44 protein-coding genes and 1 pseudogene are annotated in these 42,094 nt (G+C 64.9%); 21 read left to right on the top strand and 24 right to left on the bottom strand.

Translation table 11 applies throughout. The features are described 5' to 3' along the window. The first annotated feature begins 262 nt into the window (after positions 1–262). The 5 genes from BH95_RS19450 to BH95_RS19430 all read left to right on the top strand — a co-directional run bounded on the left by BH95_RS19450 (position 263) and on the right by BH95_RS19430 (position 4,929). A complete protein-coding gene (locus tag BH95_RS19450; protein WP_037161441.1) occupies positions 263–841 on the top strand; it encodes a hypothetical protein in 579 nt (192 codons plus the stop codon). A 26-nt stretch (positions 842–867) separates the two neighbouring features. After that, the gene (locus tag BH95_RS19445; protein ID WP_037183580.1) at positions 868–2,052 is read left to right on the top strand and encodes a sensor histidine kinase; all 1,185 of its coding nucleotides are present in this window, start codon (positions 868–870) and stop codon (positions 2,050–2,052) included. Beyond that, positions 2,049–2,702, top strand: coding sequence for a response regulator (locus BH95_RS19440; protein ID WP_037183578.1), 654 nt, complete (start codon positions 2,049–2,051; stop codon positions 2,700–2,702). The genes BH95_RS19445 and BH95_RS19440 overlap by 4 nt, the downstream gene beginning before the upstream one ends. Before the next feature lie 98 nt (positions 2,703–2,800). After that, positions 2,801–3,553 (top strand): ABC transporter ATP-binding protein, encoded by a 753-nt coding sequence (locus tag BH95_RS19435; RefSeq protein ID WP_019664558.1) that lies wholly within the window; start codon positions 2,801–2,803, stop codon positions 3,551–3,553. Continuing rightward, positions 3,550–4,929 carry an ABC transporter permease gene (locus tag BH95_RS19430; RefSeq protein WP_020111378.1) on the top strand — a complete coding sequence of 460 codons (1,380 nt, stop codon included), beginning with the start codon at positions 3,550–3,552 and terminating at the stop codon, positions 4,927–4,929. Before BH95_RS19435 ends, BH95_RS19430 begins: the two co-directional genes overlap by 4 nt. On the opposite strand, the gene egtD is transcribed toward BH95_RS19430, so the two are convergent. From egtD to egtA, 4 genes are read right to left on the bottom strand one after another with little or no spacing between them, the layout of a single operon-like run. Continuing rightward, a complete protein-coding gene (gene egtD, locus BH95_RS19425; protein WP_020111379.1) occupies positions 4,903–5,898 on the bottom strand; it encodes an L-histidine N(alpha)-methyltransferase in 996 nt (331 codons plus the stop codon). The genes BH95_RS19430 and egtD overlap by 27 nt on opposite strands. An 11-nt stretch (positions 5,899–5,909) precedes the next feature. After that, positions 5,910–6,644: an ergothioneine biosynthesis protein EgtC gene (gene egtC / locus BH95_RS19420; protein ID WP_037185234.1), complete on the bottom strand. Its 735-nt coding sequence runs from the start codon at positions 6,642–6,644 to the stop codon at positions 5,910–5,912. Beyond that, positions 6,637–7,935 carry an ergothioneine biosynthesis protein EgtB gene (egtB, locus tag BH95_RS19415; protein WP_208601182.1) on the bottom strand — a complete coding sequence of 433 codons (1,299 nt, stop codon included), beginning with the start codon at positions 7,933–7,935 and terminating at the stop codon, positions 6,637–6,639. The genes egtC and egtB overlap by 8 nt, the downstream gene beginning before the upstream one ends. Continuing rightward, entirely contained in the window at positions 7,932–9,161 is a 1,230-nt protein-coding gene (gene egtA / locus BH95_RS19410; protein ID WP_037161459.1) for an ergothioneine biosynthesis glutamate--cysteine ligase EgtA, read from the bottom strand. Before egtA ends, egtB begins: the two co-directional genes overlap by 4 nt. A 171-nt stretch (positions 9,162–9,332) precedes the next feature. Between egtA and BH95_RS19405 the strand changes: the two genes are divergently transcribed. Then, positions 9,333–10,511: an aminotransferase class V-fold PLP-dependent enzyme gene (locus tag BH95_RS19405; protein ID WP_033190831.1), complete on the top strand. Its 1,179-nt coding sequence runs from the start codon at positions 9,333–9,335 to the stop codon at positions 10,509–10,511. Positions 10,512–10,554: 43 nt separating this feature from the next. Here the strand turns inward: BH95_RS19405 and BH95_RS28335 are convergent. Beyond that, a pseudogene (locus BH95_RS28335) lies at positions 10,555–11,319 on the bottom strand (DMT family transporter); the annotation flags it as partial. A 60-nt stretch (positions 11,320–11,379) separates the two neighbouring features. Here BH95_RS28335 and BH95_RS19400 point away from each other — a divergent pair. The 3 genes from BH95_RS19400 (at position 11,380) to pth (ending at position 13,476) form a co-directional block, all read left to right on the top strand. Continuing rightward, on the top strand, positions 11,380–12,012 hold the full coding sequence (locus BH95_RS19400) for a TetR/AcrR family transcriptional regulator (RefSeq protein WP_037183574.1): 633 nt from the start codon (positions 11,380–11,382) through the stop codon (positions 12,010–12,012). A 154-nt stretch (positions 12,013–12,166) separates the two neighbouring features. After that, on the top strand, positions 12,167–12,808 hold the full coding sequence (locus BH95_RS19395) for a 50S ribosomal protein L25/general stress protein Ctc (protein WP_170945143.1): 642 nt from the start codon (positions 12,167–12,169) through the stop codon (positions 12,806–12,808). A gap of 89 nt (positions 12,809–12,897) precedes the next feature. After that, positions 12,898–13,476 (top strand): aminoacyl-tRNA hydrolase, encoded by a 579-nt coding sequence (gene pth, locus BH95_RS19390; RefSeq protein ID WP_019664548.1) that lies wholly within the window; start codon positions 12,898–12,900, stop codon positions 13,474–13,476. An 87-nt stretch (positions 13,477–13,563) separates the two neighbouring features. Here pth and BH95_RS19385 read toward each other — a convergent pair whose 3' ends face one another. After that, complete coding sequence (locus tag BH95_RS19385) at positions 13,564–15,198, bottom strand: fatty acyl-AMP ligase (RefSeq protein ID WP_037161465.1); 1,635 nt, start codon at positions 15,196–15,198, stop codon at positions 13,564–13,566. Between the two features lie 145 nt (positions 15,199–15,343). Between BH95_RS19385 and BH95_RS19380 the strand changes: the two genes are divergently transcribed. From BH95_RS19380 to BH95_RS19370, 3 genes are all read left to right on the top strand, one after another. Next, complete coding sequence (locus BH95_RS19380; protein ID WP_020111386.1) at positions 15,344–17,005, top strand: peptide chain release factor 3; 1,662 nt, start codon at positions 15,344–15,346, stop codon at positions 17,003–17,005. Next, positions 17,005–17,658, top strand: a complete 654-nt coding sequence (gene pnuC / locus BH95_RS19375; RefSeq protein ID WP_033190772.1) for a nicotinamide riboside transporter PnuC — start codon at positions 17,005–17,007, stop codon at positions 17,656–17,658. The genes BH95_RS19380 and pnuC overlap by 1 nt, the downstream gene beginning before the upstream one ends. A 92-nt stretch (positions 17,659–17,750) precedes the next feature. Further along, on the top strand, positions 17,751–18,362 hold the full coding sequence (locus BH95_RS19370) for a hypothetical protein (protein WP_033190771.1): 612 nt from the start codon (positions 17,751–17,753) through the stop codon (positions 18,360–18,362). Between the two features lie 9 nt (positions 18,363–18,371). On the opposite strand, the gene BH95_RS19365 is transcribed toward BH95_RS19370, so the two are convergent. From BH95_RS19365 to BH95_RS19350, 4 genes are all read right to left on the bottom strand, one after another. After that, positions 18,372–19,049 (bottom strand): DUF4166 domain-containing protein, encoded by a 678-nt coding sequence (locus BH95_RS19365; RefSeq protein ID WP_033190770.1) that lies wholly within the window; start codon positions 19,047–19,049, stop codon positions 18,372–18,374. After that, positions 19,046–19,510, bottom strand: coding sequence for a GNAT family N-acetyltransferase (locus BH95_RS19360; RefSeq protein WP_020111390.1), 465 nt, complete (start codon positions 19,508–19,510; stop codon positions 19,046–19,048). The genes BH95_RS19365 and BH95_RS19360 overlap by 4 nt, the downstream gene beginning before the upstream one ends. A 91-nt stretch (positions 19,511–19,601) precedes the next feature. Then, positions 19,602–21,398, bottom strand: a complete 1,797-nt coding sequence (locus tag BH95_RS19355; protein WP_020111391.1) for an ABC-F family ATP-binding cassette domain-containing protein — start codon at positions 21,396–21,398, stop codon at positions 19,602–19,604. Next, on the bottom strand, positions 21,398–22,333 hold the full coding sequence (locus BH95_RS19350; RefSeq protein WP_027498738.1) for a 4-(cytidine 5'-diphospho)-2-C-methyl-D-erythritol kinase: 936 nt from the start codon (positions 22,331–22,333) through the stop codon (positions 21,398–21,400). Before BH95_RS19350 ends, BH95_RS19355 begins: the two co-directional genes overlap by 1 nt. A gap of 70 nt (positions 22,334–22,403) precedes the next feature. Between BH95_RS19350 and BH95_RS19345 the strand changes: the two genes are divergently transcribed. Beyond that, positions 22,404–23,390, top strand: coding sequence for a helix-turn-helix transcriptional regulator (locus tag BH95_RS19345; RefSeq protein WP_033190830.1), 987 nt, complete (start codon positions 22,404–22,406; stop codon positions 23,388–23,390). An 11-nt stretch (positions 23,391–23,401) separates the two neighbouring features. Here the strand turns inward: BH95_RS19345 and rsmA are convergent, their stop codons facing one another. From rsmA to BH95_RS19330, 3 genes are all read right to left on the bottom strand, one after another. After that, a complete protein-coding gene (gene rsmA, locus BH95_RS19340; protein ID WP_019664538.1) occupies positions 23,402–24,277 on the bottom strand; it encodes a 16S rRNA (adenine(1518)-N(6)/adenine(1519)-N(6))-dimethyltransferase RsmA in 876 nt (291 codons plus the stop codon). A gap of 36 nt (positions 24,278–24,313) precedes the next feature. Further along, a complete protein-coding gene (locus tag BH95_RS19335; RefSeq protein ID WP_037143933.1) occupies positions 24,314–25,441 on the bottom strand; it encodes a resuscitation-promoting factor in 1,128 nt (375 codons plus the stop codon). A gap of 201 nt (positions 25,442–25,642) precedes the next feature. Then, on the bottom strand, positions 25,643–26,473 hold the full coding sequence (locus tag BH95_RS19330) for a TatD family hydrolase (RefSeq protein ID WP_037183572.1): 831 nt from the start codon (positions 26,471–26,473) through the stop codon (positions 25,643–25,645). Positions 26,474–26,493: 20 nt separating this feature from the next. Between BH95_RS19330 and metG the strand changes: the two genes are divergently transcribed. After that, on the top strand, positions 26,494–28,050 hold the full coding sequence (metG, locus tag BH95_RS19325; protein WP_037183571.1) for a methionine--tRNA ligase: 1,557 nt from the start codon (positions 26,494–26,496) through the stop codon (positions 28,048–28,050). Between the two features lie 11 nt (positions 28,051–28,061). Here metG and BH95_RS19320 read toward each other — a convergent pair whose 3' ends face one another. After that, the gene (locus BH95_RS19320; RefSeq protein ID WP_019664534.1) at positions 28,062–29,444 is read right to left on the bottom strand and encodes a WS/DGAT/MGAT family O-acyltransferase; all 1,383 of its coding nucleotides are present in this window, start codon (positions 29,442–29,444) and stop codon (positions 28,062–28,064) included. Between the two features lie 117 nt (positions 29,445–29,561). On the opposite strand from BH95_RS19320, the gene BH95_RS19315 reads away from it, so the two are divergent. Together BH95_RS19315 and BH95_RS19310 are read left to right on the top strand one after the other, a co-directional pair. Next, positions 29,562–30,593: an alpha/beta hydrolase gene (locus BH95_RS19315; protein ID WP_037183568.1), complete on the top strand. Its 1,032-nt coding sequence runs from the start codon at positions 29,562–29,564 to the stop codon at positions 30,591–30,593. Between the two features lie 15 nt (positions 30,594–30,608). Continuing rightward, entirely contained in the window at positions 30,609–31,037 is a 429-nt protein-coding gene (locus BH95_RS19310; RefSeq protein ID WP_020111398.1) for an SRPBCC family protein, read from the top strand. Here the strand turns inward: BH95_RS19310 and rsmI are convergent. Next, the gene (gene rsmI, locus BH95_RS19305) at positions 31,014–31,862 is read right to left on the bottom strand and encodes a 16S rRNA (cytidine(1402)-2'-O)-methyltransferase (RefSeq protein WP_020111399.1); all 849 of its coding nucleotides are present in this window, start codon (positions 31,860–31,862) and stop codon (positions 31,014–31,016) included. The two genes, BH95_RS19310 and rsmI, sit on opposite strands and share 24 nt — an antisense overlap. Before the next feature lie 36 nt (positions 31,863–31,898). On the opposite strand from rsmI, the gene BH95_RS19300 reads away from it, so the two are divergent. Beyond that, positions 31,899–33,440: a dolichyl-phosphate-mannose--protein mannosyltransferase gene (locus BH95_RS19300; protein ID WP_037143919.1), complete on the top strand. Its 1,542-nt coding sequence runs from the start codon at positions 31,899–31,901 to the stop codon at positions 33,438–33,440. On the opposite strand, the gene BH95_RS19295 is transcribed toward BH95_RS19300, so the two are convergent. The 4 genes from BH95_RS19295 to BH95_RS19280 form a co-directional block, all read right to left on the bottom strand. Then, positions 33,391–35,004 (bottom strand): BCCT family transporter, encoded by a 1,614-nt coding sequence (locus tag BH95_RS19295; RefSeq protein ID WP_230594181.1) that lies wholly within the window; start codon positions 35,002–35,004, stop codon positions 33,391–33,393. The two genes, BH95_RS19300 and BH95_RS19295, sit on opposite strands and share 50 nt — an antisense overlap. A gap of 78 nt (positions 35,005–35,082) precedes the next feature. Continuing rightward, positions 35,083–35,514 carry a DoxX family protein gene (locus tag BH95_RS19290; RefSeq protein WP_019664528.1) on the bottom strand — a complete coding sequence of 144 codons (432 nt, stop codon included), beginning with the start codon at positions 35,512–35,514 and terminating at the stop codon, positions 35,083–35,085. Positions 35,515–35,575: 61 nt separating this feature from the next. Then, the gene (locus BH95_RS19285) at positions 35,576–35,929 is read right to left on the bottom strand and encodes a GntR family transcriptional regulator (RefSeq protein ID WP_019664527.1); all 354 of its coding nucleotides are present in this window, start codon (positions 35,927–35,929) and stop codon (positions 35,576–35,578) included. A gap of 29 nt (positions 35,930–35,958) precedes the next feature. Then, positions 35,959–36,624, bottom strand: a complete 666-nt coding sequence (locus BH95_RS19280; protein ID WP_037183566.1) for an NAD(P)-binding oxidoreductase — start codon at positions 36,622–36,624, stop codon at positions 35,959–35,961. A 54-nt stretch (positions 36,625–36,678) separates the two neighbouring features. On the opposite strand from BH95_RS19280, the gene arsC reads away from it, so the two are divergent. Both arsC and soxR read left to right on the top strand, forming a co-directional pair. Beyond that, positions 36,679–37,026 (top strand): arsenate reductase (glutaredoxin), encoded by a 348-nt coding sequence (arsC, locus tag BH95_RS19275; protein ID WP_027498741.1) that lies wholly within the window; start codon positions 36,679–36,681, stop codon positions 37,024–37,026. A gap of 19 nt (positions 37,027–37,045) precedes the next feature. Continuing rightward, complete coding sequence (gene soxR, locus BH95_RS19270) at positions 37,046–37,504, top strand: redox-sensitive transcriptional activator SoxR (protein WP_020111406.1); 459 nt, start codon at positions 37,046–37,048, stop codon at positions 37,502–37,504. Here soxR and BH95_RS19265 read toward each other — a convergent pair. Next, positions 37,499–38,338, bottom strand: a complete 840-nt coding sequence (locus BH95_RS19265; protein WP_033190763.1) for an SDR family oxidoreductase — start codon at positions 38,336–38,338, stop codon at positions 37,499–37,501. The genes soxR and BH95_RS19265 overlap by 6 nt on opposite strands. Before the next feature lie 98 nt (positions 38,339–38,436). Between BH95_RS19265 and BH95_RS19260 the strand changes: the two genes are divergently transcribed. Both BH95_RS19260 and BH95_RS19255 read left to right on the top strand, forming a co-directional pair. Next, positions 38,437–39,036 (top strand): molybdopterin-dependent oxidoreductase, encoded by a 600-nt coding sequence (locus BH95_RS19260; protein ID WP_037185231.1) that lies wholly within the window; start codon positions 38,437–38,439, stop codon positions 39,034–39,036. Continuing rightward, positions 39,033–39,737 carry a ferredoxin reductase gene (locus BH95_RS19255; RefSeq protein WP_052060084.1) on the top strand — a complete coding sequence of 235 codons (705 nt, stop codon included), beginning with the start codon at positions 39,033–39,035 and terminating at the stop codon, positions 39,735–39,737. Before BH95_RS19260 ends, BH95_RS19255 begins: the two co-directional genes overlap by 4 nt. On the opposite strand, the gene BH95_RS29105 is transcribed toward BH95_RS19255, so the two are convergent. From BH95_RS29105 to BH95_RS19240, 4 genes are all read right to left on the bottom strand, one after another. Next, complete coding sequence (locus BH95_RS29105; RefSeq protein ID WP_020111410.1) at positions 39,734–39,907, bottom strand: hypothetical protein; 174 nt, start codon at positions 39,905–39,907, stop codon at positions 39,734–39,736. The two genes, BH95_RS19255 and BH95_RS29105, sit on opposite strands and share 4 nt — an antisense overlap. A 43-nt stretch (positions 39,908–39,950) precedes the next feature. Continuing rightward, positions 39,951–40,628 carry a ScbR family autoregulator-binding transcription factor gene (locus BH95_RS19250; RefSeq protein ID WP_026347686.1) on the bottom strand — a complete coding sequence of 226 codons (678 nt, stop codon included), beginning with the start codon at positions 40,626–40,628 and terminating at the stop codon, positions 39,951–39,953. A 194-nt stretch (positions 40,629–40,822) separates the two neighbouring features. Next, positions 40,823–41,209 (bottom strand): effector binding domain-containing protein, encoded by a 387-nt coding sequence (locus tag BH95_RS19245; protein WP_244165042.1) that lies wholly within the window; start codon positions 41,207–41,209, stop codon positions 40,823–40,825. A 44-nt stretch (positions 41,210–41,253) separates the two neighbouring features. After that, positions 41,254–41,709, bottom strand: coding sequence for a GyrI-like domain-containing protein (locus BH95_RS19240; RefSeq protein ID WP_019664517.1), 456 nt, complete (start codon positions 41,707–41,709; stop codon positions 41,254–41,256). Positions 41,710–42,094 lie beyond the last annotated feature (385 nt).

Genomic DNA, 42,094 nt, shown 5'->3' with positions numbered 1-42,094 from the left:
CCCCACGTTCGCTCCAGATAGACGGTCCACCCAAGTGACCGAACGTCACGTTCGGTTTCTTTACACCCGCTCCGCAGACCCCTGATTCCTGGAAATGAGCTTCGTCACTTCGGTGATGGAAAGCGCAGTTCGGGAGGGAGGGGGTGTGCGGGGCGGGTTGCGTTGTACCCTAAGATGACTCGTCGTGATCGACGCGCAAACCATGGACAGCCCTGCAGCAACTTCTACCGTCCGTATCGCCCGGTGGACTCCGGGCGGGTGCGTGTGGTGCGGAAGCACCGACTCGATCGAAACTTATCGCAATGAACCGCGTTGTGGCCTGTGCCGTGAAAAAGAAGCCGTCATCGACGAGGCGAAGCACTTCATCGGCATGTATGGTTTGCGCCCACTCGGCGGCACTCTTGCGTCCGACGACGAGGAGGAGCGCGAGTACCGCGTCACTGCTCGTGATGCTCGTGCCGTGTTGAACAGCATTCGTCTCGAGAAGCTGCCGGATCCGGCTGCGGTTCGCAAAGCGTTGCGCCCCAGGGCTGCTGCTGCAGTTGCTGCTCCTCGTCAGGCACCGAGCAGTGCAAGCTCGTCGTCTGCTTCCTCTGCTGCTGCGAGCAAGCCGGCCGCTCCCAAGAAGCAGCAGGCGGGTGTCAGTGGCATCGACATGATCGAGCTCGAGTCGCGGGTGCAGAAGTTGCTCGCTCAGCTCACCGAGGTCGACTCGCAGATCAGCGCGATCGAGGGACAGGAAAGCCTGCCGGCACGCGCGCGCCGCAAGGATCTCGAGAAGCAGCGCACCACGGTGCTCACCACCCTCGGTGCGCTCGAGAAGGCGCGTCGCCGCATCTGACACTCGGCGGTACGTACCCTGGACGGGTGTTCAGGACGCTAGCGCGCTATCAGGTCGCCATCGACGTCGGATTCGCCGCCGTCTTCACGGCCGTGCTGTTTCCGTCCGCCGCCGCAGACAACGGTGCGCTCGCCGTTGTCGTCCTGCTCGGCTACGGCGTCGCACTGGCACTGCGTCGTCTCTCGCCTCCTCTGGCGCTGGCGATCTCCTGGGTCTTCGCCATCGGTCAGATGGCCGGTGGTCTCGGCACACAGGGCGCCAACACTGCAATTCTGTTCGTGCTGTTCGCCACTGCTGCATACGGTTCGGACCGCGTTCGCAAGATCGGTCTCGTGTCCACCGTCGTCGGCGGCATAGTCGCCGCTACCTTTCTCACCCTCGTCGGGGACCCGAACGTCTCACCGGACGGCAGCCGCTCCGTCGGCGACTACGCGCAGCAACTGATCATCCTGCTGGTTGCCTCCTGGGCTGTCCTGGGATTGTCGTGGGCGCTGGGTCGCATCGCGCTGGCGAACCGGATGTCCATCGAGGAGAAGCACCAACGTGCGTTGGCCGAGATCGAACAGGAACGGGCACTGCAGGACATTGCCGTCGAACACGAGCGCAACCGAATCGCCCGCGACATGCACGACATAGTCGCGCACTCGCTCGCCGTCGTCATCGCGCAGGCCGACGGTGCCCGGTACGCACGCAAAGCGGATCCCGAGGCTGTCGACGAGGCCCTCGGCACCATCGCAGGCACCGCTCGCGACGCACTACGCGACGTCCGCGGCGTGCTGGCCCAGTTACGCCACAACACCGACGACGTTCCGGCCACGGAATCGCAGGACCTGTCCACGTTGGTCGACCGGATGCGCGCGGCCGGGCTGCGGATCGACTTCGATTCCACCGGCGACTCCGCGAACCTGGGTGCCGGCGGTCATCTGACGCTCTACCGGATAGCGCAGGAAGCACTGACCAACGCTCTGCGGCACGGGGACTCGTCGCGCCCGGTATCGGTAGCCGTCGAGTCCGGACCCAGCGGCACGACGCTCACCGTGCGCAACTCGGTGCGAAAAGCACCCGAATCCACGGGCGGGCACGGCCTCATCGGTATGCGCGAACGCGCGGTCCTGTCCGGCGGCACCCTGAAGACCAGCCACGATCATGGTGTGTGGACACTCGTCGCGCACATTCCCGGAGCACTCACAGGAACGGAGCCTGCGGAATGAGCCGAATCAGGGTAGCGCTGGTCGACGACCAGCAGCTTTTTCGTGCCGGGATCAGGATGCTGATCTCGTCGCAACCCGATCTCGAGTTCGTCGGTGAGGCCGGCGACGGCAAGGCCGGGGTCGAGTTGGCGGCCGAGGTCTCCCCCGACGTCGTGCTGATGGACATTCGGATGCCGGTTCTCGATGGCATTGCGGCGACAGCGGAGATCGTCGCCGCATCGAGCGAGCCGCCGAGGATCCTCGTGTTGACGACCTTCGATCTCGACGAGAGTGCGGCGAAGGCGATCAAGGCCGGCGCGAGTGGATTCGTTCTCAAGGACGCCGATCCTGAATTCTTGCTCGCGGCGATCCGCACCGTTCATGCCGGTAACTCGGTGATCGCGGCGTCGGCCACGACGGCGTTGCTCGGTCACTTCACCGACACTCCGGCAACTCCACAGGTGCCCAAGGAGTTCGAGCTTCTCACCGCACGTGAACGCGAGCTGTTTCACCTGGCGGCGAGGGGTGCGAGCAACTCCGAGATCGCGGCACAGGAGTTCCTGAGCGAAGCAACCGTCAAGACTCACATCAGCAGAATCTTCACGAAGCTCGGTCTGCGGGATCGGGTCCAGTTGGTCGTGTACGCCTTCGTACACGGTCTGGTGCGGTGAACTCCCCGATGCACCGACCCCAGATCATCCTCTGGATGTACGAAGCAGAGACTGCAGCCTGATTCTTTTCACCCCGGTGGTTCGTAGTTTCTACAGACATGACCACAACACCAGCACCGGTAGCCCGGGTTCACCGGGTCCACAAGAGCTACGGCGACGCAGCCAACCACGTGAACGCGCTCGACGACGTGTCGCTCGACATCCGCTCCGGAGAGTTCACGGCCATCATGGGCCCGTCGGGCTCCGGCAAATCGACCCTCATGCACGTGATGGCAGGCCTCGATTCGGTGACGTCCGGGCAAGTCGTGCTCGCGAACACCGACATCACCGATCTCGGCGACGATGCACTCACCGAGCTTCGCCGACGCCAGATCGGCTTCATCTTCCAAGCCTTCAATCTGGTCCCGACGCTGGACGTCAGATCCAACATTCTGCTTCCGTTCGAGCTCGACGGCCACGCACCGACCGAGATGGAAGCCGCATGGGTGGAACAGCTCATCGCCACACTGGGCCTGAGCGAACGCACGTCCCATCGCCCCCATCAGTTGTCCGGTGGGCAGCAGCAGCGGGTCGCCATCGCACGAGCGCTCGGCTCGCGGCCACACCTGATCTTCGCGGACGAACCGACGGGAAACCTCGATTCCCGCACCGGCCGTGAAGTTCTCGCGCTCCTGGCGGCCGCGGTTCGCGAATACGGGCAGTCGATCGTCATGGTCACGCACGACCCGGTCGCGGCCAGCTACGCAGACCGGATCGTGTTCCTGGCGGACGGGCGAATCGTCGACGAGCGCGGACGTTCGACGCCCGAGCAGATCTCCGGTTACATGCTTGCGATGGAGAAGGTCGCATGAGGGCCGCCACCGCGTCGACACCGCGTCGTGAACACGGAGCGAGCATCCTCGTCACAGCGCTCGCATCGTTCTTCGGTGTGGTGCTGATCCAGGCAACGGCGTTCCTGCTCGACATCTTCGGTACCGACGGACAAGGCGCTGTCGCCGTCGCTCTCTACAGCGTCGCGATGGTGTTCGTACTTCTCGCGCTGTACGTCGCGTCGGTCGTCACCGCGAACACGTTCGGTACGATCGTCGCCGGCCGCACGAAAACCATTGCGCTGCTCCGGCTCCTCGGCGCATCCGGCCGAGAACTGCGTCGATCCGTGTCCCGGGAAGGACTGTCCGTCGGACTGTTCGGTGCCGCAGTGGGCTTGGTGGTGGGTGTCGCCGCCAGTCACCTCGCCCGAGCGATCGCCGTCGGTGCAGGCAAGCTACCCGACGTCGCATACACGACGGTGCAGCCACTCGTCGCGCTGCCGGTCGTCATCGTCGTGGGAACCACGTGGGCCGCGTCGTACATCGGGAGCAAACGCGTCCTCGACGTGACGCCGATTCAGGCGACGGGCGTCGTCGTGACCGCTGCGTCCGAGGATTCGCGGCGGCGAGCCGCACGCACGACGTTGTCGATCGTTCTCATCGCCGGTGGCGCAGTGCTGTTGGGACTCGGGGTGCTCGTCGGCACGGTGACCCCTGCCGGTGTGCTCATCGCCTTCTTCGGCGGCGCCGCGTCGTTCACCGGCATCATGGTCGGCGCACACAGAATCGTGCCGTGGGTCCTGCGAGTAGTCGGCAGGCTCTTCGGCAGCACGCCGTCGGCGCGCCTGGCCGCAGCGAACGCAACGCGGTACCCGGAGCGTGCCACGCGCACAGCGCTGGGTCTGCTGATCGGCGTCACGCTGGTGGTGACGTTCGCCGTGGCGATGTACAGCTACCGAACGATGCTGCAACACGAGTTCAGCGAAGAATCGCTCGATCAGGTGCTGACGGTGACCGTCGGGATCATGACCGGACTGATCGGCTTCTCGGGTGTCATCGCGGCCGTCGGGATGGTCAACAACCTCTCGCTCAGCGTCATGCAGCGCACCCGCGAACTCGGCCTGTTGCGCGCTCTCGGCTTCACCCGCAAGCAGGTCCGTGGAATGATCGTGTCCGAGAGCGCGCAGATGGTGATCGCGTCGATGGGTTTCGGCCTTCTCCTCGGCATCGTCTACGGATGGGCGGCCGCGCAATCGCTGCTCGGTTCCATCGCGCAATCGGGCATCGGCCTGCCGACGCTGCCATGGGCGCTCATCGCCGGAACCGTCCTGTCGGCTGCGGTGCTGGCGTTGGTGGCCTCGCTCATGCCGTCGCGCCGAGCGAACTCCATCTCACCGGTCGTCGCGCTGTCCGAGTGATGTCCGACTGGCGAGGATGAGGGCGAACCTGCTCTCCGGATCGGTCCAGAACTCGTCGACGCGGAACCCCGCGTCGACGAGTTCTGCTTCTATCCCCTCTTTCCTGAACTTGGCCGAGATCTCCGTGCGTAACTCCTCGCCCTCGTCGAAGTGGACGTCGAGGTCGAGATCCTCGATTCGGATGTCCTGCGCCGTGCGAGCCCGCAAACGCATCTCGATCCACTCGGCGTCCGAATTCCACAGCGCCACATGTTCGAACTGGCCTGGATCGAAGTTCGCGTTCAAACGCTCGTTCAACACCGACAGAACGTTCGCGTTGAACTGCGCCGTGACACCGGCCGCGTCGTCGTACGCCGGGACGACCACACTCTCCTCGACTACCAATCCCACTCCCAGCAGCAGGAATTCACCGGCGATCAGGGCCTGGGCGATGTCGGCGAGGAAGAGCGCACGCTCCTCGGGAATGAGATTGCCCAGAGTGCCGCCCAGGAACGCGATGGTTCGGCTGCCGTCGGCAGGAAGATTCTGCAGGGTATCGGTGAAATCGCTGACGATCCCCTGGATCTCGAGCCCGGGATGCTCGCGGGCGATCACCTCGATCGCCCCCTCCAGTGCCGTCGGCGACACGTCCTGGGGTACGTACTTGCGCAGCGACCCGTGCTTGATGCCCGCATTCAGCAGCAGTCGTGTCTTCTCCGAGGACCCCGAACCCAACTCCACCAGTATCGCGGCGTCCGTCCGCTCGGCGACGTCGTAGGCGTGTGCCTCGATCAGTGCACGCTCGGTGCGCGTCGGGTAGTACTCCGGCAGTTCGGTGATCTGCTCGAACAACTCGCTCCCACGCGCGTCGTAGAACCATTTGGGGGAAATCCATTTCGGCGCCGCCGTCATACCCAACCGCACATCGGAGCGAAGATCGTCGAGCAGCCTTTCGGGTGAGATGTGCACGTCCAGAGCGATATCAGCCATATGCTTTCCCCTCAATCGAGATCTGTGACGTCGACATGCCCCGGTCGGGCGACGACGAAAGTTCGGTCCGCAAGCGACATCCACCGGGAGTCCCCGTCGGTGGGCTCGGATGCCACGGTGACGGAGTCCCCCGTGTCCAGTACGGAGAGCGAGTGGTACACCGCGCTCGCGTACAACGTGTGACCGTCGCTCAGCAGGAGATTCAGACGCGGAGCGGGCGACGACTGTTCCACGCGGGAGATCAACACCCGCAACGCTTTCTCCGGATCGTGCTGCCGCAGCAGGTTCCGGAGAATCACCCACAGAGCCGCAGAATCCGTCGGTGCCGGCAGTGCCAGCAACTCGGTCGGCGGCACCTCCGACGCCAGTTCGGCCAACGCGTCGGGCCACCCGAACACGACACCGTTGTGGCTGAACGCCCACGTCCCGTCCGTGAACGGGGCGCAGGCACTCCGCTCGACCGGCATCCCGACGGTTGCAGACCGAACGGCTCCGAGCACGGCCGTCGACGACGTCGCACCGAGTACGTCGGCGACCGCCGGGTCCGACCAGATCGGCATCGCATTGCGGTAGCTGCGGGCACCGTCGTCGTCCCACCACGCCGCGCCGAATCCGTCGGCGTTGATCGTGCCGCCGCCCCGCATGTCCTTCGGCGCCCAGGACTGCACGAACAACGAGTTCTCGCCGGCGGTGAGAACGTCGGCGACCGACCGTCTCGGTCCGAGATAGCCCAGGTGCCTACACATCTCGGGCACACCGGAAGCCGGCGAAGATCTGCCTCCGGATCGGGTGGTCCCAGTTGCGGAACGTGCCGCGGCACGCGACCTCGTCCGTCCCGAACGATCCGCCGCGCAGGACCTTGTAATCACCGCGCAGAAACACCTCGGAGTACTCGGCGTACGGGAACGGCTCGAAGCCCGGGTAGGGCTCGAAATCCGACGACGTCCACTCCCACACGTCACCCATCAGCTGCTGCACTCCGAGCGGCGACGCCCCGGCCGGGTAGGCGCCGACGTCGGCGGGTTCGAGGTGCCGCTGACCGAGATTGGCGTGCACCTCGGTCGGTTCGGCATCTCCCCACGGGTACTTGCGTACCGTCGCGGTCGCTGGATCGAAACGGGCAGCCTTCTCCCACTCCGCTTCGGTCGGCAGCCTTTTGCCTGCCCACCGCGCGTACGCCTCGGCTTCGAAGAAACAGACGTGTACGACGGGCTGGTCGGGCTTGATCAGTGCCGTCACCCCGAATGCCCGACGCCACCAGCTGCCGTCGGCGTCGCGTTCCCAGAACTGTGGGGAGACGAGCCCTTCGGCGGTTCGGTGTGCCCAGCCGCGTTCGCTCCACAGTTCCGGACGCGAGTATCCGCCGTCGGCGATGAATTCCTCGTACTGACGATTGGTCACGGGCGCGACGTCGAGGGCGAACGTGGCGACGTACGTCGAATGTGCGGGTCGTTCGTTGTCGAGTGCCCACGGGTCGAGCGTGGTGCCCATGGTGAAGACACCACCGTCGACGATCACTTCTCCGGCCGCCGAGATCTGCGCTGCGGGAGGAGGCGGCGCGTGGAGAACCGCTGGACCGGTACGTAATTGGTGGGTCGCGAGCATCGTCTCGTCGTGCTGCTGCTCGTGCTGGGCCACCATGCCGAAGGCGAAGCCATCGCGTTCGAGCCTGCGCCCGTCCAGCGGACTGGCGGAGAGCACGTCCCACACCTTGTCGCGGACGGACCCGACGTACGCGCGCGCCTCGTCCGGTGTCAGCAGCGGTAGTGACGGACGGCTGGACCGGGAGTGCTTGAAAGCGTCGTACAGTTCGTCGATGTCGGACCGTACCGGTTCGCGCCCGCCGACGTCGCGGACAAGCCAGAGTTCTTCCTGGTTGCCGATGTGCGCGAGGTCCCAGACGAGCGGGCTCATCAGCGGCGAATGCTGCGCGGTGAGGTCCGCGTCGTCTACTGCGTCGGTGAGGGCCGAGCTGCGGGCACGACTGCGGGCGAGTACCCGCTCGACGGTGCTGCGCAGTTCTTCGGTGCTCGTCATGCCGATTCCTTTCCGGTGGAATGCTGTGCGGTAGGTGCCGATGCGAGACGACATCGCTCGGCGGTGTCCAGCAACAGCGTTCGATGGTCCGACGAGTTGTCGGCAGCCAAGTGCAGCAACGCTTCTGCGGCACGACGAAGATCGGAATCGGCGAGACCGTCGCGGGCAGCGTCGACCCACCGGCCGGCAGTCTCCGCCGCGATCTGCGTTGCGCGCTCGATCACGTCGGGCCCGGACAGCAATGCGTCGAACAGGGCTGCGGGAACGACCCACTGGCCGTCGGGCTGTGCGTCGAGGTAGCGGATCTCGAAGTGCCCACACGCGCGAACGTGCGGAAACAACGTCGTGAGGTGGTAATCCAGATCATCGGTGGTCGGTGGTCGCCCGACACGGCCGTGGTCGGCAATCCAGTCGGCGAACGTCGTTCCCGGTGGAGCCGTCCAGTTCTCGCTCTCGCCCCTGATGCACAGCAGCGGGACGTCGAGCGCCCAGGCCGAATAGTCCGCGATCGGATCGCCCGTGTTGGGCACTTCGGTTCTGCTGCCGTCCAATTCGAGCCACGTCCGCATCCGCTGAGACGCCCAGCTCCCCTCCGGTGCACCGCGTAGCGTCGGCGAGCACGCGAAGGCGGCGACGAGTGCGGGCCCGACGGCCTCCAACATGGTCCACCGGCGCGCCACGTCCTCGCGGTCCCGCCCGGCGTCGACGCTCACCTGAACGGCGGCCGTGTTGCACATCATCAGTTTGCCGAAGGGGCCGATGGTCGTGAACCTGTCCTCCATCGCGCAGTATCGAGGGAGAACGAGCAGACGCTGCGGTTCCCGGTCGCGATCTGCGGGAACGGACGTCATACCGATCCGTGCGGTGTTCAGCATCGACTCGAGAAGACGGGAGTCCGCGTCGACCGATCGAGCGAGCTCCCGCACCGACGGGAACGGCGAACTGGACAGTTCCACCTGGCCACCCGGCTCGATGGTCACGACGCTCCCGCCGGGGAGCGGACGGGCAGGCGAGATGGAGGAAATGTTTCGCGGGGCGTACTGCCCGAGGGCAGCCGCCAGAGAGTCCAACGCGGGCCTCGCCCCGTCCGGCGTGTGTGTCAACCACTCCAATTCGGCACCGATGAGTCGAGGTGGACCGAGCTTGAAGCACACACGTTCGACGTAGGCCGCTGCGGCAGGCCGCGAGCTCAGCCCCCGGGACTTGACCGTGGACGTCATCGCCATCTCCTCACGTTCGTCCCGACTAGCTGAGTTGCCACGACTACCCGAGGCTGTTCCGCTCGAAACCGAGCACATGTGAAAGCCTTGCAGGAGTGAAGCCTGCGGATCGACCCGTCGGGCTCCGCTTACGACAGTAACCACGACTCCCCAGCAGTGCACCAGGAAGGCGTCGACATGTTCGATCTCGATCGGATCCGCCGGGACACACCGGCCGCGGTCTCCTCGATTTTCCTCGACAGCGCGGGATCGTCACTGCCGCCCGACCCCGTCGTCGACGCCGCCGTCGCACATCTTCGTCGCGAAGCGGCGGTCGGTGGATACCGCGCAGCGAACGAACGGATGGCCGATCTCGCGGCAGTCAAAACCTCCATTGCCAGGTTGATCGGCGCGACGCCGTCGGGCATTGCTCTGAGCGACAGCGCAACTCGATCGTGGAGCGACTTCTTCTACTCCATCCCGCTGACTCACGGTGATCGGATACTGCTCTGCCAGGTCGAATACGCGTCCAACGCGATCGCTGCCCTGCAGCGCGCCGCCGCGACGGGCGCAACCGTGGAGTTCGTACCGAGCGACCCCTCGGGCCAGATCGACCTCGCCGCACTCGAGGACATGCTCGACGAACGCGTCCGAATTGTCTCACTTGTCCACGCGCCCACCAACGGTGGACTGATCAATCCCGCACGAGAGGTCTCCGAACTCGCCCACCGAGTCGGCGCACTCGTACTGCTCGACGCATGCCAATCAATCGGACAGGTGCGCGTCGACGTCGGCGAACTCGGGGTGGACGCACTCAGCGCGACGGGCCGAAAGTGGTTGCGCGGGCCCCGCGGAACGGGATTCCTCTACGTCCGCCCAGGTCTCGCCGACACGCTCGAGCCACCGGCACTCGACCTGCACAGTGCGCAATGGAGCGGCGAACGTGAGTACCAACTCGCGGCCGACGCCTCGCGGTTCGAATTCTGGGAATGCTCCGTCGCGTCCCGACTCGGGCTCGGCGTGGCCGTCGACTACCTGCTGGACATCGGAATCGATGCCGTCCAGGACGCCGTCAGCGCCCGCGCCGAACACCTACGCGCCGGCCTTCGCACCGTCGCAGGCGTCACCGTCCACGACCTCGGTGACCGGCGCAGCGGCATCGTGTCCTTCACCGTCGACGGCAGGAATCCCACCGACGTGCGCGACGAGTTGGCCGCGAAGGGCATCACCGTGACGGTCAGCCATCGACGTTCGACACTCGTGGACATGAGCTCGAGAGGGTTGGACTCGGTGATTCGCGCATCTCCGCACTACTTCGTGACGTTCGATCAACTCGACGAGCTGGTCGCCTCCATGCACACAGGGCGAGGGCACTGATCGCCGTCCCGGCCACAGCCGTCCAGGTGATGGGGTCGCCGAACATCAGCAGAGCCCACACCATCGTCGTCGCCGGTGTGAGGTAGAGCAGCGCGCTGACACGGGTGGCCCCACTGCGGCGCAGGACGAACATGTAGGTGCCGTATGCGCCGAAGGTCGACAGCACGACCAACCACGCGACCGCGCCCCAGAAGCCGACCGTGACGGGCGGCGTTGCGTCGCCGAGAACCGCGCTCCATCCCATGAAGAGTCCGGCCGCGACGCACGCCTGGATCAGCATCGCGAGCGGAATCGGTTCCGTCGTGCGCAGCTTGCGTTCGACAACGGTGCCGACGGCCAGCGACACCATGCCCGCCAGCGGCAGCAAGTACACGAACCAGGGCGCACCCTCACCGCCGAGGTCACCGGCGACCACGACGACGACTCCACCGAATCCCACGGTCAGAGACACGAACTTGCCGACGCCGAAACCCTCGCCCAACAGACGTGCAGCCAGGCCCGCCACGACCAGGGGCTGCATGGCCGCGATCAGCGCCGCCGTACCCGCCGGAACACCGAGCCCGACGCCCCCGAACACGCACGCAAGGTAGAGGAACTGGCTGAAGAAGCCGAGCACACTCTGCCGGCGAACCCCCGCCCACGTCGTGCGGAGCCCTCGATACCAGCACCAGGCACCGAGGATGGCGACAGCAACGAGGTACCGCCATCCCAGCAGTGTGTGTGCGGGCGCGTGGGCGGTGCCGAGGTCCGCGCCGATGAATCCGGAACTCCACAGAATCACCAGAGCGGTGGCCGCTAGTTTGTCCATACCGACGAGGTAACCATACAGGTCTGTATACTTGCAGTGGACCTGTGATCGGAGACACCCATGACCAAGGCTTTGACACCCGCGGGCGAGCGCATCCTCACCGTCGCCAGCGCGTTGTTCTACGAACGCGGCATCCGGGCCGTCGGCGTCGACCTCATCGCCGACGAAGCCGGGACGACGAAGAAGACGCTCTACGACCGGTTCGGCTCCAAGGACGGACTGGTGATGCGGTACCTCGAGCGACGCTTCGAGAGGTGGCGCGAGTTCGTCCTCGCCTACCTCGAAGCGATCCCCACCGGCCCCGAACGCGTCCTGAGCATCTACGACGCGCTGGCCTCCTGGATGCGCGACAACCACCGCGGCTGCGGGTTCGTCAACGCCTTCGCCGAATACGGCGGGACCGACCACCCGGCCCTGGACGTCATCCGATCCGAGAAGGACTGGACGCGAGCACTGTTCGTCCAGCTCGCCGAGGACGCAGACCTGCCTGCGCCCGACGAGCTCGGCCTGAAACTGTCCCTGATCCACGAAGGCGCCGTCGTGATGAGCACCGCGGGAGCTCGCGCCGACGCCGTCGACGTCGCCCGATCCATCGCCTCCACCCTTGTGAATGGAATCGTGAGTGGAGCCTTGCAGTCCGGTCGCTCCGCACGCTCCGCTCCTTCCCCCAGGTCTACGTTTCCACTCACGTGAGGGGGTCGTGTAGAGTCTCCCGGGTTGTCTCGGCGAGGGTAGCTCCGCACAGGAACTACCGTGATCGACGCGGCTCGGCTCCTCGGCCGTGCTCGTTCGTGTCTGCCCCGACGAAGCACTTGCCCACACCGTGATCTCAAGGAGCTGTTCTCTGATGTCGAACGAAGTAAACAACCTCAAGGCTGCTGTACGCACCGAGTTCGGCAAGGGCGCTGCACGCCGCGCACGCCGCGACGGCCTGGTCCCCGCTGTTCTGTACGGACACGGCACCGACCCGCAGCACCTCGCCCTCGACACCCGCGCATTCGCCGCAGTCCTGCGTAAGGACGGCACCAACGCTGTTCTGACCCTCGACATCGACGGCAAGGAGCAGGTCGCCCTGACCAAGTCCGTCGTCGTTCACCCGATCAAGCGCAGCATCGAGCACGCCGACCTCCTCGTCCTGCGCAAGGGCGAGCGCGTCACCGTCGAGATCAACGTCGTCGTCGAGGGTGACGCAGCCCCCGGCACCTTGGTCACCACCGACTCGACCGTCGTCGAGATCGAGGCCGACGCACTGTCCATCCCCGAGTCCGTCGAGGTCTCGGTCGAGGGCGTCGAGGCAGGCACCCAGATCCTCGCAGGCGGCCTGACCCTTCCGGCCGGCGTCACCCTGATCTCCGACCCCGAGCTCCTGCTCGTCAACGTCGTCGAGGCCCCGACCGAGGAAGACCTCGAAGCCGAGGGCGAAGAAGCTCCGACCGGCGACGTCGTCGACGAAGAAGAGGCATCCGAGGAAAGCTCCGACGAGAGCTGATCTCAGCCCCGCATCACGAAACGCGCCGCTCCCCTCGTCGGGAGCGGCGCGTTCTCGTTTCACCCTTCTCGATGGGAGCATGATCAACCGTGACTGCAGATACGGCCCTGATCGTCGGCCTGGGTAACCCCGGCGCACAGTACGAAACGACCCGCCACAACGTCGGATTCATGGTCGCCGACGCGCTCGCAGCCCGGATCGGTGCGAAGTTCTCCTCGCACAAGAAGTCGAACTCCGACATCGTCCAAGCACGCCTCGCGGACCGCTCGGTGATCGTCGCCAAACCCCGCACCTTCATGAACCTCTCCGGCCAACCCGTCGCAGGCCTGGCACGATTCTTCTCCGTCGAGCCGTCGAACATCGTCGTCGTCCACGACGAACTCGACATCGACTTCGGTGCCATCCGCCTCAAACTCGGCGGCGGCGAAGGCGGCCACAACGGGCTTCGCTCCATCTCTCAGCACCTGAGCACCAAGGACTACCTGCGTGTGCGCGTCGGCGTCGGGCGTCCTCCCGGCCGAATGGACCCGGCCTCGTACGTCCTCAAACCCTTCTCCTCGGCCGAACGCAAGGACCTCGGTGTCATCGTGGAAGAGGCCGCCGACGCCGCCGAACTACTCCTGCGCGTCGGCCTCGAAGCAGCGCAGAACCAGGTTCATCCGAGGTAGCTGGCACCGTTTTTGCCGAGCTGGCACGCGTGCTCTCGCACTGGAAGGCGTGCGAAGTCTGCAAAAAGGGTGCTGACTCGGTCCCACTCAGCCCAGCAAACCCGCCGAGTTGGATCGACGGAGTTTGCCGGAGGACGTCTTGGGAATCGATCCGGGACCGAGGACGGCAACGGTTCTGGGCCGTACTCCTACTTCCGAGTGCACGGCGTGAACGACGTCGTGTTCGATTCGCTTCACCTCGTCGGGATTCTGGAAGTCGTTGGTCTCCACGGCAACGGCGAAGCTCTCCCGCTTGTCGCCCGCGTCGAGCCTGATCGCGACGGCGTTACCCGGTCGCACCCCGGGTACCGAGCCTGCTGCACGTTCGATGTCGGTCGGGTAGATGTTGCGGCCGCCCATGATGATGACGTCCTTGACGCGGCCGCAGACGACGACCAGTCCTTCTTCGGTGAAGTAGCCGACATCGCCGGTGTCGAGCCACCCGTCCTCGTCCTGTGTGGCGACGGGTCCGTCGACGGTGATGTACCCCGGTGTGACGGCTTTGCCGCGCACTTCGATGATGCCGACGCCGCGCGGAGTGAGGACCTGGCCTTCTTTGTCCACGACACGGCCTTCGAGGTTCGGCACCATCTTGCCGAGTGTCGCGAGGCGTCGCAGATTGCCCTTGGTCGACGGGACGGCTCGGCCCATCGCCTCGAGCAGATCGGCGTCGACGACGTCGAGGACTTGTCCTTGGCCCGGGTCGGGGATGGACACGGCGAGTGTGGTTTCGGCCATGCCGTACACGGGCGCGAGTGCGAGGGGATCGAGGTTGTACGGCGCCCCGGCCTCGGCCAGCGCCGCCATCGTGTCCGGGTCCACGGGCTCGGCGCCGTTCCACGCGTAGCGGAGCGAACTCAGGTCGAGATCGAGATCGTCCTCGGCTTGCGACAGTCTCCTCGCGAGCAGCGAGTACGCGAAATTGGGTGCTGCGGTGACGGTTCCGCCGTACTTGTGGATCAGCTTGGCCCACAGGAGCGGTGACCGGAGGAAATCCAGCGGCGTGATGCTGACGACCTCGGCACCCACCTGCATCGGCACCGTCAGGAACCCGACCATGCCCATGTCGTGGAACAGAGGCAGCCAACTGACCATCACGTCGGAGTCGACGTCGAACTTGATGCGGTCGATCATGGCGTACGCGTTGACGTAGAAGTTCTCGTGCGTGATGCGCACGGCCTTCGGTGAACCGGTGGATCCGGACGTCAACTGCTGCAGTGCGATGTCCGACTCGTCGGTGTCGACGGGATCGCAGTCCCGGCCCGCCCGCATGTCGTCGATCTTCAGCACGGTGATGCCGCGTTCTTCGAGAATGGGCGCCGCGATGTCGAACGGGGCGCCCAGGATGACAGCCTTCGCGTCGATCATCTTCACGACCGTCTCGGTGTCGGTGCCCCACACCCCGAGGTCGGTACGCGGTGTCGGCTGGTGCAGCATCGTCACCGATCCGCCTCGCATCCACGTCGCCTGGCACGCAGGCGCGATGTCGACCGGTTGGCCGGCGAGGACACCGATGGCGTCGCCGCGTTCGATGCCTGCGTCGGCGAGTGCGCCCGCCATCGATCGCGCCACCTGGTGAATCTCGCCCCAGGACTGCCTCAGCGCCTGATCCGGCTCACCGGTGACGAGCCCCCGCTCGCTCGTGCGCGCCGTCGAGAACATCTCCTCGGTGAATCTGCTCAAAACTCATCTCCTGTGCCGACGGTCCGACCTGTACCCACGCTATTGAAATTCGCAGGCCCGCGGAGCCGTTACCCGAGAAAACGTACGAACGACCACGAGTACCCTGGTACCGGCAACACCGCCCCCGTGAATAGAAGAGGTTCGCTTGAGTACGCCGGATTCGGTCGAGACCAACACTGCGCCCACCGAGTCGGCCCCCAAGAACGCTCACAAGGAACTTCCCGCCGAGGTGTCCAGGCGCCGGACGTTCGCCGTCATCTCCCATCCCGACGCCGGTAAGTCGACGCTCACCGAGGCTCTGGCGCTGCACGCTCGTGTCATTTCCGAGGCAGGCGCGATCCACGGCAAGGCAGGCAGGCGCTCCACCGTCTCCGACTGGATGGAGATGGAGAAGGCGCGAGGCATCTCGGTCAGTTCGACGGCCTTGCAGTTCAACTACCAGGTCGACGCCGCCGTCGACGACACCAACGTCATCAACCTCGTGGACACCCCTGGTCACGCCGACTTCTCCGAGGACACCTACCGCGTCCTGACGGCCGTCGACGCCGCGGTCATGCTCATCGACGCTGCCAAAGGCCTCGAACCGCAGACCCTCAAGCTCTTCCAGGTGTGCCGACAGTTCGGTATCCCGGTCATCACCGTCATCAACAAGTGGGACCGCCCCGGCCAGTCGCCGTTGGAACTTCTCGACGAGATCGAGCAGCGGATCGGCCTGACGCCGACGCCCCTGTACTGGCCCGTCGGTATCGCGGGCGACTTCCGCGGTCTGCTCGACGTCCGCGCAGGCAACTACATCCGGTTCACCCGAACCGCGGGCGGCGCGACCATCGCCCCCGAGGAATTGCTCGACGCCGACGCCGCGGCCGCCCGCGAGGGTGACGAATGGGAGACGGCTCTCGAGGAGAGCGAGTTGCTGGTCTCGAGCGGGCAAGCGCACGACCAGGAGCTGTTCCTGGCGGGGCAGACGTCGCCGGTCATCTTCGGTTCCGCGATGCTGAACTTCGGTGTCCGCCAGATCCTCGACACACTGGTCGCCCTCGCGCCCGCACCCGGCCCGCGCGACGACGTCAAGGGCGGTGTCCGAGACGTCACCGATCCCTTCAGTGCCGTCGTCTTCAAGGTCCAGGCCGGAATGGACACCGCGCACCGCGACCGGTTGGCGTTCATGCGCGTCGTGTCCGGCGTGTTCGAGCGCGGCATGGTGGTCACCCACGCACAGACCGGCAAACCGTTCACGACGAAGTACGCACTGACGGTGTTCGGCCGCGAACGCACCACCGTGGAGAACGCCTACCCCGGCGACGTCGTCGGCTTGGTCAACGCCACCGCGCTGGCACCGGGTCACACCCTGTTCACCGACAAGAAGGTGGAGTTTCCGCCGATCCCGTCCTTCGCGCCCGAACACTTCGCTGCCCTGCGGGTCGACAGCGCGGACAAGTACAAGAAGTTCCGTCGCGCCGTGGAACAGATGGACTCCGAAGGCGTGGTTCAGGTGTTGCGCAACGATATTCGCGGCGACGCCTCCCCTGTCCTCGCCGCCGTCGGGCCGATGCAGTTCGAGGTGGTCACCGCCCGCATGAAGTCCGAGTTCGGCGTCGACGCCCGGCTCGAACCGCTCGGCTACTCCGTCGCACGCCGCACCGACACCGAATCCGCCGTCGAACTCGGCCGCCAGCGCGGCGTCGAGGTCTTCACTCGCACCGACGGCGCGTTGCTGGCACTCGTCAGCGACAAGTGGCGTCTGCAGTACCTCGAGAAGGAAATGCCCGAACTGACGCTGGAGCCTCTCGTCGCCGCGGGCGAATAGTGCTCCTCGGGCTGCTCGACGCGCAGGTCTCCATCGCGGGACACCCCATCCTGTGGCGCGAGATCGTCGGCAACGGCTTCGGCCTGGCGTCGGCGATCGGGGGAATGCGGCGAGTGGTGTGGGCGTGGCCGGTGGGGATCATCGGCAACGCCTTGCTGTTCACCGTGTTCCTCGGCGGCGCCTTTCACACGCCGCAGGCATTGGATCTGTACGGGCAAGCCGGGCGCCAGTTGCTGTTCATCGCGGTCAGCGTCTACGGCTGGTCGCAGTGGCTGCGCACCTCGCGGGCCCGCAAGACGGCGGTGTTGCCGCGGTGGGCGTCGACGAAGGAACGCATCGCGATGATCGCGGTGATGGTCGTCGGCACCGCTGCCTTCGCCCAGCTGTTCGGGTACCTCGGGTCCTACGGCAAATGGGCCGACGCGTGGATCTTCACCGGATCCTTGCTCGCGACGTTCGGCATGGCACGGGGAATCACCGAATTCTGGCTGATCTGGATCGGCGTCGACGTGGTGGGTGTGCCGCTGCTGTTCCGTGCCGGTTTCTACCCGTCCGCATTTCTGTATCTTGTGTACGCAGCCTTTGTGGCCTGGGGTTTCGTGGTGTGGCTGCGCATTCAGAAGGCGAACGGTACTTCGAAAATCTCCGCTTAAACGGGTGAAGTGTTATTCTTCGGTGGTCCGAACGGACTTCGAGTAGGTTTTCACGCTTCTGATGTGGGGTTGGATATGACGCAGGGCTCGCTATGACGCAGGGATCCAGCTATCCGCTGGCGGGAATCAAGATCGGCCAGGCGCCGGCTCACCGGTTGAGCACGCCTACTCCCAAGCTGGCCAGCGGCGTCTCGGCGTCCAAGTCGAACTCCCCCTCGGACGCGGCGACCGACAGTGCGGCTGCGGACCCAGTAGCGGCGAAGTCGACCGAGAACTCCGCATCGAAGGCCGAGACGAAGCAAGAAGCCGACAGCACAACGCCGAAGCAGCCCTCCAAGGATTCGAACGAGGTTGAAGTGACTACTAGCGATCAGATCTCCGAGCACGGCCTGCCTACCAATGGCCGTTCCACCCACTCGTCGGGCTCGACGTCCACGGCCGCCGGCCGCGGCGGAGCCCCTGACCGCCGCACCGCCATGGGCGTCGCGTCCGTGCGCATCGCGGGCCGCCTCACTCAGAACGAGCTCGGTAGCCGCACCGGCGACATCCGCACCCCGGACACGTCCGTCGGCCCGGACGAGCTGCTGCAGCTCCTCGGCGAGTACCTGGTGTCCGGCGGTCTGCAGAACCCCGAGATTCACGTTCGATCCAACGGCCAGACCATCGTTCTCGACCTGCTGAACCCGGCCAAGGGTTACCGCTGACCCGCTAGGTCACTCCCGTTCCACCAGCTTCGACGGGTGTGCTCCGGCCGGAATGTCGGCCGGAGCGCACTCGTGTTCTTCTGCGGTGAACCAGCCGTGATAGTGGAACAGCGTGCCCAGCAGCGGACTCTTGACGTCGATCTGCACCCGGTGCTTCTGTTCGTCTTCGTCCCACCACTCCCGCGCGGAGGTCAGAGCCGACGCCAGCTGCGGAATCCTGATTCCCAGTACCCGCGGCGCACCGCTCTCCAGGACGAGGCCGCCGGCGGAGTCGACCGAGCACGTCGTTCGGACGATCATGTCCGAGGAGAAGCCGAGGTAGTCCAGCGCGAAGTCCGCGCCGGGCGTGCGAGCGGGCGTCACCATCACCGAGTTCATCCCCTGAGGTGATCCGGCGAACGCGAACCGACGAATGAACGCCATGGTCTCGCGGCCGACAGCGTCGACGTACGCATAGTTTTCGATCGTGAACGGCACGTCCGTCCCCCGCCCACCGGGAAACAGCCCACGTTTTCCGCCGAGCCACAGCACCGGCGGCGGAATCAACGTCGAGTGCCGCATTTCTTCCATGACACCCACGCCGAGCTGGCATCGGTGGTCTCCGGATGCGAGACCGAACCTCCACTGCACCTTCGGATGGAGCTTCTCGAACTCGCTACCGAGAGCGGTACGCACGACGGATGTCATAGGTCTTTCCTCATCTGAATCGACGTTTCCCGATAGTCCAACGAGGTGTACAACTGCCGAGCTACGGCGTTGCCACCGAAGACATTGAGCCCCAACGACACAGCTCCCTCCGACCGAGCGGAATCCTCTGCCAGCCGCATCGTCGCCCGGCCGAGCCCCCGACCGCGGAACTCCTCGTCGATCTCGATGTCCCACACCCACCAGTGCAGCGGTTCCGCGTCGTTTCGCGGAGCGATCCACAGGTAGCCGACGCGTACGTCGTCGTCGAACACGTCGAAGATGCGCTGGGTCGGCGTGGGCACTCCACCGGGGAACGTGAGCCGGTAGGAAATCTCCGCATTGGCTTCCGCCTCGGCCTGCGTCTCTCCCGTCGCGACGCGTTCGGCCACGTACCGTTCCCTGGTACCCGCGAGCCATTGCCGGACTCGCTCGGGGTCCATGAGCACCAGCGTCGGGTTCATGCACCCCACCCTATGTGAGCGGAAATGTAGGGCAGGGGCAGGAGCGGAGCCCGCGGAGTGACCATAGGCACCACATTGCCACTCACGTAGGTCAGTCGAGCTCGGCAGCCAGTTCCATCCAGCGTTCCTCGGCGACGTCCTTGTCCGCCAGAACCTTCTTCAACTCCGTGTCGAGTTCCACGAGCTTGCCCGGATCCGTGGCCGCTTCCGCCAGTTCCGCGTGCAGCGCGATCTCGCGATCCGACAACCGGACCACCAGCTTCTCGAGCTTGCTCAGTTCCTTACGCGCTGCCCGCTCGGACGCGGCGTCGCGCACCGCCTTCTTCGCCGTCCCCCCGGTCGTCAGGGAATCCGGCGTCGCCTCGGCCGCGAGAACCGCACGACGCCGCAGGTACTCCTCGATCCCTCCGGGCAGGTTGGTGAGCTTGCCGTCACCGAACAGAGCCCACGTCGAATCACAGATACGTTCGATCAGGTAACGATCGTGGCTGATCACGACGAGAGTTCCGGCCCAACCGTCGAGCAGGTCCTCCAGCTGCTGCAGCGTATCGATGTCCAGGTCGTTGGTCGGCTCGTCCAGCAGCAGCACGTTCGGCTCGGCCATGAGCACACGCGTCAGCTGAAGCCTGCGACGCTCGCCGCCGGACAGATCGCCGACGGGCGTGCGTTGCCGCGCAGGCGTGAACCCCAACCGTTCGGCCAATTGACCGGCGGAGATCTCCTTGTCACCGAGGGTGATTCGCTCCGCGACTTCCTTGACGGCGTCGAGAACACGCAGGTTCTTCGGCAGATCGTCCAATTCCTGTCTCAGCCAACCGATCTCCACGGTCTGACCTTGAATCCTCTTGCCGGTCGCCGGTTCCAGCTCGCCCGCGAGGGTACGCAGCAGCGTCGTCTTGCCGGAACCGTTGACGCCGACGAGTCCGACGCGTTCACCCGGCGCCAGACGCCACGTGAAGTCCTTCACCAGCTCACGGCCGTCGGGAGTTTCGAGGCGGGCGTCCTCGAGTTCGATGACGACCCGTCCGAGCCTGCGCTTCGCGAACGACGCCAATGCCACGGAATCTCGGGGCGCAGGCACGTCGGCGATGAGGGCCTCGGCGGCTTCGATCCTGTACTTGGGCTTGGACGTTCGAGCCGGAGCACCGCGCCGCAGCCAGGCGAGCTCCTTACGTGCGAGGTTTCGACGACGCTCTTCCGACGCATCGGCCTGGCGGGCACGTTCGGCGCGCGCGAAGATCCAGTCGTTGTACCCACCCTCGTACGTCTCGACCTTGCCGCCGACTACTTCCCACGTCTGGTTGGCGACGGTGTCGAGGAACCACCGATCGTGTGTCACGACGACGAGCGCACTGCGCCGCGACACCAGGTGAGCCGCAAGCCATTGCACACCCTCGACGTCGAGGTGGTTGGTCGGCTCGTCCAGCACCAGCAGATCCAGATCCTGAACCAGGGCTGCCGCCAACGCGACACGGCGACGCTCGCCGCCGGACAGGTTGTCGATGGTGGCGTCGAGACCCGAGCTGCCCGCAGGACCGAGGTCCGCGATACCGATGCCGGTCAGGATGTTGCGGACCCGCGAATCACCGGCCCACTCGTGCTCGGCCATGCCGAGCGGATCCAGAACGACCTGTCCGACGGTCGATCCCGGCGGCAGAACCCCGCGCTGCGTCACGACGGCCATCCGCAGCCCGCCGACGCGGCTGACGCGCCCGGAATCCGGTGGTTCGAGACCTGCGAGCACTTCGAGAGTGGTTGTCTTGCCGCCTCCGTTGAGGCCGACCATGCCGATGCGCTCGCCCTCCTGCACACCGAGCGAGACGCCGTCGAGCAGCGGTTTGACACCGAAGGACTTGGAGACGTTTTCGAGATTGACGAGATTGACCATCAGGGGAAACCAATCGATTCACTAGTGACTACACGAGCGCCGGGAACGGGTCCGCTCGCGACACGCACGGTACGGCAGACGCCTGCACCGGAGAGTTCGGCGCCGACCGACACCGCGGTATCGGAATCGGCACAGAGAAATGCGCAGGTCGGGCCGGATCCGGACACGATCCCGGCCAGAGCACCTGCGGTCAGGCCTGCTCGCAACGTACGACGCAGCTGCGGGAGGAGCGACACCGCCGCGGCTTGGAGGTCGTTGCCCAGAAGTGGAGCGAGAGCGTGGGCGTCGCCGCTCACCAGGGCCTGCATCAGGGCGTCCGGATCGCCCAATCGGGGCGGATCGCCTTTCGCCCTCAGCTCGTCCAGTTCGGCGAAGACGGCAGGAGTCTGCAATCCGCCCTTGGCCAGCGCCAGCACCCAGTGGAAACTGTTGCGTGACAACACCGGAAGCAGCTTCTCGCCGCGGCCCGTCCCTACCGCCGTTCCGCCGTGCAGAACGAACGGGACATCACTGCCGAGCTGAGCGGCGAGATCACTGAGTTCGCTGCGCGAGAGGTCCAGCTTCCACAGCGAATCGAGTGCGACGAGGGTCGCCGCGGCATCGGAACTACCACCGGCCATGCCGCCCGCGACGGGGATTCCCTTGTCGATCGTGATCTCGACGAGAGGTTCACGCCCCACCTTGTCCGCCAGAAGCACAGCGGCCTTCCACACGAGGTTCCGCTCGTCCGTCGGCACACTCTTCGCGTCGGCGCCCTTGACGATCACCTTCAGCCCCTGCGACGGCACCACCGAGACCTCGTCGGACAGCGAGAGCGCCTGAAAGACGGTCGTCAGTTCGTGGTAGCCGTCCTCGCGGAGGTCACCCACGGACAGATGCAGGTTGACCTTGGACGGAGCCCGAACGACAACGGGACTGTGGACAACTGAGAGCACGGTGTTCAAGACTAATCGAGCATCGGTTCGAGGACAGCATCCGTCCGCAATACCTGCCATCATCGAACCCATGCGGGAAACATCTGCACGACTGCTCAAGCTGCTGTCACTGCTCCAGACACGTCGTGATTGGGCCGGAGCCGACCTGGCCGACAGGCTGAACGTCACGCCGCGCACCGTCCGCCGCGACGTCGACAAACTCCGAGAGATCGGATACCCCGTGAACGCGACGGCCGGGGTGGGCGGCGGATACCAACTCGGTGCGGGTGCCGAGATGCCACCGCTGCTCCTCGATGACGACGAAGCTCTCGCCGTCGCCTTCGGCCTCCAATCCGCAGCAGGAGGCTCCGTAGCGGGCATCGGGGAGGCGTCGCTGCGCGCGCTGACCAAGTTGCGCCAGGTGATGCCGTCACGCATCCAGCACCGCCTCGACGCATTGCGGATCGACGTCGTCGAACGCACGGCGGTGTCTGCGGTCGACGCCACGGTGCTGTCGACCGTCGCCGGGGTCTGCCACAACCACGAACGCCTCAGGTTCGACTACCGCCGCCACGACGGCACGGAAGCCCGCCGCGAAGTCGAGCCCTACAGCCTCGTGCGTTCGGGGGCACGCTGGTATCTGCTCGGGTGGGACCTGCTGCGCGAGGACTGGCGTTCCTTCCGCGTGGACAGGCTGGAACCCAAGATCCCCACCGGCCCGCGATTCACCCCGCGACCACTTCCCGACGGCGGTGCCGCGGCATTCGTCGCCGCCGGAATCGACCGCACCTTCACCCGAGTGCAGGCACGCATCGAACTGGCGGCATCCATCGAAACGATTGCACCGATGGTCGACGAGCAGTGGGGCACCCTCGAATCCGGCTCCGAGGACGCGTGCACCCTCATCCTGTCCGGTGACTCACTCGCCTCCATTGCACGATGGCTTTCGGCCTTCGACACGCCGTTCACCGTCCTCGACCCGCCCGAACTGCGCGACGAGTGCCTGAAAGTGGCTCAGCGACACAGCCTTCTCAGCGAACGGTATCTCGCGAGTGTGCGCTCGACAGTCGAGCGATGAGGGGCGAAGGATCAGGCTCGAGTGCCCGCCAACCGCACGAATGCCGCGGCGTCGATGGTTTCCCCGCGGGCACTGGGGTCGATGTCGGCTTCACGCAGCCGCCGCTCGGCTTCTACCGGCGAACCCGCCCATCCGGCAAGCGCTGCTCTCAACGTCTTTCGGCGCTGCGCGAATGCTGCGTCGACGACGGCGAAGACGCGACGGCGGTGCTCGTCGTCCATCGGCCACGGAGGCTCGGCGTACCGATCGATACGAACCAGTCCTGATTCGACCTTCGGCACCGGCCAGAACACCGAACGCCCGACTGAGCCTGCACGTTTGACGGTGCCGAAGAAGTTGGCCTTGACGCTCGGGATTCCGTAGATCTTGCTACCCGGGTCCGCCGCGAGCCTGTCCGCAACCTCGGCCTGCACCATGACCAATGCGGTGCGCAGCGTCGGTAACTGCGAGAACAGGTGCAGCAGAACCGGAACCGCCACGTTGTACGGCAGGTTCGCGACCAGAGCGGACGGGTCACCGGGAATGTCCGCAGCAGTGACCCGAAGCGCGTCGAACTCGACGACGGTCAACTGGTCGGCGTGTGACGGCGCTCGTTCGGCTGCCGTCTGCGGCAACCGTGCGGCGAGCTTGGGATCGATCTCGACCGCGATCACAGCGTCGGCGACATCGAGAAGCGCCAGCGTCAGCGAGCCGAGTCCGGGGCCGACCTCGAGCACGGTGTCCGCTCCCCCGACACCCGCCGAGGCGACGATGCGACGGACGGTGTTGGCGTCGTGGACGAAGTTCTGTCCGAGTTGCTTGGTGGGACGGACATCCAGTTCTGCGGCGAGAGACCGTACTTCCGCGGGTCCGAGCAGCGCCGCGGGTTCTCTCACATGTTCGGACACTGTGAAAACTCTACGCACCCGTCACTCGATGGTTCGTCACCGATAGCCGAGTCGCGAGGTGCACGCGGGCCAGGCGCCCCAGCCCTGGGACTTCTGCGTGACGGACGCGATGGCGATCTGTTCCTCGCGGGTGGCCAGGTCCGCGCGGGGGGCGTACTTCAGTCCGCCCTGACGTTCCCAGGTGTTCTGATCGAACTGCACGCCGCCGAAGAAGCCGTTGCCGGTGTTGATGGCCCAGTTGCCGGTTGCCTCGCACTGCGCGAGCGCATCCCAGATCGCACCGTTCTCGACGGGCGGGACCTCGGTTCCCGGCTTCGCTCCGACACGCACCACCTTGGGCTGTGCGGGAACCTGGATGTCCTCGTCGACCTTCTCGCGGCCCACTTCCTGGCCGTTGACGGTGTTGATCTCCCAGGTGATGTCGGAGACGCCCGGCGAACCCGGGTTCTCGACGACGGTCCTGGACATGTTCATCGTCGGGTCCTCGATGCGCTGCTCCGGAGGCTCGACGTCGGTGGTCTCGGTCTTGGTCTCGGTACGGTCACGGGTGACGACGATCTCGGTGCCGTCCTCGACCTTCTCATCCGGCGCGGGGGTCACGGTGTCGGCCTGCTCGAGCGGCTTGCCCGCTTCCTCCAGGAACTCACGCACGGTGGGCGCAGCCAGGGTCAGCGGTGCGGCAGGTGCGGCGCCGTCGACCAGGGACACTGCCTTGGGCAACGCCACGTCCAGTTCGGTGCCCTCCAGCGGAAGACGTTCGCCGCGCGACGCGGACACGTGCACATCCTCGGCCAGATCCATCTGCTGCAACGCCTCGTCGACGGTCAGCGCGGTCGTCCAGATCTGCTGAGGCTGGCCGTCCACCGTCACACTCAGCTCTCGAGCGCGACGGAGGACGACCGTCTCACCATCCGACAATTCCGAGTCACCCGAGGGTGCTACCAGGTCCTTGTCGCCTGTTTCGTAGCCTGCGGCCTGCAGAGCACCGTTGACGTCTCCCGTCATGGTGCTGAGCGTGATCATTTCGCCATCGACGTCGATCGTCACCGTTTTGTGACGTGCGACCGCGGTGGCGCCCCCGACGATCAGAGTGGCCAGCAGCGCAGCGACCACCAGGTACAACATCGTGGACCTGGAGGAGTTCAGGCGAGCAATACTGGACACAAGCAATTCCTGAGTTCTTCGGGCAGAGCCCGTCGGCTGGATCACGGTACGGTAACGAATTGATGGAGCTACCGCAACTCTGCTCACCCGGTCCGGAGCGAACGTGACGTTCGGTCACCCGGGGCCGCTGCCGCACACGTTTCAGTCACTCGCACAGGTTGCAACACGAGCGGATGACTGGAAGGTGAGCGAAAGTAGGCGTCAGGAGAGGCCGTACACCCGCTCGGCGTTGGCGGTGACGTGCGACGCGAGCTCGACCGGATCGGCACCGCGGATGTCCGCCAATGCGCGCACTGTGTACGGAAGGCAGTACGACTCGTTCGGTGCACCGCGGAAGGGATGCGGCGTCAGGAACGGCGCGTCGGTCTCGACGAGCAGTTGGCCGTCCGGAATCAGCACGGCCGCTTCGCGCAGTGCATGGGCGTTCTTGAAGCTGACCGTGCCGGAGAGGCTGAGCACGTAGCCGGCGTCGATGCACGCTCGCGCGGTCTCCGGACCCGAGGAGAAGCAATGGAAGATCACCGTCTCCGGCGCGCCCTCGTCCGTCAACACGGACAGCAGGTCGCCGTCGGCCTCGCGGTTGTGGATCATCAACGGCTTACCGAGCCGCTTTGCCAGGTCGATGTGCCAGCGGAAACCGTCCTGCTGCTCGGGGACGGTCGCGCACCCGTCGAGCTTGCCCGGCCAGTAGTAGTCGAGCCCCGTCTCGCCGACGGCCACGACCCGAGGATCCGACGCCAACCGCTCGATCTCCGCCCTGACGTCGTCGTCGAGAACGTTCGCCCGCGTCGGGTGGATCGCGACGGCCGCCCAGACCCGAGAGTCCCAGTTCGCGGCGTCGACGGCGAAGCGCGCGGCCTCGAGGTCGTCGGCGACGGTCACGACTCTCCCGACGCCGACGGACTCGGCCCGATCCAGGATCTCGGCCACGCTCCCGGCGTCGGATGCGCCGCAGGCGTCGAGGTGTGTATGCGCGTCGACGAGTGGCGACAGCGCTTCCGGCAAAGGTGGTGCAGGACGTTCTCTACTCACGCCGATAGAGTAGGCGCACCATGACTGCGCCAGCTGATGCCTCACGGCCCACCTTCTACGTCACGACCGCCATTGCGTACCCCAACGGTGTCCCGCACATCGGCCACGCATACGAGTACATCTCGACGGACGTGATCGCTCGATTCAAGCGACTCGACGGATACGACGTCATGTTCTTGACCGGCACGGACGAGCACGGCCTGAAGATGCAGCAGACGGCCACCAAAGAGGGCATCGACGTCCGCGACCTCGCGACGCGCAACTCCGACGTGTTCAAGAAGCTCGACGAGACACTCGGCATCTCCTACGACCGATTCATCCGCACGACGGACGCCGATCACCACGAGGCCAGCAAGGCGATCTGGTCGAAGATGGTCGAGCGCGGCGACATCTACCTGGACACGTACTCCGGTTGGTACTCGGTACGGGACGAGGCGTTCTACACCGAGGGCGAAACGACCGTCGCCGACGACGGGACCCGCGTGGCCACCGAGACGAACACGCCGGTGGAGTGGACCGAGGAGTCGACGTACTTCTTCAAGTTGTCGGCGTACCAGGACAAGTTGCTCGAGCTGTACGACACCACCCCCGACTTCATCGCGCCCAACACGCGGCGCAACGAAATCGTCAGCTTCGTCAAGGGTGGACTGAAGGACCTGTCCATCTCGCGCACCACGTTCGACTGGGGCGTGCAGGTCCCGAACGATCCCGAGCACGTCATGTACGTCTGGGTCGACGCCCTGACCAACTACCTCACCGGCGTCGGCTACCCGGACGCATCGTCGGAGAAGTTCGCCAAGTATTGGCCCGCCGACCTGCACATCATCGGCAAGGACATCACGCGCTTCCACACCGTGTACTGGCCGGCGTTCCTCATGTCCGCGGGCATCGAGCTGCCCAAGCGTGTGTTCGTGCACGGATTCCTGAACAACAAGGGCGAGAAGATGTCGAAGTCGGTCGGCAACGTCGTCGACCCGTTCGCGCTCGTCGACGAGTTCGGCCTGGACCCGCTGCGCTTCTTCCTGCTGCGCGAGGTCTCCTACGGCCAGGACGGTAGCTACAGCGCCGAGGCCATCGTCACCCGCATGAACGCAGACCTGTCCAACGAGCTCGGCAACCTCGCGCAGCGCTCGCTGACGATGGTGGCCAAGAACCTCGAAGGAAAGGTCCCGACGCCGGGGCCGTTCACGACCGACGACGAAGCTTTGCTGGCCCGCGCCGATGCGCTGCTCGAGATCTGCCGACGCGAATTCGACGTCCAAGCGCTGCACACGGCTCTGGAAGCAATCTGGTCGGTGCTCGGCGAGACCAACCGCTACTTCTCCCAGCAGGAACCGTGGGTACTGCGCAAGACCGATCCGGATCGCATGGCCACCGTGCTGTACGTGACGCTCGAAGTCCTGCGCATCGTCGGCATTCTGGTGCAGCCGGTCATGCCGGGGTCGGCCGCTCGCATCCTCGAACTCCTCGGCGGCCCGGCGAACCAGTTCTCCGACATCGGCACCCGCATGGTGCCGGGTTCGCCTCTGCCCGCACCGTCACCGGTCTTCCCCAAGTACGAGGTGAAGGACCTCTGAGGGTTCACCCCTCACGCAGACGCAGAGACCGCCTTCTCCAGCTCCTCCAGTGAGTTCTCCAGGTGTGTGAGCATGCGCTGCAGGTGTGGGACGCTGCGACGGCAGCCGATGAGGCCGAAGTTGAGCGAGTCGCCGTTGCTTGCGACGGTGATGTTCAATGCCATGCCGTCGCAGACGATGGACGCCGGGTAGATTCCGTCGAGTTTGGCGCCGTTCCAGTACAGTTCGTCCTTCGTTCCGGGGACGTTGGAGATGATGACGTTGAACGGCGGCGGGGTGTTGTTGACGAAGCCGGGTACCGGTCCGAAGAGTAGTGGCAGCATGGTGACGGCGCCGAAGGCGAGGGATTCGAGAGTGTTGAACTCCCGCATCATGTCCTTGCCCTTGACGGTGGAGTCAGTGATGGTGGCGAGCCGGTCCAGCGGATCCGGTTGGTGTGTACCGAGATTGCACAGGATGGTGGATACGGAGTTGCCCGGTCCGCTGTCCTCGCCCGGCTTGCGGAGCGAGACGGGAACCATTGCGATCAAGGGTGATTCAGGCAAGGCGTCCTGATCGATCAGATATCCCCGTAGGGCTCCCGAGCACATGGCGAGCAGAATGTCGTTCAGGGTAACGTCCAATGCCTTTGCGACCGCGTTCATTCGGCTGATCGACCAGCTTTCGGCCGCGAAGCGTCGCGCACCACCGATCGGCACGTTGAACATCGTTCGCGGCGCACGCAGCGGCAGTTGCGCACCTTCGTTGCGGACGGCGCGCACGCCCAATCGTGCTGCGGCAGGTACGAAGTCCGCGATGTCGCCGGCAAGCTTGCGACCGAGAGACAACCCCCCGGAGACCCTTTCCAGCGCTCCCGGCGCTTCCTTGCGCTTCTTCTCCCGGAACAGCGACGGATCCCACGTGGCGACGCCGGTGCGGTCGTCGGGGTCGGTGGTGAGGGTGTTCAACATCAGCTTGAGCGCGGACACACCGTCGACGAGCGAGTGGTGAACCTTGGTGTAGAGCGCGATCCGGCCGTCGGCGAGGCCCTCGATGATGTGCAGTTCCCACATCGGCCGGTACCGGTCGAGGGGTGCACTGTGGTGCAGCGAGAGAAATTGGAAGAGTTCTCTGATGCGACCAGGAGCAGGCAGTACCACGCGCCTCACGTGGTATTCGAAATCGATGTCGTCTTCCCTCGACCAGGCGAGGCTTCCCATGACGTTCACCGGTCGGCCGGGGCGTTTTCGAAACAGATCGTGAACGTCGCCCGTTGTGAATTGTTTGTGGATTTCTTCTGCAAATTCGTGGGGGTCACCAGGCGGAACGAACAACTGCAATCCGCCGACGTGCATAGGGTGTTCGCGAGACTCCGCGATCAAGAACATGGACTCGGTAACAGGCATGAGCGCCATCTGCGATCACCTTTCCGCCTAGTTTCGATCACGGTGTGACATCGAACACGACCGCATGTTTAGACAGACTAGGTCACGGGTTATTGTCCGTTACCAGGAGTTCCAAGAAGACGCGAAATGGAGGCGAGGACGATGACCACCGTGCTCACCGCTCTGCCCCAGCCGACGCCCGGAGGCGTCCCCACCAGGCTCGACATGCACGGTCGCAGCTTTCACTCGCGCGCTCTTTCGACGTATCTGCAGCTCACGGTTCGCCCCTTCCTCACGGTGTGGTCCAAGACGTCCGCTCTTCCGTGGCCGATGGGCCTCGTCGATTACGCGGGAATGCTGGTGCCGCCGCTCAAGGGAACCCGCCACAGCAAGGTCACGCTCGCCGAGTGCGAGGCGGAATGGATCCGCGCCGAGGGCGTTTCCAACGACCGCGTGGTGCTCTACCTGCACGGAGGCGCCTTCGTCTGTTGCGGGCTGAACAGCCACCGGCGTCTGACTTCACGTGTCTCGGCCAGCGCGGACGCTCCGGTTCTGTCGGTCGACTACCGGATGATGCCGCGCAACCCCATCGCACATGCGGTGGAGGACGGCGTCGACGGTTTCCGCTTCCTGTTGGAATCCGGGTACCGCGCCGACCAGATCGTCATCGCCGGCGACTCCGCAGGCGGGTACCTCGCCTTCATGGTCGCTCTGATGCTGCGCGATCTCGGACTGCCGACACCGGCTGGTATCGCGACCATGTCGCCGCTGACCGACATGGACCCCAGCGGCAAGCTCGAACACGCCAACGCATCGAGGTGCGCGGTCTTCCCTGCCGGGGCCGTACCCGCCCTGACGGTCCTCGCCGACCGAGTGGATGCCCGCATCGTCGTCGAAGGCGAACGGGGACCACGAGTTTCACCCGTCGACGCGGATCTCGTCGGCCTACCTCCGGTTCTGATCCAGGCGGGTTCCACCGAAATGGTGCTCGCCGACGCCGAACTGATGGCCGAGCGCCTCGCCGCAGCAGGCGTCGACTGCGAACTTCAGGTGTGGGACAACCAGGTACACGTGTTCCAGGCCGCCGACTTCGTGCCCGAAGCGCACCGCGCGGTACGCAAATTCGGCGCGTTCGTCAAAGCCCACAGCCCAATGTCGGCCACTGCCGACTCCGCCTGAGTTACCTTTCTTCTCATGGCAGTCACAGCAGATACAGAGGTCGACATCGCGGCCGAGCCGGCAGCGGTGTTGGACGTACTCATGGACGTCGAAGGGCTACCCGCGTGGTCGCCCGTCCACAAGAAGATCGAGATCATCGACCGATTCGACGACGGCAAGCCCCATCACGTGAAGATGTCGGTGTCGATCCTCGGCATCAACGACGAGCAGACCGTCGAATACACCTGGGCGGACGACAAAGTCGTCTGGGACCTCGTCGAGGGTTCGCAGCAGAAGTCCCAGCACGGCGAGTACACCCTCACTCCGACCGACAAGGGAACACACGTGACGTTCTCACTGACGGTCGACCCGAAGATCCCGATCCCGGGTTTCCTCGTCAAGAAGGGCACCAAGACTATCCTCGCGGCCGCAACCGAAGGGCTACGTCAGCAAGTCGTCGGCTGAGCTTCTCGCAGCCAGGACCGCCTCGTAGAGATCCCGCTTGGACACGCCGCCGACTGCCAACTGGGCACAGGCATCCTTCAACCGCATGCCCGACGCCACCAGCTCCTCGACGTCGTCGATGAGGTCTTCCGGTTCCGACGCCACGGCGACGGCTCCGGCGAGGACGACGGTGATTTCTCCGCGTACTCCGTCGGCAGCCCAGTCGGCGAGTTCGCCGAGGGTGCCTCTCTTGACTTCCTCGTAGGTCTTGGTGAGCTCTCTGCAGACCGCGGCGCGGCGGTCGGGGCCGAGTACTGCGACGGCGTCGGCGAGGCAGTCGGAGAGGCGATGAGGGGCCTCGAAGAAGACGCAGGCGCGCGATTCGGTGGCGAGGGATTCGAAGAATCGGCGTCGGCCGCCTTGTTTGCGCGGCGGGAAGCCGTCGAAGCAGAAGCGTTCGACGGGCAATCCGGAGAGTGCGAGGGCGGTGGTGACTGCGGACGGGCCGGGTAGGCACGTCACCGGCAGGTCGGCGTCGACGCATGCGGCGACGAGGCGGTAGCCGGGGTCACTGACCGACGGCATTCCGGCGTCGGTGACGAGCAGGACCGATTTGCCGTCGCGGACAGCGTCGACCAGCCCGGGAAGCCGGGATGTCTCCACCTGGTCGTAGAAGCTGACGATCTTGCCGGTGATGGCGACCCCGAGCCCCGACGCCAGCTGTTTCGTCCGGCGGGTGTCTTCGGCTGCGACGACGTCGGCCGTGGCCAAGGCGTCGCGGAGTCGCTGGGACGCGTCACCCAGATCGCCCATCGGTGTTGCGGCAAGGATCAGCATGGCGCCCATTCTTCTCCACCGGGACTCGACCCCTACGATCGGTGTGTGGCCCTACGCGAGTCGAGCGAGCGATACGTAGTCAGTCCGGGGCCGAGTACACCCGCTGCCGACTATTACCGCGACACCGATCGTCGGCGGGGGTGGATCGTCACTCTGGTGATCACGGCGCTCGCGGCCGTCACGCGGTTCGCGATGCTGCGCTACCCCACCGATGCCGGTACTCCGGTGTTCGACGAGAAGCATTACGCGCCGCAGGGCTGGCAGGTGTTCACCGGCGGCGGGATCGAGGACAACCCCGGGTACGGATTGGTGGTTCATCCTCCGGTCGGAAAGCAGCTGATCGCCGTCGGCGAGGCACTCTTCGGCTACAACGGGTGGGGCTGGCGGTTCTCCGCGGCGGTTGCGGGAACTCTGCTGGTGCTGATTGTGATTCGGATCGTGCGGCGTCTTGCCCGCTCGACGCTGGTCGGTGCGATCGCGGGCATTCTGCTGACCGTCGACGGCGTCACGTTCGTCTCGTCGCGCATCGGGATGTTGGACATCTTCCTGGCGTTCTTTGTGACGGCCGCGATGGGGTGTCTGGTCGTCGACCGAGACGACGTTCGACGACGCATGGCGAAGGTCCAGGCGGAGGGTCGCATCGCCGCCAGCGTGTACGGCCCACGAATGGGGGTGCGCTGGTGGAGGTTCGGCGCGGGAATCCTGCTGGGCTTGGCGTGCGGAACCAAGTGGTCCGGGATCTATTTCATCGTATTCTTCGGTCTGTTGTCGGTCGCGTTCGATCTCGCAGCGCGGCGTGCGAGCGGGGTGCAACGGCCGTGGATCGGCACGGCAGTACGCGACATCGGACCCGCGCTCTACGCGCTGGTGGTGATTCCGCTGATCGTGTACCTGTGCACCTACGCAGGGTGGTTCGCCAGCGAGACCAGCGTGAACCGACATGCCGTCGGCAACCAGATCGGCACGGACGGGCCGTTCTCGTTCGTGCCCGCTGCGCTGCGATCGCTGTGGTACTACAGCGGCAACGTGCTCACGTTCCACTCGGGTCTGACGAACTCGGCGGGCAACGTCCACCCGTGGGAGTCGAAGCCGTGGACGTGGCCGATGGGTCTGCGGCCGATGCTGTACTACTTCGCCGAGGGCGACACCGTTCAGGGATGCTCGGCGAGCTCGTGCGTCAAGGCGATCATGCTCATCGGCACCCCGGCCATGTGGTGGCTCGCGGTTCCGATGCTGCTGTGGTGCCTGTGGATGATGCTGGTCCGTCGGGATTGGCGATTCGCCGTCGTGCTGACCGGCTACGGCGCAGCGTATCTGCCGTGGTTCGCCACGCTGGATCGGCAGATGTACTACTTCTACGCTGTCGCGCTCGCGCCGTTCATGGTCATGGGATTCGCACTGATCCTGGGGCAGATCATCGGCCGGGCGCGAGCGTCGGTGGAGCGACGTGGCACGGGGCTGATGCTCGTGTGCCTCTACGTGGCGCTCGTCGTGGCGAACTTCATCTGGTTGTGGCCGATCCTGACGGGAATGCCCATCACTCCGGATCTGTGGCAGCAGCAGCTCTGGTTGCCTTCCTGGCGTTAGACCCCGGAGTCCGAGTTCTGCTCACAAGGGGGTCGTGGGAGAGGTCGCGGTAGAGCGAGATGCAGAGCCCGATCATCACGAGCACGAACGGTGCGGCGGCGATGATGGTCATGGTCTGGAGCCCGTTCAGTGCGTCGGCGCCGCCGGTCCACAGCATCAGCGCGGCGATGCCGCCGGTGAGCACGCCCCAGAACACGACGACCCATCTGCTCGGTTCCTGACTACCGCGTTGGCTCAGTGTGCCCATCACCATCGATGCGGCGTCGGCTCCCGAGACGAAGAAGATGGCCACGAGCACCATGACCAGGACACTCGAAATCCCTGCGACGGGCAAATTCTCGAGCATGCCGAACAATTGGGACTCGCTGCTGTCCCGGCCCGCGAGATCGATTCCGTTCTGTTGTTCGGCGATGCCCGCTCCACCGAAAATGGAGAACCAGACCAGGCTCACCGTGCTGGGCACGAGGATGACGCCGATGACGAACTCGCGGACGGTGCGGCCGCGGCTGATTCGTGCGAGGAACATGCCGACGAACGGCGTCCAGGACACCCACCATGCCCAGTAGAAGATGGTCCACGACGACAACCAGGTGGCGGTTTCGCCGCCGTCGCCTGCCGCTGCGGACCGAGCCGACATGTGCACGAGCTGGCTGGCGTAGTCACCGATGGTCGTCGGAATCAGATTGAGTATCAACACGGTCGGTCCGAGGACGAAGACGAAGACCGCGAGAACCAGCGCCAGCACCATGTTGATGTTGGACAACCACTGGATGCCTTTCGCGACGCCCGAGACTGCCGAGGCGACGAAGGCGAGCGTCAACAGTGCCACGATCGCGACGAGCAGCAGGGTGCCCGCCTCCCCCAGCCAGCCGAGAACCTGAAATCCCGAGCCGATCTGGAGTGCGCCGAGACCGAGCGACGCGGCGGTGCCGAACATGGTGGCGAAGATCGCGAGGATGTCGATGACCTTGCCGATGGGGCCCTCCGCACGGCGCCCCAGCAACGGGATGAACGCCGAACTGATCAGCTGCTTACGGCCGCGTCGATACGTTCCGTAGGCCACGGCGAGTCCGACCACCGCGTAGATGGACCACGGGTGCAGACTCCAGTGGAACATCGTCGTCGCCATCGCCGCCCCGACGGTGCCGTCCGATCCCGGGGGCGGAGAAACGAAGTGAGACAGGGGTTCTGCGACGCCGAAGAACATCAACCCGATCCCCATGCCGGCACTGAACATCATGGCGATCCAGCTGACGGTCTTGAATTCCGGCTTCTCGCCGTCTTTTCCGAGCGGAATCCTGCCGAACTTGCTGACTGCGAGGTAGATCGAGAACACGACGAACCCCGAGGCCGCGATGATGAACAGCCACCCGATGTTGGTCACCAACCAGCTCAAGATCGACGTCGTCGTGGATTCGAGCGAGTCGGCAGCGAGCAGGCCCCACACCAGAATCGCGGCGGTGATCGCTGCCGTCGTGCCGAACACCAGGTAATCCGTGCGCGGTGGGTGCGGTGTCGATCCGGAAACGACTGAACCCTGGGACCGCTCGGTATTCGTTGCCATAGGTGAAGTGAAGCACTATCACCGTGGTGGCGTGGCGAATTTCCGAGTAGGTGCCAGGGTTCCGGGTCGAGCGACGTGTCAGGCGCGCGCTTTCGCGAAGCTGGTTCGGCCGCCGGTGGCTGCGTCGAGGCTGAAGCGTCCGGCTCCGGTCGCGGCGATCAGCAGGGCGCCGACGCCGAGTGCCAGGACGAGCTCGTAGCCGCCCTCGGACACGAATACACCCAGGTCGTAGTGCACGAACAGGAATGCGCCGAGCATGTCGAGGAACAGCAGGATGCCGATGATCGGGGTGAAGATGCCCACCACCAGCGCGACACCGCCGATGAGTTCGACGAAGGTTGCGAAGTACGCGGAGGCTGCGGGCAGCGGGACGCCCATGCCTTCGAAACCGGCCTTGGTCGCGTCGAGTCCGTTGGTGTTGAGTTTCTGCCACCCGTGGGCGATGAACACGATGCCCAGGCCGATTCGGGCAACGAGGGTCGCAATGTCGCGGAAGATGGTCGAGTTCATGTCAGATCCTTCGGGCACGGCAATGGGAACCGGACTACCCTGACACAGTTATGTTGAAGCGTCAACTTAGTGCTGTGTCGACATGTCCCCGGATCTTCTCGTCGGACAACCCGAGGGCGCGCAACTCGGTGACGTACTTCCGCGCTGCGCGCGCCGCGTTGTCCTCCGTCGGATCCCCGCCCGACGCGATGAACGTCCCCAGACGCCCACGGGCGGAGATGACGCCCTGCGCCTCGAGTTCCTTGTACGCCTTCGCGACGGTGTGCGGCGCGATCGACAACTCCTCGGCCAGACCACGCACCGTCGGAATCTTGGTCTCCGCGACCAGTTCACCGCTCCGCACCAGATCGAGAATCCCCGACCTCACCTGCTCGAACAACGGGGTCCCGGACGCCGGGTCGACGTGGATGCGCATGCAGGACTTTCTATCACGCACTCACGCGGTCACACCGCGGAGACAGCGTCCTCCACGGTGACATCGCCCGACGTCAACATCAAGGTCTTGCCCGCGGTGGCCGGGGTGTCGATCAACGCTGCGATGACGGCCGCGACATCGGCGCGCGGCACCGTCCCGCGCTCCAGCGGCGGCGCGGTCAGCGTGACATGGCCCGACGGGTCGTCGTCCGTCAATCCCCCGGGGCGCAGAATCGTCCAGTCCAGCTTCTGCCTGGACTTCAGATCTTCCTCGGCCGCCGTCTTGGCCGCGATGTACGCCTTCCAAGTGTCCTCGGCGTCGTCCGCAACCGGCTCACCCGCTCCGAACGAGCTGATCTGCACGAACCGTGCAACACCGGCCTTCTCGGCAGCGTCGGCCAGCAGCACCGACGCCGCGCGGTCGACGGTGTCCTTACGCTCTACGCCACCGGATGGCCCGGCTCCCGCCGCGAAGACCACGGCATCGGCGTCGTGCAACAGGGCAGCGACGTCCTCGACGGATGCATTCTCGAGGTCCACCACCTCGGGGAGTGCGCCCAGCGCCGTCACAGCGTCAACGTGGTGCGGGTTTCGAATCAACGCCACCGCTCGGTCGCCCTGTGCCGTGAGAACCTGAATCAGGTGCTGCGCGATCTTGCCGTGTCCGCCTGCGATCACTACTCGTCGATCAGTCATTGCACTCGACTACCCGACCGGCTCGGACCACAAACAGTGGCACTATCTATGTCCATGACTTCGACTGCGACCATCTACCACAATCCCCGATGCAACACCTCGCGCACCGTGTTGAAAGCCATCCAGGAGGCGGGGATCGAGCCGACCGTCGTGAAATACCTCGAAACCCCGCCCACCAAGGACGGACTGCGCAAACTTCTCGACGACGCGGGCCTGACGGCCGCCCAGGCAATCCGTCGAAAGGAAGCGCTGTACAAGGAACTCGGGCTGAAGGACGCATCCGAGGACGGTCTGATCGCGGCAATGGTCGAACACCCGATCCTCATCGAACGCCCGATCGTCGTGACGGACAAGGGCACCGTGCTCGCGAGGCCGGCCGACAAGGTGCACGAGGTTCTGTAAGCGCAAGTAATGTCGAGGTATGCCGATGCCCGATTGGAAAGTGCGCGAGCTCAGCCCAGGCCAACTGTCCGAACGCAGCGGAGTTGCGGTGTCGGCCTTGCACTTCTACGAGAAGCAGGGACTCATCACCAGCCGACGTACGTCGGGGAATCAACGGCGCTACCACCGCGACACTCTGCGGCGCGTTGCGTTCATTCGCATCTCGCAGAAGGTCGGCATTCCGCTTTCACGAATTCGCGACGCGTTGGCCGACCTCCCGGAGGAGCGGACACCCACCAAACGCGACTGGGCCAAGCTCTCGGGCCACTGGCATGCCGACCTGGACCGTCGTATCGAGCAACTCGTCAGGCTTCGGGACGATCTGACGGGCTGCATCGGGTGCGGCTGCCTGTCGCTCTCCAGTTGCGCGCTGGCCAATCCGGGCGACGAGTTGGCCGACAGCGGGCCCGGCGCACGGCGACTGGACGTCGACCTATGACTTCTTCAGCAATTTCCCGAACTGGTCGTTGGCCTTCTGCAGCACGAACTCGTAGGGCAGCGCGAACTTTCGAGCCCACCAGTATCCGAAGCGGATGTCGTTGGACGAGTAGACAAGATAGCGGTTCTTGACGATTCCCGTGATGATCGCGTCGGCCACCACGTCGGGTTCGACAGCTCGTTTCTCGAAGCGATGCTGCAGCTTCTGCACGCGCGGATCGTCGCGGTCGACGCCTGCGATCTCCACGGTGTTCACCAGTCCGGTCTTGACCCCACCCGGTACGACGAGGCTGACGCCGATGCCGTGCCGCTTGAGGTCGTAGCGCAGGACTTCCGACGCACCGCGCAGACCGTATTTGCTGGCGCTGTAGGCGGCGTGCCACGGCAATGGAATGAGGCCCGCCGCGGACGAGACGTTGACGAGGTGACCTCCGCGACCTGCCTTGACCATCGGGGGAAGAAAGTTCTCCATGACGTGGATCGGTCCCATGAGGTTGACGTCGATCATCGACTTCCAGTGCCGGTGCTCGAGGTTCTCCACCGTTCCCCACGCCGAGATCCCTGCGACGTTCATGACGATGTCGAGGCTGTCGACGGACTCGTGCACCGTGGACGCGAACGACGTCACTGCCTCGTAGTCCGAGACGTCGAAGGCCGCGTGCATCTCGACCGACGAGCCGACCGCCGCGACGGTCTCCTTCAATCCCACTTCGTTGATGTCGGTGAGATACAGCTTCGCGCCTGCTCTGGACGCGGCGATGGCCGTGGCACGCCCGATCCCGCTGCCCGCCCCCGTGACGAGCGTCTTCTTTCCTCGCAGATCCTTGATGGTCATCGTGTGTCTCGTCCCCCACGAAGTCGAAGAATGTGTCCTTCGCACCCTACGCGCCTGTCCGGTTGTCGCTGGTGGTGTCGACGGAGGAGACTGGGCCGATGGCAATAGTGTCGAGGGGATTCGTCGGCAAGAACAGAGGCGACTCGTCCCGTATCCCGCCCGGCCAGTACCGAACCGACGATTTCCCGGTTCTGTCCGCCGGGCCGACACCTCGCGTTCGTACCGAGGGCTGGGAGTTCACGGTCGTCACCGAGCGCGGCGAGAAGCACCGTTGGACGTGGAACGAGATGCGCGCTCTGCCCGCAGAGAAGCCGACGGTGGACATCCACTGCGTCACCAAGTGGTCCAAGTTGGACACTCGGTGGCGCGGGGTGTCACTCGACACGGTGCTGGACGGAATCGAGACCACCGCAACCCACGTGATGGCTCATGGGCGCGACGGGTACACCACCAACCTCCCGCTCGGTGAACTGCGTAACGGAAAAGCTTGGCTCGTATACGATTACGACGGAAAGCCGTTGCACCCCGAGCACGGTGGGCCGGCCCGCCTGCTGGTTCCGGGCCTGTACTTCTGGAAATCGGCCAAGTGGATCGAGAAGCTGACCTTGCTCATGCGCGACGAGCCCGGATTCTGGGAACGCAACGGATATCACGACTACGGCGATCCGTGGCAGGAGCAGAGGTATCAGGGAGATTGAACTGGCTGGTTGCAACACTCGTCGCGAAGATCAGGGAAACCTCGAGCGCCGAGACCCTCGTCTTCGACATTCCGGACTGGCCGGGCCACATGCCGGGGCAGCACGTCGACGTGCGCCTCACCGCGGAGGACGGTTACTCGGCGCAGCGTAGTTACTCGATAGCAACTCCTACGGACGGCACGGCCGTCGCGCTCACCGTGCAGACCGTCGACGACGGCGAGGTGTCGCCGTACCTCACCGGAGTCCTCGAGGTCGGCGAGCAGGTCGAAATGCGCGGCCCGATCGGCGGATGGTTCGTCTGGAACGAATCCGACCCTGCCCCGGTGCTGCTCCTGGCAGGTGGCTCCGGCGTCGTTCCTCTGATGTCGATGCTCCGCGCGCGCAGGACGGCCGAACGCAAGACCCCCTTTCGCCTCATCTACTCGGTCCGGACACCCGCGGAGATCCTGTACGCCTCCGAACTTCGCGCGATGCCCGGCGGAATCGACGTCGCATACCGCTTCACCAGGGAAGCTCCCGAGGGCTACCGAGGCCGCGTCGGCCGACTCACGTCGGACGATCTCGTCGTCGACGGATGGCCCGCCGAGTTCGCGCCGTCGTGCTTCGTGTGTGGACCGACGGGATTCGTCGAAGCGGCAGCGGACCTCCTGGTGCAGGACGGCCACCTACCGCCGCGCATCAGAACCGAACGATTCGGTTAGAGGCGCTTCGACATTTCCTCACGGTAATCGGCAACGGTCGACTCGATGCGCGTTGCATCGTCCTCGTCTCCGCGGTGGCGGGCGTCGTCGGCCCTGCTCTGCAGCGTCTTGATTGCTTTGCGGAGCTCGGCGTCGGACATTCGATGCTCGGTCAATGCTGTGTGGTTCATGTCACACAGTGTCCGCCTGGTTCCGAGACTCCGCAAGCAGGTGTCAGACGTGGACGGACTCGTTCACCAACTCGGAAGCGGGAACGAAACTGGACAGGCTGCGAGCCGCGAATTCGCGGAAGTATCCGAGCTTGTTCGGCGGTACCAGGGACGGCAGAACGGTGTTCCACACCTTCTCCATCCGCGACGGAGCGGTTTCCAGCGTCGACTGAGCCTCGGACACCATCAACACGCCGGCCAGCATCTCGCACACGAGAAGCGCAGCGTTGGACGAATCCAGATGATCGGCCACGTCACCGTGCTCGATCGCTCGGTCGAAGAGGTGCTCGAAGATGTTGCCCCAGGTGCCGAACACGCTGCCGCGAGCCGTCTCCGAGCCGTCGATCTCCATCTGCAGGCGGTACATCACACGGACCAACGGATCCGACGCGGCAAGTTCGAGGACAGAGTAGGAGATACCGATGACCGACTCGAGGGCGGGCGATCGCGAATCAACGAGGCCTGCACAGGCGGTGGATACGCGCTCATGGCCCTCGTCGACGATGGCGCGCGCGAGCTCTTCCTTGGACGCGAAATGGAAATACAGAGCGCCTTTGGTCACTCCGGACTTCGCCGACACCTGACTCAGTGTGGCATTTGCGTGACCGACCTCGAGAAAGAGATCTGCGGCTGCACGCAATGCGGCTGCACGCGTGGCTTCTGCCCTCAGTTGCCTAACCATGAACTACTCACCCCTGCTCAGTTGCCTACTCATGACACCGACGCCGCCCTACTGAGACCGCTCGAGGAATGCTCCGAACCCGTCTTCTCGAATTCGCCGACCCACCCGACAGTCCGGTTGCGCAGGACAATACTAACCTCACATGTATCACTATTGTGATCCACGAGTGACGAATAAGTGACGCCTTGGACGAATCAGATAACTATCGAAATATAAAGTTCCACTTCGCCGGTTTTTGTAACGACTTCGATGTCTTCTTTGTACGCACGAAATAGCTCGCCATTTGCTGCTGCGTCTTCGACCTGGGCCCACACGTCCTCGACCGGGTCCTGAATTACCCCATCGGGGACGAATACCGCATACACCCCACTGGGTACGGACACGAAGACATCACCCACGGGAACGTCCGACGGAGAATCGAACGGTGTCGCGACCACGGCGTTGTAATCACCGGCCGCGTCCGGGACGTAGACGGTGCTGATGTCGACGGGCTCCAGGTGCTGATCGCGAATTCGTTCGCGCAGAAATCGGAACAGTTCACTGGTGCTGGCCTCGGCGCCCGGAGTGATCCTGGGCGCCACGAGGCCGCCGAACAACTCCGCGCTACGTGCGGTCACTCGATGACTCACGCCCGAGCACCCGACAGCTCGATCGACAGATAGAGGTCGATCTTGTAGGCGTGCGGATAACACTCGTAATCGGCGGTGAACGTCCGCGTGATCTCGTGCTGCTCTTCCGCGTGCTCGATCTGCTGCCACAACCGGACCATCACGTCGGGGAAATGACCGACGGACGAGAATTTTGCGTACTTGGCGGCCGGAATACGCGCGACCAGATGCCCACGCGTGACCTCAGCGAGAGTCGAACACCGGTAACCGACGATCTGAGTGTTGTACGAACCGATGCCCGGAGCGAAATCCGTGTAAACGGAGGCAAGTGGGCCGCCAATGTCCTGCTTCAGAACGGAAGACCACGCCTGATCGAGAGCAGGGTCGTTCAACCGCCCCAGCGCACGCTTGGGGCTGCGGACCGGAAGACCGGCAACCCAGGTTTCTTCGAGGTCGACGATCTCGAAAGCCATACACCACTCCACTACCTCGGGGTCGCGGCGAACGAGCCCGCGACCGGGGTGACGCTTCCCCAGTAGACGTCGACCATCGATACTGATTGAAACATTTTCCGGCCAAAGCCTACCGGTTCGATCTCCCCGCCATCACGACGGACTCGGCCCATGGACCAGTAATTCATCACGATCGGATGGCGCCGCCGAGACCATCCGCTTGTGATACCTCTCAAAAACAGACTGCGATGGATTAATTTCTTCCGTAACCGTGGACGTACCCGAATTGAATCCTGTATCAATACTCCTTGTCGGTGAGAGTGCCGACGTTCGCGAACACCACCCCTTCAGTACAAGGAGCTCACCGCATGGATCTCGCAGCATTCATCTCCAGCCTTCTCTCCAC

Source organism: Rhodococcoides fascians A44A, assembly GCF_000760735.1.
Taxonomy (GTDB): domain Bacteria; phylum Actinomycetota; class Actinomycetes; order Mycobacteriales; family Mycobacteriaceae; genus Rhodococcoides; species Rhodococcoides fascians_E.
The sequence above is the reverse complement of the archived record's forward strand: the minus strand, read 5'-3'. Positions and strand labels throughout refer to the sequence as shown.

Coding starts and splice junctions, on each gene's coding strand:
- BH95_RS19440 (WP_037183578.1), top strand. CDS start 2,049: ATGAGCCGAATCAGGGTAGCGCTGGTCGACGACCAGCAGCTTTTTCGT.
- BH95_RS19435 (WP_019664558.1), top strand. CDS start 2,801: ATGACCACAACACCAGCACCGGTAGCCCGGGTTCACCGGGTCCACAAG.
- BH95_RS19430 (WP_020111378.1), top strand. CDS start 3,550: ATGAGGGCCGCCACCGCGTCGACACCGCGTCGTGAACACGGAGCGAGC.
- egtD (WP_020111379.1), bottom strand. CDS start 5,898: ATGGCTGATATCGCTCTGGACGTGCACATCTCACCCGAAAGGCTGCTC.
- egtC (WP_037185234.1), bottom strand. CDS start 6,644: ATGTGTAGGCACCTGGGCTATCTCGGACCGAGACGGTCGGTCGCCGAC.
- egtB (WP_208601182.1), bottom strand. CDS start 7,935: ATGACGAGCACCGAAGAACTGCGCAGCACCGTCGAGCGGGTACTCGCC.
- egtA (WP_037161459.1), bottom strand. CDS start 9,161: ATGGCGATGACGTCCACGGTCAAGTCCCGGGGGCTGAGCTCGCGGCCT.
- BH95_RS19405 (WP_033190831.1), top strand. CDS start 9,333: ATGTTCGATCTCGATCGGATCCGCCGGGACACACCGGCCGCGGTCTCC.
- BH95_RS19400 (WP_037183574.1), top strand. CDS start 11,380: ATGACCAAGGCTTTGACACCCGCGGGCGAGCGCATCCTCACCGTCGCC.
- BH95_RS19395 (WP_170945143.1), top strand. CDS start 12,167: ATGTCGAACGAAGTAAACAACCTCAAGGCTGCTGTACGCACCGAGTTC.
- BH95_RS19370 (WP_033190771.1), top strand. CDS start 17,751: ATGACGCAGGGATCCAGCTATCCGCTGGCGGGAATCAAGATCGGCCAG.
- BH95_RS19365 (WP_033190770.1), bottom strand. CDS start 19,049: ATGACATCCGTCGTGCGTACCGCTCTCGGTAGCGAGTTCGAGAAGCTC.
- BH95_RS19360 (WP_020111390.1), bottom strand. CDS start 19,510: ATGAACCCGACGCTGGTGCTCATGGACCCCGAGCGAGTCCGGCAATGG.
- BH95_RS19355 (WP_020111391.1), bottom strand. CDS start 21,398: ATGGTCAATCTCGTCAATCTCGAAAACGTCTCCAAGTCCTTCGGTGTC.
- BH95_RS19345 (WP_033190830.1), top strand. CDS start 22,404: ATGCGGGAAACATCTGCACGACTGCTCAAGCTGCTGTCACTGCTCCAG.
- metG (WP_037183571.1), top strand. CDS start 26,494: ATGACTGCGCCAGCTGATGCCTCACGGCCCACCTTCTACGTCACGACC.
- BH95_RS19320 (WP_019664534.1), bottom strand. CDS start 29,444: ATGGCGCTCATGCCTGTTACCGAGTCCATGTTCTTGATCGCGGAGTCT.
- BH95_RS19315 (WP_037183568.1), top strand. CDS start 29,562: ATGGAGGCGAGGACGATGACCACCGTGCTCACCGCTCTGCCCCAGCCG.
- BH95_RS19310 (WP_020111398.1), top strand. CDS start 30,609: ATGGCAGTCACAGCAGATACAGAGGTCGACATCGCGGCCGAGCCGGCA.
- rsmI (WP_020111399.1), bottom strand. CDS start 31,862: ATGGGCGCCATGCTGATCCTTGCCGCAACACCGATGGGCGATCTGGGT.
- BH95_RS19295 (WP_230594181.1), bottom strand. CDS start 35,004: ATGGCAACGAATACCGAGCGGTCCCAGGGTTCAGTCGTTTCCGGATCG.
- BH95_RS19290 (WP_019664528.1), bottom strand. CDS start 35,514: ATGAACTCGACCATCTTCCGCGACATTGCGACCCTCGTTGCCCGAATC.
- BH95_RS19285 (WP_019664527.1), bottom strand. CDS start 35,929: ATGCGCATCCACGTCGACCCGGCGTCCGGGACCCCGTTGTTCGAGCAG.
- BH95_RS19280 (WP_037183566.1), bottom strand. CDS start 36,624: ATGACTGATCGACGAGTAGTGATCGCAGGCGGACACGGCAAGATCGCG.
- arsC (WP_027498741.1), top strand. CDS start 36,679: ATGACTTCGACTGCGACCATCTACCACAATCCCCGATGCAACACCTCG.
- soxR (WP_020111406.1), top strand. CDS start 37,046: ATGCCGATGCCCGATTGGAAAGTGCGCGAGCTCAGCCCAGGCCAACTG.
- BH95_RS19265 (WP_033190763.1), bottom strand. CDS start 38,338: ATGACCATCAAGGATCTGCGAGGAAAGAAGACGCTCGTCACGGGGGCG.
- BH95_RS19260 (WP_037185231.1), top strand. CDS start 38,437: ATGGCAATAGTGTCGAGGGGATTCGTCGGCAAGAACAGAGGCGACTCG.
- BH95_RS29105 (WP_020111410.1), bottom strand. CDS start 39,907: ATGAACCACACAGCATTGACCGAGCATCGAATGTCCGACGCCGAGCTC.
- BH95_RS19250 (WP_026347686.1), bottom strand. CDS start 40,628: ATGGTTAGGCAACTGAGGGCAGAAGCCACGCGTGCAGCCGCATTGCGT.
- BH95_RS19240 (WP_019664517.1), bottom strand. CDS start 41,709: ATGGCTTTCGAGATCGTCGACCTCGAAGAAACCTGGGTTGCCGGTCTT.